Origin of the sequence: Roseinatronobacter sp. (genome assembly GCF_051859525.1) — a bacterium.
Lineage (GTDB): Bacteria > Pseudomonadota > Alphaproteobacteria > Rhodobacterales > Rhodobacteraceae > Roseinatronobacter.
Genome location: NZ_JBHYFM010000020.1, coordinates 1 through 49,165 on the forward strand (window position 1 = coordinate 1; position 49,165 = coordinate 49,165).

The 49,165-nt window shown below is 61.2% G+C and carries 46 protein-coding genes and 1 riboswitch; of the genes, 16 read left to right on the forward strand and 30 right to left on the reverse strand.

The genetic code is table 11. The features are described from left to right. Positions 1-98 precede the first annotated feature (98 nt). A complete protein-coding gene (gene purD, locus ACTIE1_RS13005) occupies positions 99-1,361 on the reverse strand; it encodes a phosphoribosylamine--glycine ligase (RefSeq protein ID WP_439563436.1) in 1,263 nt (420 codons plus the stop codon). Between the two features lie 74 nt (positions 1,362-1,435). On the opposite strand from purD, the gene xseA reads away from it, so the two are divergent. Further along, positions 1,436-2,845 (forward strand): exodeoxyribonuclease VII large subunit, encoded by a 1,410-nt coding sequence (gene xseA / locus ACTIE1_RS13010; RefSeq protein ID WP_439562135.1) that lies wholly within the window; start codon positions 1,436-1,438, stop codon positions 2,843-2,845. 48 nt (positions 2,846-2,893) lie between these two features. Here xseA and plsY read toward each other — a convergent pair whose 3' ends face one another. From plsY to ACTIE1_RS13030, 4 genes are all read right to left on the reverse strand, one after another. After that, positions 2,894-3,505: a glycerol-3-phosphate 1-O-acyltransferase PlsY gene (plsY, locus tag ACTIE1_RS13015; RefSeq protein WP_439562134.1), complete on the reverse strand. Its 612-nt coding sequence runs from the start codon at positions 3,503-3,505 to the stop codon at positions 2,894-2,896. A 3-nt stretch (positions 3,506-3,508) separates the two neighbouring features. Continuing rightward, the gene (gene pyrC / locus ACTIE1_RS13020) at positions 3,509-4,783 is read right to left on the reverse strand and encodes a dihydroorotase (protein WP_439562133.1); all 1,275 of its coding nucleotides are present in this window, start codon (positions 4,781-4,783) and stop codon (positions 3,509-3,511) included. Between the two features lie 115 nt (positions 4,784-4,898). After that, positions 4,899-5,369: a hypothetical protein gene (locus ACTIE1_RS13025; protein WP_439562132.1), complete on the reverse strand. Its 471-nt coding sequence runs from the start codon at positions 5,367-5,369 to the stop codon at positions 4,899-4,901. Then, positions 5,362-6,330 (reverse strand): aspartate carbamoyltransferase catalytic subunit, encoded by a 969-nt coding sequence (locus tag ACTIE1_RS13030; protein WP_439562131.1) that lies wholly within the window; start codon positions 6,328-6,330, stop codon positions 5,362-5,364. Before ACTIE1_RS13030 ends, ACTIE1_RS13025 begins: the two co-directional genes overlap by 8 nt. Before the next feature lie 101 nt (positions 6,331-6,431). On the opposite strand from ACTIE1_RS13030, the gene ACTIE1_RS13035 reads away from it, so the two are divergent. The 4 genes from ACTIE1_RS13035 (at position 6,432) to ACTIE1_RS13050 (ending at position 12,830) form a co-directional block, all read left to right on the forward strand. Further along, positions 6,432-7,241 (forward strand): uracil-DNA glycosylase, encoded by an 810-nt coding sequence (locus tag ACTIE1_RS13035; RefSeq protein WP_439562130.1) that lies wholly within the window; start codon positions 6,432-6,434, stop codon positions 7,239-7,241. Further along, positions 7,238-7,780: a molybdenum cofactor biosynthesis protein B gene (gene moaB, locus ACTIE1_RS13040; RefSeq protein ID WP_439562129.1), complete on the forward strand. Its 543-nt coding sequence runs from the start codon at positions 7,238-7,240 to the stop codon at positions 7,778-7,780. Before ACTIE1_RS13035 ends, moaB begins: the two co-directional genes overlap by 4 nt. An 86-nt stretch (positions 7,781-7,866) precedes the next feature. Further along, positions 7,867-9,369, forward strand: a complete 1,503-nt coding sequence (locus tag ACTIE1_RS13045) for an efflux RND transporter periplasmic adaptor subunit (RefSeq protein ID WP_439562128.1) — start codon at positions 7,867-7,869, stop codon at positions 9,367-9,369. A gap of 2 nt (positions 9,370-9,371) precedes the next feature. Continuing rightward, positions 9,372-12,830: an efflux RND transporter permease subunit gene (locus ACTIE1_RS13050; protein WP_439562127.1), complete on the forward strand. Its 3,459-nt coding sequence runs from the start codon at positions 9,372-9,374 to the stop codon at positions 12,828-12,830. Here ACTIE1_RS13050 and ACTIE1_RS13055 read toward each other — a convergent pair. Continuing rightward, positions 12,806-13,627 carry a protein-disulfide reductase DsbD domain-containing protein gene (locus ACTIE1_RS13055; RefSeq protein ID WP_439562126.1) on the reverse strand — a complete coding sequence of 274 codons (822 nt, stop codon included), beginning with the start codon at positions 13,625-13,627 and terminating at the stop codon, positions 12,806-12,808. The genes ACTIE1_RS13050 and ACTIE1_RS13055 overlap by 25 nt on opposite strands. Positions 13,628-13,783: 156 nt before the next feature. On the opposite strand from ACTIE1_RS13055, the gene ACTIE1_RS13060 reads away from it, so the two are divergent. After that, positions 13,784-14,359 carry a YqgE/AlgH family protein gene (locus ACTIE1_RS13060; protein ID WP_439562125.1) on the forward strand — a complete coding sequence of 192 codons (576 nt, stop codon included), beginning with the start codon at positions 13,784-13,786 and terminating at the stop codon, positions 14,357-14,359. A gap of 85 nt (positions 14,360-14,444) precedes the next feature. Here the strand turns inward: ACTIE1_RS13060 and ACTIE1_RS13065 are convergent, their stop codons facing one another. From ACTIE1_RS13065 to ACTIE1_RS13075, 3 genes are all read right to left on the reverse strand, one after another. Further along, positions 14,445-14,867, reverse strand: coding sequence for a hypothetical protein (locus ACTIE1_RS13065; RefSeq protein ID WP_439562124.1), 423 nt, complete (start codon positions 14,865-14,867; stop codon positions 14,445-14,447). Then, positions 14,868-15,911, reverse strand: coding sequence for an alkane 1-monooxygenase (locus tag ACTIE1_RS13070; protein WP_439562123.1), 1,044 nt, complete (start codon positions 15,909-15,911; stop codon positions 14,868-14,870). It lies immediately after the preceding gene. Between the two features lie 74 nt (positions 15,912-15,985). After that, positions 15,986-16,726 (reverse strand): hypothetical protein, encoded by a 741-nt coding sequence (locus tag ACTIE1_RS13075; protein WP_439562122.1) that lies wholly within the window; start codon positions 16,724-16,726, stop codon positions 15,986-15,988. Positions 16,727-16,865: 139 nt separating this feature from the next. Here ACTIE1_RS13075 and ftsY point away from each other — a divergent pair, with 139 nt between their 5' ends. Beyond that, positions 16,866-17,933 carry a signal recognition particle-docking protein FtsY gene (gene ftsY / locus ACTIE1_RS13080; protein WP_439562121.1) on the forward strand — a complete coding sequence of 356 codons (1,068 nt, stop codon included), beginning with the start codon at positions 16,866-16,868 and terminating at the stop codon, positions 17,931-17,933. 42 nt (positions 17,934-17,975) lie between these two features. On the opposite strand, the gene ACTIE1_RS13085 is transcribed toward ftsY, so the two are convergent. Genes ACTIE1_RS13085 through fsa form a run of 4 tightly spaced genes read right to left on the reverse strand, consistent with a single transcriptional unit; the run spans position 17,976 to position 21,090 of the window. After that, positions 17,976-18,665 (reverse strand): CDP-alcohol phosphatidyltransferase family protein, encoded by a 690-nt coding sequence (locus ACTIE1_RS13085; protein ID WP_439563437.1) that lies wholly within the window; start codon positions 18,663-18,665, stop codon positions 17,976-17,978. A 59-nt stretch (positions 18,666-18,724) separates the two neighbouring features. After that, positions 18,725-19,663 (reverse strand): tyrosine recombinase XerC, encoded by a 939-nt coding sequence (locus ACTIE1_RS13090; RefSeq protein ID WP_439562119.1) that lies wholly within the window; start codon positions 19,661-19,663, stop codon positions 18,725-18,727. After that, positions 19,660-20,379, reverse strand: a complete 720-nt coding sequence (locus ACTIE1_RS13095) for a DUF484 family protein (RefSeq protein ID WP_439562118.1) — start codon at positions 20,377-20,379, stop codon at positions 19,660-19,662. The genes ACTIE1_RS13090 and ACTIE1_RS13095 overlap by 4 nt, the downstream gene beginning before the upstream one ends. A 57-nt stretch (positions 20,380-20,436) precedes the next feature. Continuing rightward, the gene (gene fsa, locus ACTIE1_RS13100) at positions 20,437-21,090 is read right to left on the reverse strand and encodes a fructose-6-phosphate aldolase (protein ID WP_439562117.1); all 654 of its coding nucleotides are present in this window, start codon (positions 21,088-21,090) and stop codon (positions 20,437-20,439) included. Positions 21,091-21,170: 80 nt separating this feature from the next. On the opposite strand from fsa, the gene ACTIE1_RS13105 reads away from it, so the two are divergent. The 4 genes from ACTIE1_RS13105 to ACTIE1_RS13120 all read left to right on the forward strand — a co-directional run bounded on the left by ACTIE1_RS13105 (position 21,171) and on the right by ACTIE1_RS13120 (position 25,680). Next, complete coding sequence (locus tag ACTIE1_RS13105; RefSeq protein ID WP_439562116.1) at positions 21,171-23,378, forward strand: primosomal protein N'; 2,208 nt, start codon at positions 21,171-21,173, stop codon at positions 23,376-23,378. Positions 23,379-23,440: 62 nt separating this feature from the next. Further along, positions 23,441-24,091: a peptide-methionine (S)-S-oxide reductase MsrA gene (gene msrA / locus ACTIE1_RS13110; protein ID WP_439562115.1), complete on the forward strand. Its 651-nt coding sequence runs from the start codon at positions 23,441-23,443 to the stop codon at positions 24,089-24,091. 182 nt (positions 24,092-24,273) lie between these two features. Then, a complete protein-coding gene (locus ACTIE1_RS13115) occupies positions 24,274-25,140 on the forward strand; it encodes a 50S ribosomal protein L11 methyltransferase (protein ID WP_439562114.1) in 867 nt (288 codons plus the stop codon). A 123-nt stretch (positions 25,141-25,263) separates the two neighbouring features. Beyond that, the gene (locus ACTIE1_RS13120) at positions 25,264-25,680 is read left to right on the forward strand and encodes a hypothetical protein (protein ID WP_439562113.1); all 417 of its coding nucleotides are present in this window, start codon (positions 25,264-25,266) and stop codon (positions 25,678-25,680) included. Between the two features lie 130 nt (positions 25,681-25,810). Here the strand turns inward: ACTIE1_RS13120 and tig are convergent, their stop codons facing one another. From tig to ACTIE1_RS13165, 9 genes are all read right to left on the reverse strand, one after another. Next, a complete protein-coding gene (gene tig, locus ACTIE1_RS13125) occupies positions 25,811-27,145 on the reverse strand; it encodes a trigger factor (RefSeq protein ID WP_439562112.1) in 1,335 nt (444 codons plus the stop codon). Between the two features lie 153 nt (positions 27,146-27,298). Continuing rightward, positions 27,299-27,799, reverse strand: coding sequence for a MarR family winged helix-turn-helix transcriptional regulator (locus ACTIE1_RS13130; RefSeq protein WP_439562111.1), 501 nt, complete (start codon positions 27,797-27,799; stop codon positions 27,299-27,301). A gap of 128 nt (positions 27,800-27,927) precedes the next feature. Next, positions 27,928-28,929, reverse strand: coding sequence for an ABC transporter ATP-binding protein (locus ACTIE1_RS13135; RefSeq protein ID WP_439562110.1), 1,002 nt, complete (start codon positions 28,927-28,929; stop codon positions 27,928-27,930). Beyond that, on the reverse strand, positions 28,922-29,941 hold the full coding sequence (locus tag ACTIE1_RS13140) for an ABC transporter ATP-binding protein (protein ID WP_439562109.1): 1,020 nt from the start codon (positions 29,939-29,941) through the stop codon (positions 28,922-28,924). The genes ACTIE1_RS13135 and ACTIE1_RS13140 overlap by 8 nt, the downstream gene beginning before the upstream one ends. Further along, positions 29,941-30,882 (reverse strand): ABC transporter permease, encoded by a 942-nt coding sequence (locus ACTIE1_RS13145; protein ID WP_439562108.1) that lies wholly within the window; start codon positions 30,880-30,882, stop codon positions 29,941-29,943. The genes ACTIE1_RS13140 and ACTIE1_RS13145 overlap by 1 nt, the downstream gene beginning before the upstream one ends. 13 nt (positions 30,883-30,895) lie before the next feature. Then, on the reverse strand, positions 30,896-31,882 hold the full coding sequence (locus tag ACTIE1_RS13150) for an ABC transporter permease (protein WP_439562156.1): 987 nt from the start codon (positions 31,880-31,882) through the stop codon (positions 30,896-30,898). 95 nt (positions 31,883-31,977) lie between these two features. Beyond that, complete coding sequence (locus ACTIE1_RS13155; protein WP_439562107.1) at positions 31,978-33,573, reverse strand: ABC transporter substrate-binding protein; 1,596 nt, start codon at positions 33,571-33,573, stop codon at positions 31,978-31,980. 185 nt (positions 33,574-33,758) lie between these two features. Beyond that, positions 33,759-36,830, reverse strand: a complete 3,072-nt coding sequence (locus ACTIE1_RS13160; RefSeq protein WP_439562106.1) for an efflux RND transporter permease subunit — start codon at positions 36,828-36,830, stop codon at positions 33,759-33,761. After that, complete coding sequence (locus ACTIE1_RS13165; RefSeq protein ID WP_439562105.1) at positions 36,827-37,924, reverse strand: efflux RND transporter periplasmic adaptor subunit; 1,098 nt, start codon at positions 37,922-37,924, stop codon at positions 36,827-36,829. Before ACTIE1_RS13165 ends, ACTIE1_RS13160 begins: the two co-directional genes overlap by 4 nt. A 93-nt stretch (positions 37,925-38,017) precedes the next feature. Here ACTIE1_RS13165 and ACTIE1_RS13170 point away from each other — a divergent pair, with 93 nt between their 5' ends. After that, positions 38,018-38,590, forward strand: a complete 573-nt coding sequence (locus tag ACTIE1_RS13170) for a TetR/AcrR family transcriptional regulator (protein WP_439562104.1) — start codon at positions 38,018-38,020, stop codon at positions 38,588-38,590. 2 nt (positions 38,591-38,592) lie between these two features. On the opposite strand, the gene ACTIE1_RS13175 is transcribed toward ACTIE1_RS13170, so the two are convergent. Beyond that, a complete protein-coding gene (locus ACTIE1_RS13175) occupies positions 38,593-39,249 on the reverse strand; it encodes a dienelactone hydrolase family protein (RefSeq protein WP_439562103.1) in 657 nt (218 codons plus the stop codon). Positions 39,250-39,392: 143 nt separating this feature from the next. On the opposite strand from ACTIE1_RS13175, the gene ACTIE1_RS13180 reads away from it, so the two are divergent. After that, complete coding sequence (locus ACTIE1_RS13180) at positions 39,393-39,842, forward strand: YaiI/YqxD family protein (RefSeq protein ID WP_439562102.1); 450 nt, start codon at positions 39,393-39,395, stop codon at positions 39,840-39,842. Between the two features lie 12 nt (positions 39,843-39,854). Here ACTIE1_RS13180 and ACTIE1_RS13185 read toward each other — a convergent pair whose 3' ends face one another. Both ACTIE1_RS13185 and ACTIE1_RS13190 read right to left on the reverse strand, forming a co-directional pair. After that, positions 39,855-41,009: a DUF418 domain-containing protein gene (locus ACTIE1_RS13185; RefSeq protein WP_439562101.1), complete on the reverse strand. Its 1,155-nt coding sequence runs from the start codon at positions 41,007-41,009 to the stop codon at positions 39,855-39,857. Between the two features lie 208 nt (positions 41,010-41,217). Further along, on the reverse strand, positions 41,218-42,882 hold the full coding sequence (locus tag ACTIE1_RS13190) for an alpha/beta hydrolase (RefSeq protein WP_439562100.1): 1,665 nt from the start codon (positions 42,880-42,882) through the stop codon (positions 41,218-41,220). 372 nt (positions 42,883-43,254) lie between these two features. Between ACTIE1_RS13190 and ACTIE1_RS13195 the strand changes: the two genes are divergently transcribed. After that, positions 43,255-43,389 carry an entericidin A/B family lipoprotein gene (locus ACTIE1_RS13195; protein WP_439562099.1) on the forward strand — a complete coding sequence of 45 codons (135 nt, stop codon included), beginning with the start codon at positions 43,255-43,257 and terminating at the stop codon, positions 43,387-43,389. A 153-nt stretch (positions 43,390-43,542) separates the two neighbouring features. Here ACTIE1_RS13195 and ACTIE1_RS13200 read toward each other — a convergent pair whose 3' ends face one another. The 5 genes from ACTIE1_RS13200 to ACTIE1_RS13220 form a co-directional block, all read right to left on the reverse strand. Then, positions 43,543-44,574: a FecCD family ABC transporter permease gene (locus ACTIE1_RS13200; protein WP_439562155.1), complete on the reverse strand. Its 1,032-nt coding sequence runs from the start codon at positions 44,572-44,574 to the stop codon at positions 43,543-43,545. Positions 44,575-44,633: 59 nt separating this feature from the next. Next, positions 44,634-45,569 (reverse strand): ABC transporter substrate-binding protein, encoded by a 936-nt coding sequence (locus tag ACTIE1_RS13205; protein WP_439562098.1) that lies wholly within the window; start codon positions 45,567-45,569, stop codon positions 44,634-44,636. After that, positions 45,566-46,357, reverse strand: coding sequence for an ABC transporter ATP-binding protein (locus ACTIE1_RS13210; RefSeq protein WP_439562097.1), 792 nt, complete (start codon positions 46,355-46,357; stop codon positions 45,566-45,568). The genes ACTIE1_RS13205 and ACTIE1_RS13210 overlap by 4 nt, the downstream gene beginning before the upstream one ends. Continuing rightward, entirely contained in the window at positions 46,354-46,638 is a 285-nt protein-coding gene (locus ACTIE1_RS13215; RefSeq protein ID WP_439562096.1) for a hypothetical protein, read from the reverse strand. Before ACTIE1_RS13215 ends, ACTIE1_RS13210 begins: the two co-directional genes overlap by 4 nt. 103 nt (positions 46,639-46,741) lie before the next feature. Then, a riboswitch (cobalamin riboswitch) is annotated at positions 46,742-46,944 on the reverse strand. Between the two features lie 90 nt (positions 46,945-47,034). Next, positions 47,035-48,165: a CobW family GTP-binding protein gene (locus tag ACTIE1_RS13220; protein ID WP_439562095.1), complete on the reverse strand. Its 1,131-nt coding sequence runs from the start codon at positions 48,163-48,165 to the stop codon at positions 47,035-47,037. A gap of 229 nt (positions 48,166-48,394) precedes the next feature. On the opposite strand from ACTIE1_RS13220, the gene rfbC reads away from it, so the two are divergent. Both rfbC and ACTIE1_RS13230 read left to right on the forward strand, forming a co-directional pair. Further along, a complete protein-coding gene (gene rfbC, locus ACTIE1_RS13225; protein ID WP_439562094.1) occupies positions 48,395-48,949 on the forward strand; it encodes a dTDP-4-dehydrorhamnose 3,5-epimerase in 555 nt (184 codons plus the stop codon). A 3-nt stretch (positions 48,950-48,952) separates the two neighbouring features. After that, a partial coding sequence (locus ACTIE1_RS13230) for an NAD-dependent epimerase/dehydratase family protein (RefSeq protein ID WP_439563438.1) occupies positions 48,953-49,165 on the forward strand: 213 nt, incomplete at its 3' end.

Sequence of the window (49,165 nt, forward strand, 5' to 3'; positions counted from 1 at the left end):
AGACCCCGGCCCGCCGATGGTGCGGGCTTCATCCAAGTGCGAAGGGCCGCAACAGACCAAGACCACCCGAATTTGCATTGCCAGCCAGCATATAAACACTACAGCGCGCGCCAGCCGATATCGCGACGACAAAACCCGTCAGGCCATTCAATCCTGTCCACCATGCCATAAGCCCGCTGTTGCGCCTGTGCCAGCGTCGCCCCGCGTGCCGTGACGTTCAGCACCCTGCCGCCATTGGCCAACAACCTGCCATCCGCCCGCACAGTGCCCGCATGGAACACCATATGCGAACTGTCCTCGGGGCAGGCATCCACGCCCCTGATTTCAGTGTTTTTCGCATAGCTGCCCGGATAGCCCTTTGCGGCCATTACAACCGTCATGGCATGATCATCGGCCCAGTTGACCTGCATCTGGTCAAGCCGCCCGTCGGCACAGGCCAGCATCAGGTCCAGCGCCTGCCCGCCAAGGCGCATCATCAGAACCTGACATTCCGGATCGCCAAAGCGCACGTTATATTCCACAAGTCGCGGCTGCCCGTCCTTGATCATCAGCCCCGCATACAGCACACCCTGATATGGCATGCCGCGCCGCACCATTTCGGCCATTGTCGGGCGCACGATCCGGTCCAGCGCGATTTGCGCAATCGCATCCGTCAGGACCGGCGCGGGCGAATAGGCGCCCATACCGCCCGTGTTGGGGCCGCTGTCCCCCTCGCCCACGCGCTTGTGGTCTTGCGCTGTGCCAACGGGCAGGCAGGTTTCGCCATCGACCAGCACGAAGAAACTGGCCTCCTCACCGTCCATGAATTCCTCGATCACCACCTCGGCACCCGCTGCGCCGAATTCACCGCCGAACATGGTGTCAACGGCGTCCAGCGCCTCTGCCTCGGTCATGGCAACGACAACGCCCTTGCCTGCCGCCAGCCCGTCGGCCTTGATGACAATCGGCGCACCCTGATCACGCACATAGGCGCGGGCGGCATTCGCATCCGTAAAATGCGCATAGCCCGCAGTGGGGGCATTGACGGCAGCGCAAATCTCCTTGGTAAACGCCTTGGACGCTTCCAGCCGCGCCGCCGCTGCTGATGGTCCGAAACAGGCAATACCCGCCGCGCGCAACCGGTCGCCCACCCCTGCGGCAAGGGGCGCTTCGGGCCCGATGACAACAAAATCAATGGCGGTTTCTTCGCAAAACGCCACGACTGCATTGCCATCATTTATGTCCAGCGCCGCGCATTCGGCAATCGCCTCCATCCCTGCATTTCCCGGCGCACAGATCAGCCTGTCGCATTTGGGGTTTTGCATGATCGCCCAAGCCAGCGCATGTTCACGCCCGCCACTGCCCAACACCAGAATATTCATTGCCGCCCTCTCTTGGCCTTTGCGCTGTTGCGTTCTAGGGTGCCTTTGCCCCCATGACAAGCAATGGCACTGCAATGAACCTGATAGACGAACCGCCCAGCAACACCCCCGAATTTTCCGTGTCCGAAATTTCCGGCGCGGTCAAACGTGTGCTGGAAGGGGAATTCGGGCGCGTGCGGGTGCGCGGCGAGGTTGGTCGCGTGATGGTGGCGCGCACTGGACATATGTATTTCGACCTGAAAGACGACCGCGCCGTGATTGCCAGTGTCAGCTGGAAGGGACAGGTCGCGCGCATGGCCGTCAAACCCGAAGAGGGGATGGAGGTGATCGCCACAGGTCGCCTGACCAGTTTCGCGCCGCAATCGAAATACCAGCTACAGGTCGAAAGCATTGAACCCGCAGGCGCGGGCGCGCTGATGGCGATGCTGGAAAAACGCAAGGCCGTACTGGCCGCCGAGGGGCTGTTTGGCGCGGACCGCAAACAACGCCTGCCCTATCTGCCGCGCGTCATCGGTGTTGTCACTTCGCCGCAAGGGGCCGTGATCCGCGATATCCTGCACCGGCTGCGCGACCGGTTTGGCGTGCGGGTTCTGGTCTGGCCGGTCGCGGTGCAAGGGCAGACCTGCGCACCCGAAGTCGCGCGCGCCATCAAGGGGTTCAACGCCCTGCCCCATGACGGTCCCGTTCCACGCCCTGATGTCCTGATCGTGGCGCGTGGCGGCGGCTCGATCGAGGATTTGTGGGGGTTCAACGAAGAAAGTGTTGTGCGCGCCGCAGCCGACAGCCGCATCCCGCTGATTTCCGCTGTGGGCCATGAAACCGACACCACACTGATCGATTATGCCGCCGACCAGCGCGCACCCACCCCCACGGCAGCCGCTGAAATGGCAGTGCCTGTGCATGCCGATCTGGTGGCGCATCTGGCCAATCTGGACGCACGACTGATCCGGTCCGCTGGTCAGGCTGTGGCACAACGCCAGCAACGTCTGCGCGATGTGGCGCGCGCCCTGCCGCGCGCTGACACGTTGCTGGCCCCTGCCGTGCAACGGTTTGACCAATGGGCCGAACGCTTCCCCGGATCATTGCGCGCCGCGCTGCACAGCAAGACGCAGGAATTGCGCGGCATCGCCGCAGGACTGCGCGCCAATTCGATCACCCACCAGATCGACAAGGGCCGCGACCGGCTGGCCGAACGCGCCAGCCGCGCCACCCGCGCGGTCACCAACACCCTTGACCGGCAGACCACCCAACTGGCCGCGCTGGAACGGCTGCGCCAGTCGCTGGGCTATCCCGCAACATTGCAGCGCGGCTATGCTGTGGTGCGCGATGATGCAGGCGCGGTGCTGACCTCTGCGCAGGCGGCCAGCCGCAAACCTGCCTTGCAGGTCGAATTCGCGGATGGTGTGCTTGATGTCCTGCCGCGCAAACCTGACAAACCCGCGAAGACCAAATCGCCACCCCCGCAACAAGGGGACTTGTTCTGACCCCGCCAATGACCGCCGCGCGGGTAAAGGGTTTAACGCTGTTTTTGCTTAACGCTGTTTTTTCTTGAATCGCGGTTCGGTCCGGGCCAGCAGGCGGCGAATATTCTCGCGGTGGGTATAAAACACCAGCAGTTTCATCACGACCAGCAGCGCCACCAGTGACATATACCCCAACAGCGCCGCAAAGATCGAACTGAACCCGCAGGCCACCAGTGCCGAAAGCGACGAATAGCGGCTAAGTTTGAATGTCACCAACCATGCCGCACAGGTTGCCAACCCGACCGGCCATGCCAAGGCCAGCGTGACCCCGATAAAGGTTGCAACCCCCTTGCCGCCCCTGAACCCAAGATAGACGGGGTATAGGTGCCCCATAAATGCCGCCAGTGCCGCAACCTGCGCGGCATCCGGCCCGAGGGCCCACCACGCAATCAGCGCGGCAATACCGCCCTTGGCCGCGTCCAGCAGAAATGTCAGACCGCCCGCCAGCTTGTTGCCGGTGCGCATGACATTTGTCGCGCCAATATTGCCCGACCCGATGTCGCGCAGGTTTCCCAGCCCCATCAGGCGCGCAATCACAACCCCGAACGGGATCGATCCAACCGCATAGGCCACCAGTCCGACCAGCCCCAACAGCCACAAGGGTGTCATCACGTCGGGCATGGCCTAGTCCCCCTGCCTGTGAACACAAACGCCACCCACAAATGTTGCCAGAACCCGCCCTTCCATGCGGGCCCCGTCAAAGGGTGTGTTCTTGGATTTCGATTGCAGCGTGAAACGGTCCAGAACGAAGGGCGCATCGGGGTCGAACAGCACCAGATCGGCAGGCGCACCGGCACATAGCCGCCCCGATTCCAGCCCCAACCGCCGCGCGGGGTTCAGCGACAGCGCACGCCAGATCTGCGCCAGCGCCAAGTCCTCGGAATGATACAGCCGCATTGCCGCAGGCAGCAGCGTTTCCAGTCCAACCGCGCCCGCCGCCGCCTCCTCAAAGGGCAGGCGTTTGGATTCCTCGTCCTGCGGGGTGTGCATGGAACAGATGATGTCAATCAACCCCGACTCCACCGCCTCGACCATGGCGCGGCGGTCATCTTCGTGGCGCAGGGGGGGCTTGAACTTGAAGAAGGTCCGGTAATCCCCCACATCCAACTCGTTCAGTGTCAGGTGATGGATGGAAATACCCGCTGTCACATCCAGCCCGTTGGCTTTCGCGCGTTCCAGCGCAGGCAGGCTGCGCGCACAAGTGACCTGATCGGCGTGATAGCGCGCGCCGGTCATTTCGACCAGCCCCATGTCACGGTCCAACCCCATACGCTCGGCCATGGGGGATACAGCAGGCAGGCCCCGCAATGATGCGAATTTTCCGCTGGTCGCACATGTCCCGCGCGACAGGCCCTGATCTTGCGGGTGCCCGACAATCAGCGCGCCCAGCCCCTTGGCATAGCTCATGCAGCGCGCCAGAATTCTGGTATCGACGGTAACATTGTCCCCGTCACTGAAGGCCACCGCGCCCGCATCCATCAAGAACCCGATCTCGGACATCTCGCGGCCCGCACGACCGCGTGTCAGCGTGGCCATCGCACGGATATTGACAGGCGTGCGCGCCTGCGCGCGGCGGGTGACATATTCCAGCACTTCGGGCGTATCAATCGCCGGGTCTGTATCGGGGCGCATGACAATCGTGGTCACCCCCCCCTTCGCTGCCGCCAGCCCTGCAGTGCGCAGGCTTTCCTTATGCTGCGCGCCCGGTTCACCAACCTGAACGCCCATATCGACAATGCCGGGGGCCAGACATTTGCCGTTGCAGTCAATCTGTTCCGCGCCATCGGGACATGGGCCGTCAAGTTCCGCGATCATCCCGTCACGCACCAACAGCGCCCCTATGCGTTCCTGCCCTGCTTCAGGGTCGATCAGGCGGGCATTGTGGAACCATGTCATCATCTGGCCAATCTTCCCTGTGCATCATCTTGCCAAAAATACTCTCGGGGGGGGCGGGCCGCAGGCCCGTGGGGGGCAGACAGCCCCCCCGCCTTGGCCAAAATATCCTTGATGCCCATCATGCCCCCTTGCGCCTCGCGCGTTTCACGCGCGCAGCTTCAATTTCTGCGATCACCGCCTCGGCGCCCGCCACATGCTTGATCAGATGCTTGTCGCCGGTTTTGGTAATGATCTGGATGTCGCCAAACAGGCGGCGCACCTTCTCCAGCTCCAGCAGGAAAACCTGCCGCCCGCCGGGGCCGATCAGGCGCATATTGGTCACAATCCAGTGGAATTTCATCTGTTCCGAATACAGCCACAGTCCGCGCACACCCAGCGCCAGAACCGCACCCAGCGACCCGATGGCCACATGGTCCGACCCCATGAAGGCCAGCACCATGCCCACAACCCCCATGCCCAGCACGGCCATCACGCCATGATCGCGCCAGTAGGTGGCCTTGTCCGACCGGATGTCGCGCAGCTTTTTCTCACCCGGTTCGGGGTCAAAAACCGTCTCGGCCATTGTGCTTTCGCGGATCTGCTCACCCATGATCAACTGCCCGCAGCCGTTCGCTTTCGCGCTTGCGGCGCAGGTTGCCCGCCAGCAGGTCCATTGCTGCCATACGCACCGCGACCCCCATTTCCACCTGTTCCTGAATGACCGAGCGGTTGATGTCATCGGCAATGGCCCCGTCAATTTCCACGCCCCGGTTCATCGGGCCGGGATGCATGACAATCGCATCTTCTTTCGCATAGGCCAGCTTTTCGGCGTCCAGCCCGTAGCGGTGGAAATATTCGCGCTCGGACGGCACAAAGCCCCCGTCCATGCGTTCGCGTTGCAGCCGCAGCATCATCACCACATCGGCACCTTCCAGCCCCGCGCGCATGTCGTCGAACACTTCGACGCCGAATTCGCCAACCTGCGCGGGCATCAATGTCGGCGGCCCCACCAGACGCACGCGGTTTTCCATCTTGCCCAGCAGCAGCAGGTTCGACCGCGCCACGCGGCTATGGGCAATATCGCCGCAAATGGCCACGGTCAGGCGGTGCAACCGCCCCTTGGCGCGCCGTATGGTCAGCGCGTCCAGCAGGGCTTGTGTGGGGTGTTCGTGCCTGCCGTCACCTGCATTCAGCACCGCGCAATTCACTTTTTCCGCCAGCAGGTTGACGGCGCCGGAATTCCCGTGCCGCACCACCAGCAGGTCGGGGTGCATCGCGTTCAGCGTCAGGGCCGTGTCAATCAGCGTCTCGCCCTTTTTCAGGCTGGACTGTGCCATCGCCATATTCATGACATCCGCGCCCAACCGTTTGCCTGCCAGCTCGAAACTGGCCTGTGTGCGGGTCGAGGCTTCAAAAAACATGTTGATCTGCGTCATGCCGGCCAACACGGTGGCATGTTTTTCGGCCGAACGGTTCAGCGCGACATACTCTTCGGACAGATCAAGGATTGTGGTAATTTCCGCAGGGTGCAGCGGCTCGATTCCCAGCAGGTGGTTTTGCGTGAATGTCATGTCGCACCCTTTGATACCGAAACCTGCCCCGTTATAGAAACCACACGCCGCAACGACAAGGCCGCTTTACGCGCCCTGTGCGCTGCGGCATATGTTAGGGTATGACCACAATGGAACCCTGGCAAACTGACTGGCATATCGCACGCGCCGCCCTTGAGTGGCAGTTGGACATGGGTGTGACTGAAGCCATCTGTGACACGCCCGTCAACTGCTATGACCTGCCCCAGAAGCGCGAAGCCCCGCAGGCGAAATCCGGCGCGGCACCCGCACAGGCCCGCGCCGAACCCGCGCAGGACGCCCCCGACCCGATCGCGATTGCACGCCACGCCGCCGAATCAGCGCAGGATCTGGCGGGATTGCAGGCTGCACTGGCCGCGTATGAGCATTGCGAACTGAAACTGGGGGCGCGCAATCTGGTCTTTGCCGACGGGCAGCCCAACGCCCGCGTGATGATAATTGGCGAGGCTCCGGGCCGAGAGGAGGACCGCCAGGGCAAGCCCTTCGTGGGCGAGGCCGGCCAGCTTCTGGACCGCATGTTTGCAGCCATTGGCATGGCCCGCGAAAACCCCGACCCTGCCAAGGCCGTCTATATCACCAATATCCTGCCATGGCGCCCCCCGCAAAACCGCGACCCCTCCAGCGAGGAACGCGCGATGATGCGCCCGTTTGTCCAGCGCCATATCGACTTGATCGACCCTGATATCCTTGTGCTGATGGGGCGCATTTCCGCAGGGACATTACTGGACACAAGCGAAGGGATCACACGGTTACGCGGGCAATGGCGCGAATTCATGGGCCGCCCCTGCCTGCCCATGCTGCATCCGGCCTATCTGTTGCGCAACCCGCCGATGAAGCGTCATGCATGGGAAGACCTGTTGTCGCTACAAGCCAGATTAAGGGATACAAAATGACACGCTTGGACATGGAAAAACCCTTCGTGCCCGTGCGGTTTGCCGTATTGACCGTGTCCGACACGCGCGATGCGGCATCGGACAAATCCGGCGACACGCTGGCAGGGCGCATTGAGGGCGCAGGCCATGTGCTGGCCGCGCGCGCCATTTTGCGCGACGAACGCGCCGAAATCGCAGCCAGATTGCGCGATTGGTGCGCCGACCCCGAAATCGACGCGATCCTGACAACCGGCGGAACCGGCCTGACCGGTCGCGATGTCACGGTCGAGGCCCACCGCGATGTCTATGAAAAGGAAATTGACGCGTTCGGGACCGTTTTCACGATTGTGTCCATGCAGAAGATCGGCACATCGGCCATACAGTCGCGCGCTTGCGCGGGTGTCGCGCAGGGCACATATCTGTTTGCCTTGCCCGGATCACCGGGGGCGTGCCGCGATGCGTGGGATGAAATTCTGGCCCATCAGTTCGATTTCCGGCACCGTCCTTGTAACTTTGTCGAGATTTTCCCGCGTCTGGATGAACATCTGCGACGGAAATAGAAATTTCCACGTTATAGGGGGGTGAACCAAAGCTGCGTTTGCGGCGTAATACCTGATACGCGCGCCAAATCCGAACCGGAGTAATCATGCGTTTTTTAACCCGAAGCCTTGTTGCGCTATTGCTGGCGTCAGTGTCCGTGGGCGCATTGGGCTATGCGGGGTTTTCACTGGTTTCGGCCATTCAGGACCGGAACGCGGCCACAGGCAGACAGGCCACAGCGCGCGAACGGGTCTTCACCGTGCGCGCCGTTATGGTCACGCCCGCCGAAATATCACCCACCCTGTCGGCCTTTGGCGAGGTGCGGACACAACGCGCACTGGAATTGCGTGCCCCGATCGGCGGGCGGGTTCTGGAAGTGGCGCAAGGGTTTGAAGATGGCGCGGACGTCACAGAAGGGCAGTTACTGTTCCGGATTGACCCTGCCGACGCGGCCTCGGCGCTGGCGCTGGCGCAATCGGACCTGTCGCGCGCGGATGCCGAATTGCGCGACGCCGAACGCGCGCTGGTGCTGGCCGCCGAAGATGTGAACGCCGCAGAAGCGCAGTTCGACCTGCGCGAACGCGCCCTGTCCCGCCGTCAGGGGCTGGCGGAACGCGGTGTTTCCACCGAAGCCGCGCTGGAGGAAGCCGAACTTGCCCTGTCATCCGCGCGGCAGGCTGTTGTCGGGCGCAGACAGGCGCAGGCACAAGCCGAAGCGCGCGTCGATCAGGCGCGCACCGCGCTGGAGCGGCAACAAATTTCCGTGGAGGAGGCGCAGCGCAGGCTGGATGATACCCGCGTCCATGCCAGCTTCAGTGGAACGCTGGCAGATGTGAATATCGTCGAAGGCCGGATTGTGAACACCAGCGAACAGCTGGCGCGCATTATCGACCCCGCATCGCTGGAAGTCTCGGTCCGGCTGTCCACGGCGCAATATCTGCGCCTGCTGGATGATGCCGGTGCACTGCGTGACACTGGCGCCGAAATCGTGCTGGACGTGGCAGGGTTCGAGATCACCTCTCCGGGGCGGGTTCTGCGGGCCTCGGCCACGGTCGAGCAGGGCCAAAGCGGGCGGCGGCTGTTTGTGGAACTGAACGCCCCGCGCGGCTTCCGGCCAGGCGATTTTGTGACCGTGCGCCTGCAAGAACCCGCATTGCAGAATGTGGCGGTGGTGCCCGCCTCTGCAATCACGGCCCGCAACGAGGTGCTGGTCATTCAGGACGACAACCGGCTGGCGGCGACTGCGGTGCGCGTGCTGCGCAGGCAGGGCGATGATGTCATCATCGAGGCCGCAGACCTGAACGGGCGCGAGGTGGTGCGCGAGGTTACCCCCAATCTGGGCAGCGGCATTCAAGTCCGGCCCCTGCGCGAAAACGCCGATGGAACACCGGCCCCCGAGGCCGATGAAATGGTGACACTGGATGCCGGTCGCCGCGCACAACTGATCGCGCAGATTGAAGGGAACACAGGCATGCCCGAACAGGTCCGCGCCCGCATGATTGCGCAGCTTTCGGAAGATCAGGTGCCCGCGCAAATGATTGAACGCATTGAGAATGGGGGCGGCGCGGGCGGTGGTCGTGGGCGCGGCGGCCCGACGGGCGGGGGCTGAGCATGACCGGACAGGCCGCATTGCGCACCGCGAAGGACCGGCTGGCGGTTCAGGCACTGGGTATTTTCCGCTATTTCACACGGCACAGAACGGCAGCAAACCTGCTGCTGGTCATCATGCTTGTTTCAGGGCTGGCGGCAATTCCACAAATGCGCGCGCAGTTTTTCCCTGATGTTATTGTCGACAATATACGCATTGATATTCGCTGGACGGGGGCTGGTGCCGAGGATGTGGATGCCGCGATTGTCCAACTGGTCAGCCCCACGCTTCAGGCGGTCGAAGGGGTGGCGCGGGTGTCCAGCCAGTCCACCGAGGGGCGCGCGCGCTTCACGCTGGAATTTGAAACCGGCTGGGATATGGGGCGCGCCAGCACCGACGTGCAAGACGCGCTTGATACCGTCAGCAACCTGCCCGATGACGCGGACGACCCTGTCGCGCGCCGGTCCGGCTGGTCGGACCGTGTAACGAATGTGGTTGTGACCGGCCCTGTTGCTGTCGAACAACTTGCCCGCTTTGCCGACGAATTCGCGGCACGCCTGTTTGATGACGGGATCACCCGCGTCAGCGTGTCCGGCGTTGCCAGTGCCGAAGTCATGGTCGAACTGCCATCCCGCAACCTGATTGAACATGACATCGGCATGGCCGATATCGCGCAGGCCATTCGCGCCACCATCAGCATGGACCCCACCGGCGAAGTCTCGGCAGGGGCGGCGCGGGTGCGCACAGGCGCCGAACGGCGCAGTGCCACGGATATTGCCGAAATCGCCCTGCGCACGCGCGCAGACGGGTCCGTTTTGCGTATCGGCGATGTCGCGCAGGTGCGCGAAGGCACAATAGACCGTGACCGCGCCTTCTTCGTTGGGGAAAACCCTGCGATCACGATGCGCGTTGACAGGTCCGAACAGGGCGATGCGATTGCCATTCAGGCCCGTGTTGAACAACTGGCCGAACAGATGAATGCGGGGCTGCCCGAAGGCACGCGCATCGAACTGGTGTCCACGCGGGCGGAATTCATTTCCGGCCGGATCATGTTGCTGGTCAAGAACGGGTTGCTGGGGCTGGGGCTTGTGGTGGTGCTGTTGTTCCTGTTTCTGAATGCGCGCACGGCATTCTGGGTGTCTGCGGGCATACCCGCGGCCATGCTGGCGGCCATTGCGGTCATGTATCTGATGGGGCTAAGTTTCAACATGATCTCGCTTTTTGCGCTGATCATCACGCTGGGGATTGTGGTCGATGATGCCATTGTCGTGGGCGAACATGCCGATTACCGCGCCCGCGAACTGGGCGAGGACCCCGCACAAGCCGCTGAAAATGCAGCAACCCGCATGGCACAGCCGGTTTTTGCCGCAACAGTCACAACCGTTCTGGCCTTCGGGGCGCTTATACTGGTGGGCGGGCGTTTCGGCAGTTTGATTGCCGATATTCCCCTGACCGTGATTGCGGTGCTGATCGCATCACTGGTGGAGTGTTTCCTGATCCTGCCCAACCATATGTATCACGCCATTGCCAGCGGGCTGAAACAGCGCTGGTATGACTGGCCGTCACGGCAGGTCAATCGGGGCTTTCGCTGGGTGCGTGAACGCGGTTTCCGGCCGCTTATGCGCTTTGTCGTATTTGCCCGATATCCTGTTGTGGCAGCCCTGATTGCGCTACTGGCCACGCAGGCCGCATTCCTTGTGCGCGGGGACTTGCCGTTCAGGTTTTTCAATTCACCGGAACAGGGGTCCATCACCGGCAATATCGTCATGACAGACGGGTCCAGCCGCGAAGATACGCTGGACATGCTGCGCGAGCTGCAGCGCGCCACAGACGCCGTGATTGCAGCCGCCATTGACGATGACGGGCGCGATCCGACCACCTTCGTCATGGTGGAACTGGGCGGACAGTCGGGACGTGCATCGGCGGCTGCGGAAAACAAGGATGCGCATCTTTTGGGGTCGATCAGCATCGAACTGGTGGATGCGGATTCCCGCGCGATCACCTCCTTCGCGTTTGCGTCTGCCCTGCAAGACGAGGTGCGCGCGCATCCAAGGCTGGAAGAACTGGCGTTCCGGTCCTGGGGCACGGGGCCGGGCGGGGACACACTGTCGGTCGATCTGGCGGGCGGCGATGCGGAAACCCTGAAGGCCGCAGCCGATGCGTTGCGCGTGGCGCTTGCGCCCTTTCCGGAAATCACCGGACTGGAAGACAGCCTGCCCTATGACAAATCCGAACTTCTGCTGGAACTGACCCCGCAGGGTCAGGCGCTGGGCTTTACCATAGACGGCTTGTCGCGCGACCTGCGAAATCGTTTGTCAGGCGTCGAGGCCGCGACCTTCCCCGATGGCATCCGCACCGGACGTGTGCGCGTGGAACTGCCAGAGGCAGAGCGCGCCGCCGATTTTCTGGACAGCATGATGATGCGCGCAGAGTCCGGCGCTTATGTGCCGCTGGGTGACATTGTGTCGGTGCGCGAACGGCAGGGGTTTTCAACTGTCCGGCGCGAAAACGGGGTGCGCGTTGTCACTGTCAGTGGCGATTTGTCCGAAGATGACCCTGCCCGCGCCCGCGAGGTGTCGCTGGCATTGACCACGCAGATATTGCCGCAACTGGAAGCCGATTTTGGCATCACGACGCGCCTGTCAGGGCAGGCGGAACAGGAACGCGAATTCATGTCCGACGCCGCAATCGGACTAAGCCTGTGCCTGATCCTGATCTATCTGACGCTGGCATGGGTGTTTTCCAGCTGGACGCGCCCGCTGGTTGTGATGTCGGTTATCCCTTTTGGCATGATCGGGGTGATTTACGGACATGTCAGCTGGAATATGGCCATGTCGATGTTTTCCATTGTCGGTGTGGTCGGCATGGTCGGGATCATCATCAACGACTCCATCGTGCTGGTCACGACTGTCGATCAATACGCCAGGGATCGCGGCCTTTTCCCGTCCATCATCGATGCGGCCTGTGACCGTTTGCGGCCTGTCCTGCTGACAACACTGACCACAGTTCTGGGCCTTAGCCCGCTGTTGTTTGAAACCTCGACCGAGGCCGAATTCCTGAAACCCACGGTAATTACACTTTCCTATGGACTGGGCTTCGGGATGGTCATTGTCTTGTTGCTGGTGCCTGCGGTTCTGGCCATCGGGCATGATGTGCAACGCCAGTTCGTGTCCTTGCGGCGGGTCATCGCATTCCCGTCACGCGGGCGGGGCATTCTGGTCGTGCCGCTGCTGGCGGCTGTTGCACTGGTCCTGTGGTTTGCCGTGACAATGGGCGCGGTCTTCTGGGGCGGGACCCTGCCTGCCGGACTGGCGAAACTGGCATCCGGTATGGCGACAGACCCGCTGCGCGCAGCGCTGGTTCTGTTTCTTGGAGGGGCTGTCGTGGCGCTGCTGACCGGCTGGATCATCGGCGCAGGCGCGCTTTGGCACGCCAGCCGCAGCGCGGGCGCGCAAGGTCAGGGCGCCAGCGAACACCCCTGATGGCCCAGCGTTCCATTCTCGCTGACAAGGCTTATTCTTATGGCGGACCGGTCAATCGCCCCGACCTGCCCTGATTTTGAACGCAAGCGTGTCTGGCCTGTAATTGTGCCGCCCGAACGGCTGGACGGCAGGATATGGCTGCGCAAACCCTGTCCCGGCAATTCAACCAGCAAAAACTCCTGATTGCCGGTGCTGGGAATGTCCATCTGCACACTAAGCCGCAAGCCCCTGCTGTCGGGGTCCAGATTGCAGCTTACCCCCCGCAAGCCAGCCGTGCGGGCCGCGCCGGGGCGGTCTGTCAACGCGGCGGCGATGGCGCTGTCATGCGCACCGCTGCCCGTCAGGGTTGTCTGCACCCGCAGATCGACCGGCACACAGATATCGTCGCACACACCAATACTAAGCGTCGCATCGAACCCGACCGGCGCGGCAGGGTCATGCGGCGTCAGTTCGACAGGCAGGACCAGTTCACCCGTATACCCGATGCTGTTGAAACCGGATTTCAGGAACAGCCTTGGTTCCGGCCAGTGGATACGGACCTGAGCCAGATTGGACGATGCGCCCCAATCCAGACGCGGCGCGATACCGCTTTCGCCGGGGTGGCGCCAGTATGTGATCCAGTCAGGCGACAACTTCAGGTGCAGCGCGGCAATATATGTGCCCGACTCCGTCTTCCAGCCCGACCGGATACCGGCCTGAACCAGTTCTGACGGAACCGGGCTTTGGGCCTTTGCGGCAAAGGGTGTCAGCAGCGCAGCCGCAAGTGCCACAACGATCAGGGAGTGCTTTTTCTTCATGCCCCTAGATTCCCCGTCCCGCACTGAAACGGAAGTCACAAATCAGCGACCACAAGCGGCTGTGACATCTTCGTGTCAATCTTGTCGGGTTCTGCCCCTTGGCAATAGGCTTGAAGCTGGGCATTGTAAGGTGTCCAACAGCGATAACAGTGACCCATGGCCAGCCTGACCGGAAAACTGCTGATTGCAACACCTGCCATGCCGGACCCGCGGTTCGCGCATGCGGTGGTGTTCCTGTGCGCCCAGTCCACTGAGGGCACGATGGGCCTGATCATCAACAAACCCCTGCCGGACCTGACAATCCAGAAACTGGCGCAACATCTGGAACTTGCTGGTTCCGGCGCGAATGCAGGACTTGCCGATGCGGGTGACGGGCCAATCCATTTTGGCGGGCCGGTCGAGACGGGGCGCGGTTTCGTGCTGCACACGCAGGATTATTTCAGCCCCGATGGCAGCATTGAAGTCAGTGACGGGGTCGTTCTGACCACATCCAGTGATGTGCTGGCGGGCCTTGCGCGCGGACAAGGCCCCGCACATGCGATTGCGGCGCTGGGATATGCGGGGTGGGGACCTGACCAACTGGAACAGGAACTGCATGCCGGTGGCTGGCTGCTTGCCGATCCGGACCCCGATTTGATATTTGCCACCATCGATAGTGAAAAATGGGCCAGCGCGCTGCGCAAGATTGGCGTTGATCCGCGTTTGCTGTCAGGCAATATCGGACATGCCTGAACCGGCCAGAAGCTAGCGCCTGTCACGTTCCTTCGCATTCACGAGACAGGCTCTGGTTTATTGTTTCCGCATGTTTTTATGCGCTCTAGACCCCGACCTCGGGGCCGGGACAGATCAACGGGCGTGTGCTGTTCTCGACCTCGTACAGTTCGGTGTCGGAAGTGTCGCCCATGAAACGCGCGCCTAACCCGTTGTCACTGCGCCAGAAAATCCAGCAATGCTCGGACTCTGGCGCGTCGTCATACACGAAGCAAATCTGTTCATCGCGCGGGAACCAATACCCCTCGCGGCACTGATCGCCGATGAAAGCCCAGATCGTGCGGCGTCCGGGGCGAAATTCCTCTATGCCATAGGGCGCGCCACCTGACCCGAAGGTCAGCGTGCGTCCCGTGACATAGGCTTCAAATTCCTCCGCGCTCATGGGGGTTTGCGCGAAGGCTGGCAGCACCGGAAGCAACAGCGCCAGCGCGACCAGCGCGCCGCGCATATGACCTGTGATCATGTTCATCTACGCCCCCGTTGTGGTTTGCGCACGGGCCAGAACCCTGTCCACGCGCTTGTCCATCAGTTTGAACCACAAGGCGGGCACCAGCGCAACAATCCCCATCGCAGGTAACGAATATGGCAAGACCGGATGATCCTGCGGCAGGCGCAACGCCGGATAAATGCGCGACGGGTTTGCGTGGTGGTCGGAATGGCGCGATGCATTCACCATCATATGCGACGAAAACCAATGCGGGCTGTTCCAGCTGTGGTGGCTGGCCTGCGGTTCAAAACTGCCATCGGGCAATTTGCGCCGCGCAAGGCCGTAATGTTGCAAGTAATCCACCATGGCCAGCTGCGATTGCGCATAAAAACACAGCCCCAGATAGGCCAGCACGCCCGCCCACCCGAACAGCAGCGCAACACAAGCCAGCACCACAAGCCCGCCCCCCACATATTCCACATAGGGGTTCATGCGCGCTGCGCGCGCGGCGCGCTCCGCCTCGACACGGTAGCCGCGCGTGAAACTGCCCACCCATCCGCGCAGGAAATAGCGGTAGAAGCTGCGCCCTTTGGGCGGAAAATTCGGATCGAGAGGCGTGGACACATGCACATGATGCAACAACCGGTGCGCTGTGGTGTGGTGCCCGTACAGCATAGAGATATAGACCCATTTCCCAAGCGAGAACAGGAACCTGTTGCCCCGGTGAATCAGTTCATGCGCGTTGGAATTGCTGACCTGCCCGAAATACAGCCCGAACCCGAAAAATGCGGCCACCCGTTCACCAGTGCCCAGCCCGGTCAGTCCTGCAACCGACATGACCGCGACCGGCATCAGCGCCAGATGACTTAGGGCAAGGGCAACCGACAGGCCGTTGGCGGCAGGAAATTCCCCTGCGCCCGCGCCATCAGGGCCTGATGTCGGCAGTATTTCATCCATGACAAACGCAAAGAACGACGTATAGACCACCGCGACCCACAGCGCCGCACCGCCAGCGACCCCGCCATAGGCCAGCAAAGGCACAGGTGCGAGACTGGCAAGGGCGAAGGGCAGAACCGGAAAACGCATCACATTCCATCACATTGAAAACCCTGCGCGATAAATACCACGGATTGCCCGTATGCACAGCCGCGCAAATTGCCTCAGGACAGAAAATCCAGCAAATCAGCGAATGCCACAAATTCGCTGTTGGGTTTACCCCGCATGCGATCGCGGCGGATCAGCGGGGCAACCAGAAACGCCACGGGCCTTAACCAACGCGCCATTCTGCGTGCCAGTGGGACAATCCGGCCATGATCGGCACGGCCATAGGCGGCAAGCGCGCTGTGCGCATATGCAGAAATGTCCGTGTCGTTTTGAAAAATGGAATGCAGGAGTACCATAAGGTCGCGCGCCTGCCGCACGCGCGACGCCTGCAACCGTGCCCCCGCCTCAAGGTCCAGAAACCGGATTTCGGCCTTGTTCCAGCAAATATCGCGCAGGCGCGGGCGGCCATGCGACAGGCCAGCCTTGTGCAACTGCGCAAGCGCCTCGGCGGCCAATGACAGAACATGCCGGATTTCGTCATCCGTGCCGCGGCGGGCCAGACGTGTCAGGGGTTTTCCCGCATGGGCCAGCACGATCATATCAGGCGTTTCTGCCAGAATGGGCGGCACTGGCAAACCTTTGGCCGCAAAGGCCTTCAATCGCGCCACCTCCCGGCGGAAGGCCACAGCGCCGTTCCCTTTTTGCAGCCTGAAGCGCAGCGGGGTCACCTCTGCGCGTTTGATCCAGTAGCGCCGGCCATTATGCTTCAGCTTGGCGATACGCGCATGCGGCATCTGCTGCGCAAGGCGCAGAAGTTCGGCCGCGTCTGGTGCGCTATGGGGGGCGGGGTTGGTCATGGTTGCCTATTGGACTGGCCAGCCTTCGTGGTCAAGCGGGCCTTCGTGCCCAAGCGCGCCTGTGCAATCACTTTTCAATCCGGCACGCTTGGGGTAGCAGGTATATGGCGATGCGCGCACAGACACCAAGGGGTTGGCGATGTCTTTTTTCAAGAAGCTGAAAGAGCGGATGTTCAAGTCCTCGTCCAAACTGGACGAGGGGCTGGAAGCATTGATTGATGACACGGCGGATCAGCATACCAGCCCGTCTGATTCCCCCGACACCGTGCCACCTGCGCAACAAGGCAGCAGCGATACCAGCGACACATCGCCCGCACCCGCCAAACCCGGATTGCTGGGCAGGTTTCTGGGCCGCAGCGATGCGCCGCGCCGCGAACTTGACGACGACATGCTGGAAGCGCTGGAAGATGTGCTGATTCAGGCCGATATGGGCGTCGACACCGCCATGCGCGTCACGGCAAATCTGGCCGAGGGGCATATGGGCCGCAAACTGTCCGTCCCCGAGATCAAGGGCCTTCTGGCCGATGAGATTGCCCGCATCATGGACCCTGTGGCGCGTCCATTGCCGCTGTATCCCGCGCGGCCGCAAGTGGTGCTGGTGGTGGGCGTGAATGGCGCTGGCAAGACCACGACCATCGGCAAGCTGGCCAGCCAGCTGCGCGGCGCAGGCAAATCCGTGATGATTGCCGCAGGCGACACATTCCGCGCCGCTGCCGTCGAACAGCTTCAGGTCTGGGGGGAACGCGCGGGGGTGCCGGTTCTGACCGCGCCGGAAGGGTCGGACCCCGCAAGCCTTGCCTATGACGCGCTGTCACGCGCCAGGGCCGAAGGCATTGACCTGCTGATGATCGACACGGCAGGGCGGTTGCAGAACCGCGCCGATCTGATGGAAGAACTGGCCAAGATTTTGCGCGTGCTGCGCAAACTGGACTCCGACGCGCCGCATAACACCCTTCTGGTGCTGGACGCGACCACAGGCCAGAACGCCCTGAATCAGGTCGAGATATTCCAGAAACTGGCCAATGTGTCAGGGCTGGTCATGACCAAACTGGATGGCACGGCACGCGGCGGGGTTCTGGTGGCACTGGCCGACCGTTTCGGGCTGCCCATTCACGCCATCGGCGTGGGCGAGCAGATTGACGACCTGCAACCCTTCGATCCGGCGGAATTTGCGGCGGCACTGGTGGGCACGCAGCCGGACCCCTGATCGCGGGCCGCGCGGGTCCAGCCCCCCCCCCAGAATATCACGCTACCGTGCGGGCAACACTTGCTGTGCGATACCCGCAAGGGCCAGATACAGCGTTGTCACAATAAGCCCCCATGTCACGGCCTGCGGTTGGGCAAATCCCGCCCAGGCGGCCCAACCTGCCAGCACCGTCCAGACCAGCGCCAGCGGCAGGGATATCGCGCGCCAGCGCTGCGTGCGCACGGGATGGATGAACTTCAGCGGCGTGAACATGGCCACAGCCAGAAAGCCGACAATGCCCAGAATAACCCAGAAGGAAGGCTGCACCGCGAAAATGACAATGGCGGCCATGTTCCAGCATGCGGGAAACCCGTGAAAACTGTTATCGGGGTTCTTCATCCGTGTATCGGCAAAATAGATTACACTGGCAAAGGTGATCACGATAATCGCAATCCACCCCGTCCAGCCCGGCAACAGATTGGACTGGAACAGCGCGAATGCGGGAATGAACACATAAGTCAGGTAATCAATAATCAGGTCCAGCAACTGGCCGTCAATATTGGGGGCATTCACCTTCACATGATAGTGCCGCGCCAATGGCCCGTCGATTCCATCCACGACGAAGGCAACAACAAGCCACAGGAACATCATGGGCCAGTCGCCCTGCGCGGCCTCCAGCAGGGCCAGCATGGCAAAAACGGCGCCTGTGGCCGTGAAAAGATGAACCGAATAGGCGGGCAGGTGTATATTCAAGGCATCCTCGGACGGGTTAAGGCCGGAAATCGGGCGTCATATGGCAGCGCGGCGGACATTCAGCCATGCGCGCGGGGATGGGCGGCATCATAGATATCCATCAATCTAGCTGCATCAACTGCGGTGTAAACCTGCGTCGACTGCAAAGATGCATGGCCCAGCAATTCCTGTATCGCGCGCAAATCCCCGCCTGCGGATAAAAGATGCGTGGCAAAGGAATGGCGCAGCGCGTGCGGGGTGGCCGTGGCAGGCAGGCCAAGCTGCATGCGCGTGCCCTCCATGACCTTGGCGATATGGCGGCGTGACAATGCGCCCCCGCGTTGGGCACGAAACAAGGGGGCGTCTGCGCTTTGGCCATGCGGGCAGGCGGCCAGATACTGCGCAACCGCCGCGCGCGCAACGGGCAGGACGGGGACCATGCGTTCCTTGCCCCCTTTGCCGCGAATGCGCAGCATGTCGCGCAAGGGCGCATCGCGCCCCATCAGCGACAGCGCTTCCGACACGCGCAATCCACATCCGTATAGCAGGGTCAAAACCGCCGTGTCGCGCAACCCTGTCCAGTCCTGCCGTGTTTGCAAGGCCACATTGTCCAGCATATCGCGCGCGGCAGTTTCACTTAGCGGGCGCGGCAGGTTGCGCTTGTGTTTGGGCGCACGCGCCGCAAGAATGGCCGATATGTCCAGATCCTGCCGGTCGGCGACCCAGCGGGCAAACCCCTTGACCGCGGATAATTGCCGCGCAAGGCTGCGCCCGCTGATACCGCGCGCGCGTTCCGATGCCATCCATGCACGCATATCGGACAAGGTCACCTTGCCCAGCGCCGACACCCCTTGCGTGCCCCCGTGATGGCCCGCCAGAAACCCGAGGAACCCGCCGACATCGCGTGCGTAGCCGTCAAGCGTGTGGTCCGATGCATCGTGCAGCGCGCGCATCTGGTCCAGCCAGGTCTGCAACGCGTCACGCTGGCCTGCGGATAAATGCAGGCCGCCCCCAGTCATGCCAGCCAGCGGCGCATGGAGCGTTCAAATATCCCCGCAAAGAACGCCAGCAGGTCCGTGCCCTGACCCGGCTTGAACATATGCGGATTGTCTGACGCCATGACCAGCATCCCCCCCAGGCGCTGTGCGCCCAGATCAAGGCGCATGCAGGCCTCGGACCGCAACTCGGCGCTGCGATCACCATATAGATGGCCGGTCGGCGGAATGGCCTGCCGCAAAATGACCTGACGGCCGGAATGCTGCGCGCGCCCCGCCGACATATAGCTGTCGATGAACCCCGGCGCGACGACGCACAGAACATTCGATATCCGGTCCAGCGCGGGGTCGGGCGCGGCAGTGGGGCTTTCCAACACCAGCTTGATGGCATCCACCCGCAGGATTTCGGCCACATCACCGCCAAGGTCGCGCAGGAAATCCTCGAACTGGTCGGGGTCCAGCATGCGCAGGATCGCGCGGTGTATCTGGTTTGTGCCCGACAGGTTTTCATAGGCCGCAGCGATCACTGCGCGGTGGGTTTCTTCCAGCCGGTCAAGGCGGGCTTCCAGCCGTTCCATAGCCAGACCACGCAAATCGACAATGTTATCGCCCATGCCGCGTTCGCTGGCAGACACCAGCACGCGCATCACGTCCTTGTCGTCCAGAATAAGGGCGGGGTCCGAGATGATCCGCGCGCGCAATTCTTCAAGCCCGTCGGGTTTGACTGCTGTTCCTGCCATGATGTGCCTGTCCGTTGACTGCTGCTTTTTTCTTGTTCCTGCGGACTATAGCAAATCTTACAGGATTTTTTGACCAGTTTTTTCCCAATCCTTCATGAATTGTGCCAGTCCGGCATCGGTCAAAGGGTGGAAAGCCAGCTTGCGGATGACTTCGGGCGGCGCTGTCATCACGTCTGCGCCAATGCGCGCAACGTCCAGAACATGGTTTACCGACCGGATGGAGGCCGCCAGAATCTGGGTTTCAAACCCGTAATTGTCGTAAACGGTGCGGATATCTTCAATCAGGTCCATCCCGTCCAGCGCCAGATCATCCAGCCGCCCGATGAATGGGGAAATGAATGTGGCGCCTGCCTTGGCGGCCAGCAGGGCCTGATTGGCACTGAAGCACAAGGTGACATTGACCATCTTGCCTTCACCAGTCAGCACCTTGCACGCTTTCAGCCCGTCCCATGTCAGGGGCAGCTTGACGGTGATATTGGGCGCGATTTCAGCCAGCTTGCGGCCTTCGGCGATCATGGCGTCGGCCTCCAGCGCGACGACTTCGGCGGAAACGGGGCCTTCGACAATCCCGCAAATCTCGCGCGTGACCTCAATAATGTCACGGCCGGATTTCAGAATAAGCGACGGGTTGGTCGTCACCCCGTCCACCATGCCCAGATCATTCAGCTCGCGGATCGCGGTCACATCGGCAGTATCGACAAAGAACTTCATTTCATGCCCCTTCGGGTTGCAGCCAGTGTTTGGCGGCGTCATACCTTATCTTGCCGCTTGCAGGAACCCCAATTTGCGCCATGCCCGATAACCCCGCCCCCGAATTCTTTGACGAAGGCACGCCCTGTGCCGTGCTGACCACCGAACCGGTGGGCAATGGCGTGCTGGATTATCTGGCCCCTGAAGGCGGGTGCTGGCTGGGCGCGTTTGTCGATGTGCCGCTGGGCCCGCGCCGCGTGATGGGCGTGGTCTGGGGCGGGGCCGAGGGGAAATTTGCCCGCAACAAGCTGCGCGGCATCATTCGTGTGCTGGATGCAGCCCCCCTGCGCAGCGAATTGCGCGATTTCCTGACCCGCGTGGCCGAGTATACGCTGACGCCACTGCCCGCGATGCTGCGCCTTGCCACGCGCGTTCCGGGGTTGGGCGACGGACCTGCCATGCGCAAATTGTTGTTTCGCGGCCCCACGCTGCCGCCGCGCATGACCGATGCGCGCGACCGTGTGCTGGCCGCTCTGGACAGCTTTGGCGGCGCGGGTCTGACAGCGGGCGAATTGGCACAGGCCGCCGGTGTGTCCAGTGCGGTGGTGCGCGGGTTGGTCAAGACTGGCGGGCTGGTGGAACGCGACGCGCCGCGCGACCAACCCTATGGGCGGCTGAACCCCGACCTGCCACGCAGCACCCTAAGCGATGATCAGGCGCAGGCCGCGCAGCACTTGCGCGATGCCATGGCGCAGGACAAATTCGGCGCAACACTGCTGAAGGGGGTCACCGGATCGGGCAAGACCGAAGTCTATCTGGAAGCCATCGCCGCCTGCCTTGCGCGCGGGCGGCAGGCACTGGTCTTGCTGCCGGAAATCGCGCTGACCTCGGAATTCCTGACGCGGGTAGAAGCGCGTTTTGGCGCGCGCCCTGCCGAATGGCATTCCGGCGTGACCCTGACGGAACGCCGCCGCTGCTGGCGCATGCTCGCCCAAGGGGATGCCCAGCTTGTGGTCGGCGCACGATCCGCGCTGTTCCTGCCCTTTCGCGATCTGGGGTTGGTGGTCGTGGATGAAGAACATGACACATCCTATAAGCAGGAAGAAGGCGCGCTGTATAACGCGCGCGACATGGCGGTGCTGCGCGCGTCCCTGAACGGGGCGCAGGCGGTGCTGGCCTCGGCCACGCCATCGTTGGAAAGCTGGGCCAACGCCGCATCGGGCAAATATGCGCGTCTTGATCTGGCCACACGTTTCGGCCCCAACACCCTGCCGGATATGCGCGCCATTGACCTGCGCGCCGAGGATCTGCCGTCAAACCGCTGGATTTCCCCCAGCCTGCAAAGCGCGGTCACCGCACGCGTGCAGGCAGGCGAACAGGCGCTGTTGTTCCTGAACCGGCGCGGCTATGCCCCGCTGACATTGTGCCGCGCCTGTGGCCATCAGGTGGGCTGCGCCGATTGTGACGCGCGCATGGTTGAACACAGGTTCCTGAAACGCCTTGTGTGCCACCAATGCGGGGCATCTGCCCCCATCCCCACCGCCTGCCCCGCCTGCGGCGCCGAGGACCGCATGGCCCCTGTCGGCCCCGGTGTTGAACGGCTGGAGGAAGAAGCCCGCGCCCTGTGGCCTGACGCACGCGTTCTGGTGTTGTCATCTGACCTGTTCGGGTCCGCCCGCGCGCTGAAAGAACACATCGCCGCCATTGCTGCGGGGGGGGCCGACATCATCATCGGCACCCAGATCGTCGCAAAAGGGCATAACTTCCCGCTGCTGACGCTTGTGGGCGTGATTGACGCCGATCTGGGCCTTTCGGGGTCGGATTTGCGGGCGGCAGAACGGGTGTTCCAACTGGTGCGGCAGGTGGCAGGGCGTGCAGGGCGAGCCGAAAAGGCGGGACTTGCCCTTGTGCAGACCAGCCAGCCTGAACACCCTGTGATCCGCGCCATCCTGTCGGGCGATGAAGAAACCTTCTGGCGCACCGAGGCGGATGCCCGCTTTGCCCTTGGCATGCCCCCTTACGGACGGCTGGCGGGGATCATCCTGTCATCGCCCAATATGGAGGACGCCTTCGCCCTTGGCCAGCGTCTGGCCATGCAATCCGCGCCGCTGGCGCGAATTGGCGCGCAGGTCTTTGGCCCCGCGCCAGCGCCCATCGCGCGCATTCGCGGGCGCCACCGCGTGCGGCTGCTGGTCAAGGCCCCGAAGGGCGCGCCCTTGCAAGCGGCGTTGCGCGCGTGGGTGGGCCCCCATAAACTGGCCCGCGACCTGCGACTGGCCATTGACATAGATCCCCAAAGTTTTCTGTAACCGCTTGCGGATTGCCGCGCGCAGCTTACTTATTGGCCAAAGGTATATGAAGGACCCCGCCCATGTTTGGATTTCTGGACCAGAAAACCCGGATGATCAGCGCCGCAGACGCCCTGCCCGGTCGCGCAACCCCCATCCCCACCGCCGATACACATGCCGTGTCGGGCCGCCCCCTTCAGGGCCCGGCGCCCGCAGGCATGGAAACAGCCCTGTTCGGCATGGGGTGTTTCTGGGGGGTAGAACGGATTTTCTGGCAGGTGCCGGGCGTATGGCTGACGACAGTGGGTTATGCGGGCGGGTTTACGCCCAACCCCACCTATGAAGAAGTGTGTAGCGGCAAGACCGGCCATAACGAAGTGGTGCAGGTCACGTTCGATCCGGCCATTGTCAGCTATGACACGCTGCTGCAACACTTCTGGGAAAACCATGACCCGACACAAGGCATGCGGCAGGGCAATGACCGCGGCACACAATACCGGTCCGGCATCTATTGCTATACGGATGCACAAAAAGACGCTGCCATCACCAGTCGCGACAGCTATGGCGCACGGCTGGCGCAGGCCGGACACGGGGTCATCACAACCGAAATACTGGACGCGCCGGCCTTCTATTTCGCCGAAGATTACCATCAGCAATATCTGCACAAGAACCCGCAAGGCTATTGCGGGATTGGCGGGACCGGTGTGACCTGCCCGATCGGCCTGCCCGGCTGACAGGCCGCTGCCCCATCAGTACCGCCCCTGTAGCGCTGCCCGCCCTGGCAGGGGCGCGCAGGGTGGGCGGGTGGGGCGTGCCCCTGCCAGGGCGGGCAGCGCTACAGGCTTGACGCCTATGGGCATGGCCTGTATCGCGGCGCGTATCCTTGCGACTTCGCATTAGCCAAAGGCTGTCTGCCATGCCCACCTTCACCGCACTGACAACCCTTCACACATCGGATGCGGCCTATGCCCTGTCCGAAGCCATGGAAAACATGGAACCCGAACCCACCGGCGTGGGCGTGTTCGAGTTGGAGGACGGCTCCGGCCTGTGGGAAGTTGGCGGGTATTTCACCGAAACACCTGACGATATCGAACTGGCATTGCTGGCCGAAGCCTTCGGCGCGAAGCCCTTTGTTGTGACCGAATTGCCGGAAATCGACTGGGTGGCCAAAGTGCGCCGCGACCTGTCGCCGGTCGAAGCCGGTCGTTTTTTCGTCTATGGCAGCCATGATGCGGATAAACTGCCCGACGGCCGCGTGGGCCTGTTGATCGAGGCATCGATGGCGTTTGGCACCGGCCATCACGGCACCACATTGGGCTGTTTGCGCGCGCTGGACCGGCTGGACACTGACGGTTTTCGCGGCAAGTCGGTCGTCGATATCGGTTGCGGCACTGCCGTTCTGGCCATGGGGGCCGCCAAAATCTGGCCTGATCCCGTGCTGGCCAGCGATATTGATGCGGTCGCGGTGGAAGTCGCACAAGCCAATATCGTCGCAAATGATCTGCAAAGCCGCGTGCATTGTGTGGAAGCGACAGGGTTTAACCACCCCGATTTGCAGGCCCGTGCGCCGTTCGATCTGGTTTTCGCCAATATCCTGATGGCGCCCCTGATTGATCTGGCCCCAGACATGGGCAAGCTGACAGCGCCGGGCGGGCACGCCATTCTGTCAGGGCTGCTGGTGGAACAGGCAGACAAAGTCTTGCAGGCATATGTAGATGCGGGTTTTTCCCTGCATCACCGCGAAGATATCGGCGACTGGGCCACGCTGACGCTGATCCGGTAACGCGCGCGACGCCCAAGGCCGCCAGATTTCACCCTGAACCTGCCCTACTTTCGCCGGATTGACCGTTTACGCATCGGTAATCAATTCGGCTTAGAGTGGCGGCAAAAGTTCAGGAACAGCGACATGAGCGTGGCACAGCACGATGAATTCAGAAAACGACGTTCTGATATCATCAAGACCCATTTGCGCAACGACCCCAAAATCAGGGCGGCCCGTCGCCGTATGCGCGTCCGTTTCATCTTGGGGATCGCCAGCTATACAATGGTGCTGTTGGTCACCTTGGTCTTCGCCAAAGGCGTGACAATGGCCATGCATGACGCAAGATCGTATCGCCTGATGGTCGCGCCTGTCATTCGTGATCTTCCCGACACTCATATCGGCTATACCCTGCTGATGCCCGACCCGATCAGCACGCAGATTGCAACATTCCTGCGCCCCTATCTGAATGCAGACAGCAGCGAAAATCTTGCAGGCGGGCATGGGCGCATTGTGACGGATGGCGGTCGGACAGTCCCCCTGACCCTGAACGATCAGAACTGAAACCCCGCACATATATGCCCCCTTACCAAGGGGGCAATCAGGCACGATATCAGGCATCCATGACAGCAACAGGGCGGCCCGATGGGCCGCCCTGTTTCATCACTGATACTGCCTCAGAAAAGTCTGCTAATCAGACTTCGTTTTCCAGATCTTCGATTGCCTTTTGCAGCTCGTCCTTGCTGACCTCTTTCTCGGTCACAGTGATCTGGCCGATAATGTGGTCAACGACCTTGTCCTCAAAGATGGGCGCGCGCAATTGTTGCTGCATCTGGGGGTTTTTCTGGATGAACTCAAAGAACTGACGTTCCTGACCGGGGTATTGGCGGGCCTGCGCGATTACCGCCTGCGTCATTTCCTGATCGCTGACTTCAACTTCCGCTTTCTGCCCGATATCGGCCAGCAGCAGACCCAGCTTCACGCGGCGCACGGCCAGCTTGTCGCTTTCTTCTGTGGTTTCGATCTCGTCATGGTTATGGTCGTTCTGGTCAACATCGGTCTGGCTGTCATGCCACAACTGATGCGCAATCTGCTTGCTCTCGGCCTCGACCAGCGACGGCGGCAGATCGAAGCTAACCGCCGTATCCAGCGCATCCAGCAAACCGCGTTTCAGGATCGCGCGCGATGCCTGCGCATATTCCGCTTCCAGCCGCTCCACGATCTGGGCCTTCAGGGCAGCCAGATCATCAGCGCCGAATTGCTTGGCCAGTTCGTCATCAATGGTTGCTTCGGCGGGGGCCTTGACGGCCTTGATCGTGCACTCGAACACCGCTTCCTTGCCAGCCAGATGGGCCGCGCCGTATTCTTCGGGGAAGCTGACGGTCACGGCTTTCTCGTCGCCCGCCTTCACGCCGACAAGCTGTTCCTCGAAGCCGGGAATGAACTGGCCTGACCCCAGCACCAGCGGGAAATCTTCGGCAGCGCCACCATCAAAGGCTTCGCCATCGATCTTGCCCAGAAAGTCCATGGTGACCTGATCGCCGTCTTCGGCAGCGCCGTCCTTGTCATCGAACTTCTGTGCCGATTTCGCCAGATTTTGCAGCGCTTCGTCCACCGCGGCATCATCTGCCTTGACCACCGGCTTCTCCAGCGAAATGCCGGACATGTCGGGCGCTTCAATCGCAGGCAGCGCTTCATACGTCAGCGCGACGACAACATCATCGCCTTCCTTCCAATCGTCATTGGTCATCTTGACGTCAGGTTGCATTGCGGGGCGGTCACCGCTGTCTTCAAAATGCTTGTTCATCGCGCCATCAACGGCGTCTTGCATCGCTTCGCCCAACAGGCGCTGGCCAAACTGCTTTTTCAGCAGCGCCATTGGTACCTTGCCCTTGCGAAACCCTTTCATCTCAATGTCGGGCTGCGCCTCGACCAGCTTTTCATTGACCTTCGCGTCAAGCTCGGCTGCGGTCACAGTGATGGTATAACCGCGCTTCAGGCCGTCATTCAGGGTTTCGGTAACTTGCATGGGCGTCCTCACATAAGGTGACAGGCCGCCTGAACGGCGGCCTGGGGAATTTCGGCCTGTGTAAGGGGCTGCGCGCGCAGGATCAAGCCTGATTCTGGACATGTCCGCCGCGAGAGCGCCGTGAACCGGAAAAACCGCACAAACAGGGGCGCGTCAGACCACCCCGTCACGGGCGCAAGCCGCCCCGCGTTCAACCTTATCAAGCAGTTCGGCAAGCTGTGCCTTCTCGGCCGCACTTAGCGTGGCCAGAACGGTATCTTCCTGACTGGCAAGGCGCGCGGCAATCTTTTCAAACAAGGCTTCGCCCGCAGGTGTCGCCCGCAAGGCATAAGACCGTCGATCCTGTGGAACCCTGTTACGCTTGACAAGCCCCAGCTTCTCCAACTCGTCAACCAGAAGCACCGCGCGCGACCGTTCGATATTCAGTGCAAGGCATAGCTGGCTTTGACTCAGATCCGGGTTTTCAACAATCACATGCAAGGCCGAAGATGTCGTAATCCGCATACCGAACCCTTCGATGGCGGCTTGGGCGCTGTTGTGAATATGCACATAGGCACGCTTCATTCGGTAGCCGATATAACGGCGCAGGAAACTGTCCGTTACTGCCGCCTCATCGTTGGACGACCTGTCACCTGACTTGGACCCATCGGGCATAACGCCCCCCTGCTGCAAATATGAACTGCCCGCTAGGATAACCGCAGGCTGTAGGGTTTGCCAAGGCAACAATAGCCCCGCAGGCCGGATTGGCCCGCAGGGGCGGTCATTGACCGATACCCGCCTGTTCAGGTTTCGGCGACAGCGCCCTGTTCCAGCAAGTGGCAGGCGGCGCGTCCTGTGGGTGTGCCGCGCACCTGCGGTATTTGCTGCTTGCACAGGTCAGTCGCAATCGGACACCGCGGATGGAACGTGCAGCCCGAAGGCGGGGTAATCGGGTTCGGGATTTCACCCATCACCGGCTTGCGCCGCCGCCCCGACAAGGCAAGGTCAGGCACCGCATCCAGCAACATGCGCGTATAGGGGTGCTGCGGTTCGGTGAACAGGCGCTTGGCATCCGCTTCCTCGACCAGCCGGCCCAAATACAGCACGCCGATCCGGTTGGCCATGTGCCGCACCACGCTAAGGTCATGGCTGATCAGCAAATAGGTCAGGCCGAATTCATCCTGCAAATCGCGCATCAGGTTCAGAATCTGCGCCTGCACCGACACATCCAGCGCGGATGTGGGTTCATCGCAGACAATGAATTCAGGCTTGGACGACAGGGCGCGCGCAATGGCAATGCGCTGGCGCTGGCCGCCGGAAAATTCATGCGGGAACTTTTCGGCATCACTCGCGGACAGGCCCACGACCTCCAGCAGGCGGCCCACCTCTCGGTTGATATCCGCGCCGCTGGCAATGCCGAAAGTGCGGATGGGTTCGGCAATGATGGACCCCACACGCCAGCGCGGGTTCAGGCTGGCAAACGGGTCCTGAAAAATCATCTGGAAGCGGCGGCGCAACTGGCGCATGGCCGCGCCCTGTTCAAACCGCATTTCCTGCCCGTCAAACAGGATACGCCCGCGCGACGGGTCCACCAGCCCCACAATCATTTTCGCAATCGTCGATTTCCCGGAACCGGATTCCCCCACAAGGGCAAATGTCTCGCCGCGCTTGATTTCAAAATCCACATCGGCGGCGGCGGTCAGGAGCTGCTTTTCCTCGCGTTCCAGAACGCGGTTCAACCACGGTTTGGACACATCAAAATAGCGGGTCAGGCCAGAAACCTGAAGCAAAGGGGTGTCAGTCATGGGCCACCTTTTGCGTTGCGGCATCATACAGCCAGCACGAAACATGCCGCCCGTTGTCGCGGTCTATCAGTTCCGGCCGGTCGGTCCGGCAGCGGTCAAACACCTTTGGACAACGCGGGTTGAACGCGCAGCCCTGCGGGATGGCATTCAGACGCGGCATGGAGCCGGGAATTTGCGTCAGCCGTGCGGCGGTCTGGGTCAGGGTGGGAATGGACCCCATCAGGCCCGCCGTATAGGGGTGCTCGGCCGCCTGAATGACATCGCGCACAGGGCCAATTTCGGCCACACGCCCCGCATACAGGACCGCAACGCGGTCGGCAGTTTCGGCAATCACCCCCATGTCATGCGTAATCAGCATGACAGACGCGCCGCGTTCCGCGCAGATTTCCTTCAGCACATCAATGATCTGCGCCTGCACCGACACGTCCAGCGCGGTGGTCGGTTCATCGGCAAGCACCAGTTCCGGTTCCGCACAAAGCGCAAGGGCGATGACCACGCGCTGGCGCATACCGCCCGAAAAATGATGCGGATAGTCATCAATGCGCCGCGCGGCTGCCGGAATGCCCACACGGTCCAGAAGCGCCACGGCGCGCTTGCGGGCCTCCCCCTCGGACACGTCCATATGCGTGCGGATGGTTTCAATAAGCTGCTGGGCAACAGTATAAAGCGGGTTCAGACTGGTCAGCGGGTCTTGAAAGACCATGCCGATGCGACGCCCGCGAATGCGGCGCATCTTCTCGCGCGGGAGGTTGTCGATCCGTTGCCCGCGCAGCCAGATTTCACCACCCGCAATGCGCCCCGGCGGTTCCAGCAGGCCAATAATGGCCGCCCCTGTCAGCGACTTTCCGGCACCGGATTCGCCCACCATGCCCAGAACCTCGCCCTCGGCAATGTCGAAGGACACTTTGTCCAGCGCACGCAGGGTGCCGCGACGGGTGGGGAATTCCACGATCAGGTCGCGCACAGACAGCAGCGGTGTTTTCTCGGACGGGTTTTCAATCGGGGCAGACATCAGCGCAACCTCGGGTTCAGGGCGTCACGCAACCAGTCGCCCAGCAGATTGACAGACAATGCCAGCGCCAGAAGCGTGATCGAGGGGAACAGCAATATCCACCATTCGCCGGAAAACAGATATTGCTGGCCAATACGGATCAGCGTGCCAAGGCTGGGCTGCGTGGGCGGCACCCCCACGCCAAGAAAGGACAGCGTGGCTTCCGCAATGATGGCCAGCGCCAGCCCGATGGTTGCAATCACCAGCACCGGCCCCATCACATTAGGCAGAATGTGGCGCAGCAGGATTTTCACAGGATGCGCGCCAATCACACGCGCGGCCTGAACATATTCCTTGTTCTTTTCGACCATCGTGGCCCCGCGCACAACGCGGGCATATTGCACCCATTCCGACAGGCCGATTGCCACGATCAGCACCCAGATGGCCATCGCCTCTCGGTAGGCGGGGGGGATGAACCCGCGTGCGACCCCGAAAATCAACAGGGCCAGCAGAATGGACGGGAATGTCAACTGTACATCGGCCACGCGCATCAGCAGGCTGTCGACCCACCCCCCGCGATAGCCTGCAATCAACCCCAGCGATATGCCCAGAACCATGGCAAACAGAACCGCCGCAAACCCCACAAACAGCGAAATCCGCGCACCATACAGAATGGTTGAAAACACGTCGCGGCCCTGATTGTCAGTGCCCAGCCAATAGACATTGCCAGTGAATGCATTTGGTTCCATCGGTGGGGTAAACCCGTCCATCAGGTTCAGCGATGCAGGGTTGAACGGGTCATAGGGCGCGATCAGCGGCGCGAATATAGCCGCCAGAATGATGATGACGGACACCACGGCCGCAACCACCGCAACCGGTGACTTGCGGAACGAATAGGCGATGTCGCTGTCCCATGCGCGGCCAATTCTGCCAACGGGGCGCGGTTTTTGCGTCTCACTCATGGCGCAAGTCCTTTCAGTGGCCAGCCGCGCTGCGGTCCAGCCGCAAACGTGGGTCGACCATGTAATACAGCAGATCAACAATCAGGTTGATCACAACGAACACCAACGCAATCAGCATCAGATAGGCCGCCATCACCGGCACATCGACGAACCGCACAGAATTGATGAACAGCGCGCCCACACCTGGCCACTGGAACACCGTTTCGGTGATGATCGAAAACGCAATGATGGACCCAAGCTGCAAGCCCGTGATGGTGATCACTGGCACAAGCGTATTTTTCAGCGCATGGCCGAAATGCACGGCACGGTTCGACAGGCCCCGTGCACGGGCGAATTTGATATAATCGGCGCGCAGCACTTCCAGCATTTCGGCACGCACAAGCCGCATGATAAGCGTCATCTGATACAGCCCCAGCGTAATCGCCGGCAGGATCAGCGACATGCGCCCGCTTTCGGTCAGAAACCCTGTGCGCCACCAGCCGCCCAGATTGACCACCTCGCCGCGCCCGAAGGAAGGCAGCCACTGCAATTCAACCGCGAACACCCAGATCAGCAGCACACCGATCAGGAATGTCGGCAGGGACACCCCGATCAGCGACACTGTCATGACGGAACTGGACACCCAGCCACCGCGCCGCAGGGCCGTGTAGACCCCGAACCCCACACCAAAGATGAATGCCGCAACACCCGATACCAGCGCCAGTTCCAGTGTGGCGGGCAGACGCGACAGGATCAGTTCCATAACAGGTTGCTGAAGCCGGTAAGAGATGCCGAAATCGCCAACCACTGCGCGGGTCAGGAAGTTATAGAACTGCATGACAAACGGGTCGTTCAGCCCCAGCGCATCGCGCAATTCCATGCGTTCCGCCAGCGTCGCTTCCTGTCCGACCATGGATGCGATCGGGTCACCCACGAACCGGAACAGCGCGAAGGCAACCAGCGCCACGGCCAGCATGACAATCACGGATTGCAGCAACCGTCGAAGGATGAACGCAAGCATGCCAAACTCTCCCAGCAGAACAATAGTCAGCAGTACTGACATAAATGAAGCGCCCGCGTGCCGTAAATCACGCGGGCGCCAAGGTCAAGCCGTGCTTAGTCGAAGGTTACCGTTGTCATACGCGGCTGGTTTTCGGGATGCACATCCAGCGAAATACCGTCGCGCATGGCATAGGCCAGCATCTGGTTATGCACATTCAGGAAGATGCGTTCTTCCATCACTTCTTCCCAGATTTCCGCAATGACAGCATCGCGCGCATCCAGATCGGTCATTGTTGCCAATGACTGGATTTTCGCGTCCAGATCGGGGTTCGAATAGCGCGTGCCGTTGAACGACCCGTAAGACCCTTCGCGCGTGTGCACAAGGAAATCAAACACATACTGGCTGTCGAATGTTGGCACACCCCAGCCCAGAAGGTAGAAATCGGTTTCCCAATTCTCGATCAGCGGGAAGTGCAGCGAGCGCGTTTGCGACACCAGATTCACGCGGATATTGGCGCGTGCCAGCATGCCGACCAATGCCTGACAGATCGCTTCGTCGTTCAGATAGCGGTCATTGGGGCAGTTCAGGTCAACGCTGAACCCGTCGGGATAGCCTGCTTCGGCCACCAGTTCGGCCGCGCGGGCGTAGTCGGGTTCGCCAAACGCATCCAGTTCTTCGGTCCAGCCGTTCACAAACGGCGGCAAGGGCGCGGCCGAGGGTTGCGATTCACCGCGCATCACCACCTGACGAATGGCGTTGCGGTCCAGCGACAAGGCCATCGCTTCGCGCACTTCAGGCTTGGCGAAGGGGTTGTCTTCCGCATCGGACGAGGCCAGACGGTCCGACGTCATGTCATAGCTGAAGAAGATGTTGCGGTTTTCCGGCCCGCGCATAACCTTGATGCCGTCAGTCTGTTCCAGCCGGGCAATGTCTTGCACAGGAACGTCCTGCACCACGTCCACTTCACCCGACAACAGCGCAGCAACGCGGGTCGCGGCTTCTGCAATCGGGGTATAGATAATCTCGGTCACGGCGGGCGCGTCAGCCCAGTGCCCGTCAAACGCCTGCAACACAGTGCGCACTTCTGGGTCACGTTCGACCATGACATACGGGCCGGTGCCGTTGGTGTTGCGCACGGAATAGGCTTCTTCGCCTGCGGCGAAGTTGGGCGCGGTTTCAACACCGTTTGCTTCTGCCCATGCCTTGGACATGATGAAGGTGTTGGTCAGGTTCTGCACATACAGCGGCGCGGGGCCGGACAGGCGCACATGCACTGTGGTGTCGTCAACAGCGGTCACTTCTTCCACTGCGGCATGCAGGGCGGCCATGCCCGATGGCGGCGTGCGCGCACGGTCCAGCGAGAAGACGACATCTTCTGCGGTCATGGGGGTGCCGTCATGGAATGTGACGCCTTCACGGATCTGGAATACCCAGACCGTGTCATCCTCTTCGCTGATGCCCCATTCCGTGGCAAGGCTGGGCGTCAGGCTGCCGTCCACAGCACGGCCCACCAGCGTTTCATAGATATGGTGGTTCAGCGTATGGGTGGGGCCTTCGTTCTGGCTGTGCGGGTCCAGCGTCAGCGCATCGGCAACACGCGCCCAGCGCAGTGTTTCGGCATTGGCGGCACCGGCGAAGGCCAGCGCAACAGCAGCGGCCCCCAGCATAAGACGCGCGCGAACCCCCGTCTGGTTGAGTTTTGGTGACATCGAAATCTCCCTGTCATGTGGTGACATCCCGTTTCGGCGCTTCGTGCACCGTGTCGGGGACTGAAGGAAGGCTGGATAATATTGACCAAAGAGTCAATTCCCCTTTTCCACCGGACACAACTTCCCCTAGGGCAAGCAATGGCCTGCTTGCCCTACATTTGCGCAAAGGCAACGGGGGCGGGAAATTACTGCGCAGCCACTTCCGAGGTGTCGCGCACTGGGGCCACAAGGGTTTTGCGCGCAATCAGGACATAGAAGGCAGGGACGACAAATAACGTGAACAGCGTGCCGACCGAAATGCCCGAAAAGATGACCAGACCCATTGAAAACCGCGCCGCAGCCCCTGCCCCGCTGGCCACCATCAACGGCACCACACCCAGCGCTGTCGCTGCCGTTGTCATCAGGATCGGCCGCAAACGCAACCGCGCTGATGTGACAATCGCCTCCGCGCGGCCCTGCCCCTTGTCGCGGCGCAACTGGTTGGCGAATTCCACCAGCAAAATACCGTGTTTGGTGATCAACCCGATCAGCGTGATAAGCCCGACCTGCGTATAGATATTCAGCGTCCCCAACCCCAGATTCAGCGGCACAATCACCCCGAAAATGGACAAGGGCACTGACATCAGCACGATGAACGGGTCGCGCAGGCTTTCAAACTGTGCGGCCAGCACCAGATAGATCACGACGATTGCCAGCGCGAAGGCAAAGATGATTGTGTTGCCTTCCGACTGCTCCAGCCGTGACTGGCCCGCATAATCCAGAAAAAAACCGTCGGCCAGTTCGGCACGCGCGATTTCCTCCAATGCGGCCAATCCGTCGCCTGTGGATGTGCCGATCATCGGCATGGCCGTCAGTGTCGCGGAATTCAGCTGGTTGAATTGTTCAATCGACTGGGGGGCAACAGCCGTGCTGATTTCCGTGACCGCAGACAAGGGCACCATATCGCCAGACATGGACCGTATGTGGTATTCGCCCAGCCGTTCGGGATTGTCGCGGTATTCCTGCGGCACTTGCATGATGATGTCATAGCTTTTGGAATCGCGGTCAAACTGGGCAATCGCGCCATCCCCCACCAGCAGCCCAAGGGCAGACCCGATCTGGTTGGCAGGAATGTTCAGCGCGGCGGCGCGGTCGCGGTCAATGGACACAACAACCTGTGTGGTGTCAAAGGACATGGAATTCTGGACAACCAGAAACCGCCCCGATGCCTCGGCGGCCAGTTTAATGCGCTCGGACATCTCGTACACCTCGGACGGGTCGCCGGTGGACTGGACAACCAGCGATATGGGCAACCCACCCCCCGCGCCGGGCAGGCTGGGCGGCGCAAAGACGAAGGCCTGCACCCCCGCAATCGGGGCCAGCCGCGCCTGCAAATCCTGCTGGATCTCGGCCTGTGTGCGGCTGCGGTCGGCCCAGTCATCGAAGGCCCACAGCATTATGCCGCTATTGGTCGCGCCGCCAAAGCCAACGATCGAAAAATTCGCCCGCAATTCCGGCAGATCCGATGTGCGCGCGGCCATATCCGCAATGTAATGGCTGGTATAATCGATGGTGGCATAGGATGGCGCGTTCACAAATGAAAACAGCGCGCCAATATCTTCTTCCGGGGCCAGTTCGCTGGATGTTTTGGTGAACAAGAACCCCGTCACGCCGGTCAGGACAACCACAATCAGCATTGTGACCGGCGTGAAGCGCAATGTGGATGTCAGGCGGCGTGCATACCATGTTTCCAGACGGCCAAAACCACGGTCCAGCATGGATTGGAACCTGTTGCCGCCGCCGCCCGCACGCAGCACACGCGCGGCCATCATGGGCGAAATGGTCAGCGCGACCACCCCCGATATGAACACCGCCCCCGCCAGCGCCACGGCAAATTCCCGAAACAGCGCGCCCGTCAGCCCGCCGATGAAAAACAGCGGCAGGAACACCGCGATCAGCGTCATCATCATGGAAATAATGGCCACGGACAATTCACGCATGGACGAGAAGGCCGCCTGCAACGGGGTTTGCCCGTTCTCGATATGGCGCTGCACGTTTTCCACCACGATGATGGCATCATCCACCACCAGCCCGATGGCCAGAACCATGGCCAGCAAGGTCAGCAGGTTAATGGAATACCCCGCCACAAACAGCATGAACAACACGCCCACCAGCGACAGCGGGATCGCCACCAGCGGAATGGAAACGGACCGCACGGACCCCAGAAACAACAGGATAATCAACGCGACAATGGCCGTTGCCAGAACAATGGTCACCAGAACTTCGTTGATGGACGCCGAGATTTGTTCGGTGGCGTCATACATCATTTCCATGGTCATGCCGTCGGGCAGGCTGGCCTGAATGGCGGGCAGTTCGTCCAGCACCGCCGCCGCCACATCCAGCGGGTTCGCCGCAGGGTTGGGAAACACGCCAATGAACGTGCCGGGCCGCCCGTCGAATGACACCACCATGTCGGTGCTGGCCGCCGCCAGTTCCACGCGCGCCACATCACTAAGGCGCACAACATCATTGCCGGACCCCGACAGCGGCAACTGGCCAAAAGTTTCGGGCGTTTGCAGCGTGGAATCAATGTCGATCGCATAGCCCACAAGTTCGTTGCGGGTGCGCCCCGGCGCGGCCAGAAAATTCGCGGAATTGATGGCTTGTGCAACTTCTGCCGCGGTCAGCCCCTGACCGGCAAGGCGCACTGGGTCGATCCAGACCCGCATTGCGTAATTCGCAGCCCCCATCACTTGCGATTCCGCCACCCCTTCGATGGTGGACATACGCGGAACGATCACGCGCTCTATGTATTCGGTGACCTGCTCGGCACTCATGGCGGGGTTCTGAACCGCCAGATACATGGTTGCGAATGTCTGGCCCGTGCCTTTGACGATATTGGGGTCTTGCGCGTCTGATGGCAGACGAGAGCGCACCTCCTGCACCTTGGACATCACCTCGGTCAGGGCAATATCGGGGTTCTGGCCCAAGGCCATGTTCACGGTCACAACCGACGCGGACGGGCGTGACTGGCTGGTGACATAATCCACCCCTTCCGCCGATGCGACAGCGGCAGAAATCGGCGCGGTAACGAAGCCCTGAATCAATTCCGCCGACGCACCGGGATAGATTGTCGTCACGGTTATGACGGTTTCATCCACCTGCGGATACTGGCGCGTTTGCAGTCCGAACGCACCCATCAGCCCCAGCAGGACGATCATCAGCCCCAGAACGGTGGACCCGACAGGGCGCTTGATGAACGGTGCGGATATGTTCATTGCGCCACCTGCGGGGTTGTCGTGTCAGAAAGGGTGACAGGGGCGCGGTTGGACAGCCGGTTCTGGCCCGCGCTGACCACGCGGTCGCCTGCGTCAATCCCTTCGACAATTTCAACAACGCCATTGTTGCGCCGGCCCGTTGTCACAAATGTCTGCCGCACGACCAACTGATCGGCGTCATCTTCTGACGGGCGCACAACATAGGCAAAATCGCCATACAGGCTGGTCACAACCGCGTTTTGCGGCAGGGCAATCACGCCATCTTCCTGCGGCAGGCGAATCTCGACGCGGGCAAACTGGCCCGGTGTCAGGGCGCGGTCGGGGTTTTCCACTGTGCCGCGCAGCGACACCATGCGCGAATTCGGGTCTACGCGCGGATCGATCCCGCGAATCTCGCCGCTGAAACTGCGGTCATCGCCCTGCACGCGAACATCCAGTGCCTGACCAATGGACAAGGCAGGCAGCGCCTGCTCCGGCAGGCTGAAGTCGATGCGCATCTGGTCAAGATCCTGCAATGTCGCAACAATTGTGCCCGGCGAAATATTCTGGCCGATATCGACACGCGGCAAGCCGATAACGCCACCAAACGGGGCCACCAGCCTGCGCTGCGAAATCACCGCTTCGGCGCGGGCCATTTGCGCCGTCGCCACATCGAATGCAGCGCGCGCCTGATCCAGTTGCACATTGGCTGTGACACCACGGCTTTGCAGTTCCAGCGCGCGGTCCAGATTCAGCCGCTCCAGCGCAAGCTGGCTTTGCGCAGCAGTCAGATCGGCGCGCTGCACCTCATCATCAAGGCGCAGAAGAATATCACCATGCCCCACGTCCGAATTCGACTCAAACCCGATTTCACGCACGATGCCCGCAGCCTCGACCGTCAGGTCCACACCCTGCGCGGCGTTCACCGTGCCAATGGCGTTCAGCACGGGCGACCAGGTGGTTGGCTGCACCTCTATGGTTTCCACCGGCAGCGCCTGTACGGGCCGGTTGGCCAGAAACTGCGCAATCATCTGGTCACGAAACAGGTTGAACCCGACCAGACCACCACCAAGAAGACCAAGCAGCACGGCTGCGATTATAAAGCGCTTCAGCATCGGGTGTCATATCCATTCAGATAGGTGATTGCATTTTTCGGGGTGTCACTATACCGTCTGGACGGTTTAGTCAAGAATGCACAGGAGTAGAGAGTGAGCAAAACCCCAAGATCCGCCGCGCAGACACGGCAGCTTATTCTGACCGCCGCTGAAACCCTTGCGCGCCAGCTTGGTCCGGCCAATATCTCGCTGGATGCGGTAGCCGCCGCCGCTGGTGTTTCCAAAGGGGGGTTGCTGTATCATTTCCCGTCCAAGGCAAAATTGCTGGAAGGGCTGGTCGCCGACCATATGGAACGGCTGGACATCGCCTTGCAGCAGCAGCAAAGCTCCGGGCGCACGAATGCCGTCATCCAGTCATTTCTACAACATTTTCTGGATGAACAGGCACAGGGCACCCCGCCGCCGACAGGGTTACTGGCAGCATTTGCGGAAAACCCCGACATGCTGAGGCCCGTGCGCGAACATTCCAAGGTTTTTCTGGAACGCATCAGATCAAATGCGTCAGACCCCAACCTTGCAACGCTGGCCTATATGGCAGTGCAGGGTTTGCGCAGCGCTGAATTGCTGGGCACGCCGGTGCTGGACCGCGATGCGGCGCTTGATCTTGTCAAATGGGCGCAGACCTATCTTGCCGATCACGCAGACGACACACCCGCAGATCCCTAGAATCACGCCAGAACCTGCGCCAGAAAGTCACTTGTGCGCGCATGGGCCAGTTCCGCCGCCGCCGCCACATAGGACGCCCGCGCATCATTGGCGAAGGCATGGCCTGCATCATACAAATGAACTGTCAGTTCCGGCCATTCGGCCTGTGCCTGTTGCAGCATATCCATTGGCACATGGTCATCATGGCGCCCGAAATGGCCCAGAACCGGCACCTGCAACGGATGCCCCGCATAGGCGGACAAGCGCGTGCCGTAAAACACCACCGCACCCGCCACCGGCAAATGTTGCGCCGCATGAATTGCCAGCCCGCCACCCCAGCAAAACCCCATGACCGCGACCTTGCCCGCAATGGCCTGAACGGCCTGAATGGCGGCGGCAATATCGCGTGAAATGTCTGCAATATCGGCCTGCATCATCAAGTCCCGCCCCGCAGCACCCTGATCAAACCCCAGAACCGTGGCGGGCTGCTGGCGGTCAAACAAGGCAGGTATCGCCACGCAATAGCCCTGCGCGGCATAACGCGCGGCAACGGATTTCAACTGCGCGGTCACACCGAAAATTTCCTGCAACACGACAATGCCCCCACGCGGTGCACCTTCGGGGGCAATCATCCAGCAATCAAATTCATGCCCGTCAGCGGCCCTAAGTCTTTGGTCCATATCCTTCCCCCGATATTGCTGTTTGCGGGCCATGATCCCGCATGTCAGAAAAATTGCAAGGCGGTTGCGCATCATGGCAAAATCGCAGATGCAAGCTGCATGCGCCCGCGCCGGTCTTGCCGGATGCAAAAGGACAGAAATCTATGACCATTTACGTTGATGCCGATGCCTGCCCCGTCAAATCCGAAGTCGAACGCGTGGGCACGCGCCACAAACTGCGCATGGTGATCGTCTCGAACGGGGGGATACGCCCTTCGGCCAACCCGTTGGTGGAAAGTGTCATCGTTGCCGAAGGCCCCGATGTCGCCGACAAATGGATCGCGGAACATGCAGGGCCGGGCGATATTGTCATCACGGGCGACATACCGCTGGCCGCAAAATGCATTGAAGCAGGCGCGCAGGTGCTGAAACATAACGGCGAGGTTCTTAGCGCCGCAAATATCGGCAATATCCTTGCCACACGCGACCTTATGGCTGACCTGCGGGCGGCGGACCCGTTCTTGCAAGGCAAGGGGCGCGGCTTCACCAAGGCGGACAGATCGCGCTTTCTGGATGCGTTGGAACAGGCTGTGCGCCGCGCGGCCCATCGCTAGGGCATCATCGGATCATGCCGCACGCCCAAGTATCGGCTGGGCGCGCAAACTGGTCAGGCTGCGCCACAGCCATTCCCAAGGGCCATGCACAAAATGGCGAAACCACAGATGCGCGAAACTGGTCAGCACAATAATGGTGCCGATCGCAAGCGCAATAACAGCCGATGTGCCCAGCTGCCCGATCAACTGGAACCCCCACCCGTAAAACAGGATCTGGCCCAGAATCGATGACCCCAGATACCCGGTCAGACTCATCCTGCCCAAAGGGGCCAGCAGCGTGTGAACCCGTTGCATGCGCGGCCCGTGCAAGGCCGCCGCCAGCAATAACAGATAGCCCAGCGCCATAAGCGGTGTGTCCAGATACAGCAGGAACCACCCCCCACGCGGCGTATCAGCCAAGTGCAACACAATGCTTGCGGCCAGCCCTACAGCAAGCAGAAGCGCACCGGCCCTGAACATTTCCGTGCGCAGCGTCATAAGGCGCTGTGGCAGATCGCTTCGACCAACAGCAAGCCCCAGCAGGAACAGCCCCGTCAACATGAACGCCCGCAAGACCAGCATGCCCGCAGCGCCATCGGCGGCCCCTGTAACCATGTTCAGGTTCTGGCTGATCGCGTCCGCATAATTCTGCGAGGCGAAGGCTTGCAGGCTTTCGTCATGCCCTTCAGGCACAGGGGCAGGCGCATCAATGCCACTAAGCGCAAGTACAAGCGGTCCCGCAAGAATCAACCCCGCGCCCAGCCCGATGATGGTGCGCTGCGACAGTCGTGCCGCCAGCGGCAGCAAAAGCCCCAGCGCGGCATATGTCATCAATATGTCCGCCCAAAACAGGAAAATGGCATTAAATGCCCCGATCGCGCCAAGCACCACGAACCTGCGCCACACCTGCGGGGGTGCCGCGACCGTATCCGGCCCGGAGCGTTGCAGGATCATGCTGAAACTGAACCCGAACATGAAGGAGAATGCGGCAAGGGCCTTGCCATCCAGAAACAGGTCCAGAACCTGCCATAACGCAAGATCCACGGCCCCAAGGGTCTGCGCCCGCAACTCGGGTCCCAGATAGGCCAGACCGGAAAACGTCATCATATTCATGATGATCACAACGCCCAACGCAACGGCACGCACGGCATCAATGCGGGTATTTCGCTGGCTTTGCGACAGGGTCATCTGCCCGTTTCCTTTTTCAAAAAAATGGCCATCATTCAGGGCACGCAGCTTATAACGCCCCAGAACGAATGCCAGTTCCCCTGCGCCAATGCCTGCAAAATGGGCATTTCCTTGCCGATCACGGCGAATTGCCGTTGACCCGATCGCCCCCCTCCACAAGGCGCGCGCGGCACAGGCCGACTGTTCAGCAGGGGGTCAAAAGGGCCGGTCAGTCGGGCGGATTAACAAAATCCACAAGATCTTCAATCGCCTGCATGGACCATTCCGGACGGCCCAGCAGCATGGCCCATGCCTTTGCATAGCTGGCAAAGGAATATCTGTGCCCGTATCCGCGCGGCGGCTTTACGGCTGTCATCATATCGACCGCAAGCTGCAGGAACGATACGACCGGCAACCACTGCAAATCCGGCGACACGTCTGGCCCGCGCGGCCCGCTCATCCAGTCAGGGCGGCGCCACGCGGCGCGCGGGTCGAAGAAGGTGACAGCATCGCTGGCATGCTGAAGATACAGGATGCGGAAACTGCCCCAAGGGGCCGTGCCAGTCGGGGCCAGCCCTGTCTGGTTCATGAAACGCACTGCACTTCCGTCCCGATATGTCGGCAACCATGCCGGGGTGCCGGGATTGCGGTTGCGCGTCACCTCGGACCATGTGGGGCTGTTGAAGGGCGCGCCCACCCAAAGCGCGCCATTATACGGATCTCCCACAACCTGATGCAAATCATGGCTGAGTTCGGAATTCAGCGCCCCCAGACTTAGCCCGTTCAAATACAATGCAGGCCGTGTATGAGGGGGCAAGCTGCGCCAGTAGCCATACACTTCGGCAAATACGGCGCGGGCGGTTTCGACGCCATATTCAGGGTCACTTAACAAGGCAAGCCAGCTGGCGACATAGGAATACTGCACCGATACTGTCGCAACATCACCATGCGTTATGTATTCCAGCGCCTGTTGGCCGGATGAATTGACAGTTCCCGTCCCTGTCGGCGTGGCAATAACCAGCGTGCTGCGCGAAAACGCGTCGATGCGCTGCAATTCGGCCAGGGCAAGTGCTGCCCGCGAGGCAGGGTCCGGTGCGGCGTTCAGCCCGACATAGACGCGCAAGGGTTCCAGCGCGGGCGCACCTGTGGCGGCCTCGATCTGGGCGCGGTCCGGCCCTGCGGCGATCATTGCGCGTCCGGTCCGCCCAAGTTCCTCCCAGTCCAGCAGCGATCCGGGTGCGCCGGTTTTGCGCGGGTCATCGGGGCGGGGGCTTGCCTCCTCGAACACGCCATCAAGCCCGGCATAAACGCGGTCCACCGCTGTCAGCGCCCCGCGCACCAGAACCCCGTTGCCAATATTCCAGAACAACAAGGCCGTCAGCATGATCGAGATCAGCAAGGCTTGCGGGCCAGGCAGAACCCGCGACAATGCGCTGGACAGTTTCCGCACCACCAGCGACGACAACCGCGCGAACCAGACCAGTAACAGGAACACACCCATTGCACCTGCCGCAATGGTAAACGGGCGCACAGTGTCCACAGGCGGCATTTCCATCAACGCGCGCAACCCGTTTTGCCATTCCGACGCCTGCCATAGTGCGGCCGCACCGGCCAGAACACACAGAACCGTCACAACGGCACGGATGCCCGCACGCGCCCTGTGTGGCAATGGCGGAAATTCAAGCCTGTGCCACAGTGCCGAAAGCATCAGCCCGATTGCATATCCCGCGGCCAGACTGACACCGCTTAGCACCGCCTGCACCAGCGTTTCCCGCGGCACAAGGCTGGGCGTCAGCGACACCATAAAGAACACCGTCCCCAATATCAGCGCAGGCAGGCTGGCAAATGGAAGCCACGCAACCGTTTTCCGCAGAACACCAAGCAACACGTTCATAAACGCCCAAACACTGCCAATTTGGCATTACATCCGGCACATACCAGCGTAACCGCACCCGTGGGCGCGGGGCGGATCATACTGGAATGCCCCTGATATTTAGTCATCACCATACCTGTTTTATAAAGGCTTGCCCATCGCGCAACAAGGCACGTGCCGTTCACGATATGCAAAAAGGCAGCATGATTCCGACCGCCAGAAGGGGATCTTCGGTCAGGGTCGCCCCCCGCGAAACGCCCGTAGCCCGACCGCTGTGCAGTCATGTGATGACGGGTATCAGCAGCGCAACCGGAAATTCACATCAGATCAGATGGAACGATCCTGTGTGTGGTGCGTTCACATGGAAATGTGTTTGCAAAAAAGGAACAACAAATGAAACCGCTGATCTTTCTGCTTGGCCTGACAACTCTGGCTGCATGTGCGACTGTCGAAGGGGCTGGGCGCGACATGCAAAGCGCCGGCCAAACAATCAGCCAGGAAGCGCGGCAAGCACAAACCGCAAGGTAAAAGAAGCCGATTTGCGCAGCCCCCTTCCCCAGCCACCGGAAGGGGCGCGCCTAGAGTCCGTCGCGTTCATTCGCATTCACGCGACGGACTCTAGTTTATTTCTTCCGCATGTTTCTATGCGAAAAACCGGTTCACACTTTTGCGCAACACGCTCTAGCCGCGCGCACGCCGGCGCAACAGCCAGATAAAGAACACCCCGCCCACAAGGCCGGTGACAATTCCGATTGGCATGTCCTCTGGCCGCATCAATGTGCGCGCCACGATATCGGCCCAGACCAGAAAAATTGCGCCCACCAGCATGGATGCGGGCAAAACGCGCACATTGTCGCCGCCAACAACCAGCCGGACAATATGCGGCACCATCAACCCCACAAACCCGATAACACCGGAAAACGCGACCATAACGCCGGTAACAAGCGCCGCGACCACGAAACACGCGATACGAAAGCGGACGACAGGAATACCAAGGGTCGAGGCCGTCTCATCCCCGATGGTCATTGCGTTCAGCGATCCTGCCACTGCGCGAAACCAGATCGCAGCCCCCGCAAGGATCAAGGCAGGCCATACCAGATGCGCCCATTGCGCCAGCCCCAAACCGCCCAGCATCCAGAATACAACCGTATGGGCGGCGCGCGGATCGCCCAGAAATATCAGCACATTGGCCAGCGCCATGACAATGAAGGACACCGCCACCCCCGTCAGCACCAGCCGGTCCGCGCTTGTGGCCTGCGCGAAACTGGCCACCGACAGCACCAGAAGGGTTGATGCAAGCGCACCGATAAAGGCCAGAAGCGGCACTGTGGCAAGGCCCAGAAACATGCCGGTATGCAACAGTGCCAGAATGGCCCCGAATGCCGCCCCAGATGAGATGCCCAGCAAATGCGGGTCCGCCAGCGGGTTGCGCGTGACCGATTGCAACACTGCCCCCACAAGCGCCAGCCCGGCCCCCACAAGCGCCGCCAGCAACGCACGCGGCAAACGGATTTCCCACACAATCGCCGCACGCCCCGCCGACCAGTCGGGCGTGACCAGACCGGGGAAAAGTTTGTCCACGATCACGCCCCACACCATGCCCAAGGGAATGGGCACGGCACCGATACTGACAGCCGCCGAAATCGACAGAACAAGCGCGCCCACCCCAAGCCCCCACAACCCGTGACGCACCGGACGTGCCAGAACCGGCATGCGCGCCTTGGCGGCCAGAACAGGGGCGGCGGTTTCAGGGCTTGGGGTGGTGCGCATTGTCATTGCCCGTGAAAGGCAGCGGCCAGCGCGCGGATGGCGCGAATATTGCGCGGCCCGGGTGTGGCCTCGACATATTCCAGCACCACAAAACGGTCATTCACCACCGCGTCCATATCCGCAAAGGCCGGATTGGACTTCATAAACCCGATCTTCTGCTCGGCGGTGACTTCGCCGTAATTGACGATGATGATGACTTCGGGGTTCCGCTCGACCACCGGCTCCCACGCCACGCGGGTCCAGCTGCTGTCGACATCATCCATGATGTTGCGCCCGCCCGCAGCTTCGATCATGGCGGTGGGCATGGCATAACGGCCTGCGGTAAAAGGCGTGTCCTCGCCACTGTCATAAACAAAAACGCGCAACGGGTCTGTATCGGGGATGGTTGCTGCAATCTCGGACAGTTCGGCCTGCCAGCCGGTGATCAATTCCTCGGCGCGGTCATCCACACCAAAAATTGCGCCCAGATTGCGGATATCATTGAACATATCGTCAATCGCCACGCCATCGCGCGGCATGATGTGAATGCAGCTTTCGGTCAGTTCATATACTGCAATATCAAAGGGGTGTAATGTATCAGGCGTCACCTCGCCGCCCACGCGCATGCCGTAATTCCAGCCTGCGAACCAGAAATCCAGATCAGCGCCGATCAGCACCTCGCGCGTGGGGTAGCGTTCGGACAGTTCAGGCAGTTCGCCAATGTCGGCGCGAATTTCCTCGTCCAGTTTGTTCCAGCCCGAAATGCCGGTATATCCCACCATCCGGTCATTCAGACCAAGAACCAGCATCATTTCTGTCAGGTTCACATCATTGGATGCCGCGCGCGCAGGGGGCGCGTCAAATGTCACCTCTCGGTCGCAGCTTTGCACGGTAACGGGGTGGGCCAATGCGGGCGCGGCGAATGCCGTGGCAAGCAGGGCAAGGGGAAGGGATTTCATGCGCGTTTCTCCTGTTGCATGTCATCAAATAGTGAAAAATCAAATCGGGCAGGGCCGCGCGGGTGCGCATGCACGCCAAAGGCGCGCGCGATCAGGTCAGGGGTCAGCACCTGCGCCACAGGGCCGAACGCCAGCGGCTGGCCGCCCTTCAGAACCAGCAGATCATCGGCAAACCCCTGCACCAGATTAAGGTCGTGCAGGGACGCAACCACCGTCGCGCCAAGCCCGCGCACCAGCCGCAGTACTTCCAACTGATGGCGAATATCCAGATGATTGGTCGGCTCATCCAGCACAATAAGCCCCGGTTCCTGTGCAAGCGCGCGGGCGACCATGACGCGCTGACGTTCGCCCCCCGACAGCGTGCCAAAAGGGCGCAAGGCAAAGTCCTGCAAATTCAGGCGCTCCAGCGCATGCTCGACGATATGGGCGTCCTGTGCGGACGGGCCGGACAGGGCACGGCGATGGGGCGCGCGGCCAAGGGCCACGATTTCCGCCACACTCAGGGCAAAATCCGTGGGCTGTTCCTGCAACACAGCCGCCACGCGCTGCGCGACAGCGCGCGCAGGCATGGCGTGTATATCCCGCCCGTCCAGCAGCACACGCCCTGACTGGGGTTTGTGAAAGCGGTAGATCAACCGCAGCAGGGTTGACTTGCCCGCCCCATTCGCGCCCAGCACGCCCAACACGCGCCCCGCACCAAGGGTCAGACTGACGGGATCAAGAATGCCCGCCCCCCAGGACACCTGTTCCAGTGCCAGCGCGGCGGGTAGTGGGGCAGGGCAACTCATTGCAGGGCCTGCGCAACAACGCGCCCCTGCAACAGAACCTGATCCGCGCCGGCAAGTTCCAATTCCCCTGCGGTTGCGCGCCAGTTCAGCACGCAATGGTCACAGGCATGGCATTCGGTAAATGTGACTTGCCCGTCCATATCGGGCATCGTGCCCGTCATCTTGCGCGCCGCGCCCAGCGAGTTGGATAAACGCTGCAGAAATTCCAGACCCATAAGGCATGGGCCTGAACGGCTGACGCAGCGCGTGCATGTCGTCAGGTCAAATGTGTAGTGATACATGGTGCCCCCTGCAGGAAGTAGCAGGGATACAGGCGTGCTTGTCACACCTTACGCAATGATGCGCAATCGTCATATGCCCTCCTCCGGACACCCCGCCCGGGTTCGTGTTTCGGTTGAGATGGCAGGTCTCCTGGCTCGCGGCTATTGTGTTTCCCCGCCTTCCCGAACCGTCCGGTCCAGTGGCATGAGGGGGGACACACCGCTTACAGTTGCGGGGGCAGCACCGGAATAAGAGAGGGTCTTCTCCGCACCGGTTTCCCTATTCTCCCGACATGTGTGTCGGGCACCATCTGTCTATTCGCCTAGCGCAAGGCTGCGGTTCATTCAACATAATTCGTGACCCGATCCCCGCGTTGTTGCGCCCCGCCGCCCCATTCCCCGCGATTGCGGGCCATTTCAGAACGGCTCTGACAGGGTATGCGCCGTCATGCCCTGTGCGCTTGCCACCTGTTCTGGCTGCATATGAAGCATTGCAAAACTTGCGTTCAGGTCTTCTTTGGACATGTCACGCGCAATCACCACAATGCGGCTGGTGCTTTCACCCTCGCGCCAGTTTCGCAAGGGGACCGGCGGCTCGAATATGTGCTGCACGCCGTGAAACACAAATGGTTTAGGCACGCCCTGCAAATGCACGATACCCTTCAGTCGCAGGATATTGCTGCCTTTCAGGGCGATCAGCGTATCCAGCCAGAAGTCGAACACCTCAACAGGGATCGGGTTTTCAAGTGTGATCGATGCCGTTGATATCCGGTCATCGGTTGCATGGTGCGACGGGGCAAGCTGACCTATGGGGGCCTGTGCCTTGGCTGTGCGCAGACCAGAGAGGCCGGCGAGGGGGTCTGCAGCGGGGGTATCTGCGGCGGGGGCCGCTAGCCAGTTCAACGCCTGATCGGGCGTATCCGCACTGGCCCCAAGCCCCAAGCCCCACAACGCGCCCGTGGGGACACCGCCGTTGTTTGCATGAATACGCGGGGCCGTCCGGTTCAACTTGTCCAGCCGTGCGCCCAGTGCATCCAGTTGGGCCGCATCAATCAGGTCACGCTTGCTTAATACGATGCAATCCGCCATGGCGATTTGCGCCTGCGCCTCGGCATGGCGGTTCAGGGTGTCCACGCCAAGCACGGCATCCACAACCGTTACAACCCCGTCCAGCGCATAATTCGGTGCCAGAACCGGATCGACCAGAAGCGTATGATAGACCGGGCCAGGGTCCGCCAGACCTGTGGTTTCAATCACCACACGGTCAAACGACAATTCCCCGCGCGCGCGCCGCGCCAGAAGCGAAATCAGCGTTTTGGACAGATCACCGCGAATGGTGCAGCAAATGCACCCTGCGGGCATTAGCACCACATCTTCGGCGGCTTCCTCTATCAGGTCATGGTCAAGGCCCGCTTCGCCGAATTCATTGACAACAACGGCCACGCGGCCTGCATGGGCGTCATGCAACAGGCAGTTCAGCAAGGTCGTCTTGCCAGCCCCCAAAAAACCGGTCAGCAAGGTTACAGGAATGCGGTCGGACATGGTCATGCAGCAGCGGGCTTTCTTTGGTCGGGGGGGCGGATATCGTGATAATGCATAAATGTTATATTATAACATTTTTATTTGCAAGGCCCTGCATTGACGCAGGATCGTCGCGCAGCGCTGTCAATTTCAGCCGAAGGTATCGCATTCTTCAAACGCTTGTGCCAGAAAGCCGGTGTCGCCTGCCCCGTCAGGGGCCGCGCTATTGGACGAAGTTGGTGAACGGATTGTTGTAATGCAGATTCAAAGATTGGCCATTGACGGGGTGCTGTTGATCCAGCCGCGGCGGTTCGGCGATGCGCGCGGCTGGTTTTGCGAGACATGGAACCCCCGCGCGCTGCAAGATGCAGGCGCGGCCTTGCCCGATTTCGTGCAGGACAATCACAGCTATTCCGCCCCGCGCCACACGTTGCGCGGGTTGCATTACCAGCGTCCCCCCCATGCGCAGGACAAACTGGTGCAGTGTTCGCGCGGCGCGATTCTGGATGTGGCGGTTGATGTGCGCGCAGGGTCGCCCAGCTACGGGCAATGGGTCGCGCAGGAATTATCAGCCGAGAACGGCGCGCAACTTTTCGTTCCCAAAGGGTTCCTGCACGGCTTTCTGACCCTGACAGATGATTGCGAAGTGCAGTATAAATGCTCGGACTACTATGCGCCGGAATGTGACGGTGCGGTGCGGTGGGACAGCGTTGGAATTGATTGGGGCACGGATGCGCCTGTCTTGTCGGACAAGGACGCGCAGGCAGTGGCGTTCACGCGGTTTGAAACCCCTTTTCAGTATGAAGGTTAGGCCATGAAACTGCTTGTTACAGGGGGCGCGGGGTTCATCGGGTCGGCGGTGGTGCGGCTGGCGGTGGGGCGCGGGCATCGCGTTGTCAATCTGGATGCGCTGACTTATGCGGCGTGCCTCGACAATGTGGCCAGCGTGGCGGACAGCCCGCTTTATGCGTTTGAACATGCCGATATTCGCGACCGCACTGCGCTGGAGCGGATTTTTGCCACACAT

Coding starts and splice junctions, on each gene's coding strand:
- ACTIE1_RS13090 (WP_439562119.1), bottom strand. CDS start 19,663: ATGACTGGGGGCGGCCTGCATTTATCCGCAGGCCAGCGTGACGCGTTG.
- ACTIE1_RS13105 (WP_439562116.1), top strand. CDS start 21,171: ATGCCCGATAACCCCGCCCCCGAATTCTTTGACGAAGGCACGCCCTGT.
- ACTIE1_RS13155 (WP_439562107.1), bottom strand. CDS start 33,573: ATGTCACCAAAACTCAACCAGACGGGGGTTCGCGCGCGTCTTATGCTG.
- ACTIE1_RS13150 (WP_439562156.1), bottom strand. CDS start 31,882: ATGCTTGCGTTCATCCTTCGACGGTTGCTGCAATCCGTGATTGTCATG.
- ACTIE1_RS13055 (WP_439562126.1), bottom strand. CDS start 13,627: ATGAAGAAAAAGCACTCCCTGATCGTTGTGGCACTTGCGGCTGCGCTG.
- ACTIE1_RS13145 (WP_439562108.1), bottom strand. CDS start 30,882: ATGAGTGAGACGCAAAAACCGCGCCCCGTTGGCAGAATTGGCCGCGCA.
- ACTIE1_RS13175 (WP_439562103.1), bottom strand. CDS start 39,249: ATGGACCAAAGACTTAGGGCCGCTGACGGGCATGAATTTGATTGCTGG.
- tig (WP_439562112.1), bottom strand. CDS start 27,145: ATGCAAGTTACCGAAACCCTGAATGACGGCCTGAAGCGCGGTTATACC.
- ACTIE1_RS13025 (WP_439562132.1), bottom strand. CDS start 5,369: ATGGGTGAGCAGATCCGCGAAAGCACAATGGCCGAGACGGTTTTTGAC.
- ACTIE1_RS13045 (WP_439562128.1), top strand. CDS start 7,867: ATGCGTTTTTTAACCCGAAGCCTTGTTGCGCTATTGCTGGCGTCAGTG.
- ACTIE1_RS13065 (WP_439562124.1), bottom strand. CDS start 14,867: ATGAACATGATCACAGGTCATATGCGCGGCGCGCTGGTCGCGCTGGCG.
- ACTIE1_RS13095 (WP_439562118.1), bottom strand. CDS start 20,379: ATGGCAGGAACAGCAGTCAAACCCGACGGGCTTGAAGAATTGCGCGCG.
- ACTIE1_RS13120 (WP_439562113.1), top strand. CDS start 25,264: ATGAGCGTGGCACAGCACGATGAATTCAGAAAACGACGTTCTGATATC.
- ACTIE1_RS13035 (WP_439562130.1), top strand. CDS start 6,432: ATGACCACAATGGAACCCTGGCAAACTGACTGGCATATCGCACGCGCC.
- moaB (WP_439562129.1), top strand. CDS start 7,238: ATGACACGCTTGGACATGGAAAAACCCTTCGTGCCCGTGCGGTTTGCC.
- ACTIE1_RS13210 (WP_439562097.1), bottom strand. CDS start 46,357: ATGAGTTGCCCTGCCCCACTACCCGCCGCGCTGGCACTGGAACAGGTG.
- ACTIE1_RS13160 (WP_439562106.1), bottom strand. CDS start 36,830: ATGAACATATCCGCACCGTTCATCAAGCGCCCTGTCGGGTCCACCGTT.
- ftsY (WP_439562121.1), top strand. CDS start 16,866: ATGTCTTTTTTCAAGAAGCTGAAAGAGCGGATGTTCAAGTCCTCGTCC.
- msrA (WP_439562115.1), top strand. CDS start 23,441: ATGTTTGGATTTCTGGACCAGAAAACCCGGATGATCAGCGCCGCAGAC.
- ACTIE1_RS13165 (WP_439562105.1), bottom strand. CDS start 37,924: ATGCTGAAGCGCTTTATAATCGCAGCCGTGCTGCTTGGTCTTCTTGGT.
- ACTIE1_RS13190 (WP_439562100.1), bottom strand. CDS start 42,882: ATGAACGTGTTGCTTGGTGTTCTGCGGAAAACGGTTGCGTGGCTTCCA.
- purD (WP_439563436.1), bottom strand. CDS start 1,361: ATGAATATTCTGGTGTTGGGCAGTGGCGGGCGTGAACATGCGCTGGCT.
- xseA (WP_439562135.1), top strand. CDS start 1,436: ATGAACCTGATAGACGAACCGCCCAGCAACACCCCCGAATTTTCCGTG.
- ACTIE1_RS13195 (WP_439562099.1), top strand. CDS start 43,255: ATGAAACCGCTGATCTTTCTGCTTGGCCTGACAACTCTGGCTGCATGT.
- ACTIE1_RS13115 (WP_439562114.1), top strand. CDS start 24,274: ATGCCCACCTTCACCGCACTGACAACCCTTCACACATCGGATGCGGCC.
- ACTIE1_RS13070 (WP_439562123.1), bottom strand. CDS start 15,911: ATGCGTTTTCCGGTTCTGCCCTTCGCCCTTGCCAGTCTCGCACCTGTG.
- ACTIE1_RS13050 (WP_439562127.1), top strand. CDS start 9,372: ATGACCGGACAGGCCGCATTGCGCACCGCGAAGGACCGGCTGGCGGTT.
- ACTIE1_RS13185 (WP_439562101.1), bottom strand. CDS start 41,009: ATGACCCTGTCGCAAAGCCAGCGAAATACCCGCATTGATGCCGTGCGT.
- plsY (WP_439562134.1), bottom strand. CDS start 3,505: ATGCCCGACGTGATGACACCCTTGTGGCTGTTGGGGCTGGTCGGACTG.
- ACTIE1_RS13180 (WP_439562102.1), top strand. CDS start 39,393: ATGACCATTTACGTTGATGCCGATGCCTGCCCCGTCAAATCCGAAGTC.
- fsa (WP_439562117.1), bottom strand. CDS start 21,090: ATGAAGTTCTTTGTCGATACTGCCGATGTGACCGCGATCCGCGAGCTG.
- rfbC (WP_439562094.1), top strand. CDS start 48,395: ATGCAGATTCAAAGATTGGCCATTGACGGGGTGCTGTTGATCCAGCCG.
- ACTIE1_RS13205 (WP_439562098.1), bottom strand. CDS start 45,569: ATGAAATCCCTTCCCCTTGCCCTGCTTGCCACGGCATTCGCCGCGCCC.
- ACTIE1_RS13060 (WP_439562125.1), top strand. CDS start 13,784: ATGGCCAGCCTGACCGGAAAACTGCTGATTGCAACACCTGCCATGCCG.
- ACTIE1_RS13130 (WP_439562111.1), bottom strand. CDS start 27,799: ATGCCCGATGGGTCCAAGTCAGGTGACAGGTCGTCCAACGATGAGGCG.
- ACTIE1_RS13215 (WP_439562096.1), bottom strand. CDS start 46,638: ATGTATCACTACACATTTGACCTGACGACATGCACGCGCTGCGTCAGC.
- pyrC (WP_439562133.1), bottom strand. CDS start 4,783: ATGATGACATGGTTCCACAATGCCCGCCTGATCGACCCTGAAGCAGGG.
- ACTIE1_RS13220 (WP_439562095.1), bottom strand. CDS start 48,165: ATGACCATGTCCGACCGCATTCCTGTAACCTTGCTGACCGGTTTTTTG.
- ACTIE1_RS13135 (WP_439562110.1), bottom strand. CDS start 28,929: ATGACTGACACCCCTTTGCTTCAGGTTTCTGGCCTGACCCGCTATTTT.
- ACTIE1_RS13075 (WP_439562122.1), bottom strand. CDS start 16,726: ATGACCAACCCCGCCCCCCATAGCGCACCAGACGCGGCCGAACTTCTG.
- ACTIE1_RS13140 (WP_439562109.1), bottom strand. CDS start 29,941: ATGTCTGCCCCGATTGAAAACCCGTCCGAGAAAACACCGCTGCTGTCT.
- ACTIE1_RS13030 (WP_439562131.1), bottom strand. CDS start 6,330: ATGACATTCACGCAAAACCACCTGCTGGGAATCGAGCCGCTGCACCCT.
- ACTIE1_RS13200 (WP_439562155.1), bottom strand. CDS start 44,574: ATGCCGGTTCTGGCACGTCCGGTGCGTCACGGGTTGTGGGGGCTTGGG.